The organism is Streptococcus mitis, assembly GCF_902159415.1.
Lineage (GTDB): Bacteria > Bacillota > Bacilli > Lactobacillales > Streptococcaceae > Streptococcus > Streptococcus mitis_BG.
Map to the genome: position 1 here is coordinate 1 of NZ_CABGJU010000002.1, position 57,671 is coordinate 57,671.

Here is a 57,671-nt window from a genome sequence, read left to right on the forward strand (position 1 = left end):
ACCTAGTTACAAAAATTTGGGGTGAACAGAAAAAGCATCCCGTATTTTTGATACGAAATGCTTTCAATAAGTTTAAATAAGTTTTAACGTTTACTAAATTGTGATGCTTTACGAGCTTTTTTCAAGCCTGGTTTCTTACGCTCAACTTTACGTGAGTCACGTGTAAGAAGTCCTGCGCGTTTCAATGAATCGCGGAAGTCTGGGTCTACTTGAAGAAGGGCACGAGCGATACCGTGACGGATAGCTCCTGCTTGACCAGCGTAACCACCACCTACAACGTTAACGAGAACGTCGTATGAACCTACAGTTGAAGTAACTGCAAATGGTTGGTTGATAACAAGACGAAGGTCAGCGTGTGGGATGTACTCTTCAACATCTTTTTTGTTAACAGTGATTTTACCAGTTCCTGGAACAAGGCGAACGCGTGCAACAGCGTTTTTACGACGTCCAGTACCTGCATATTGTGCTTGTGACATACTTTATTGTTCCTTTCCTTAGATAAGTCCTGAAATATCAAGAACTTCTGGTTGTTGTGCAGCGTGAGTGTGCTCAGCTCCAACGAATACTTTCAATTTCATACCTTGAGCGCGTCCAAGAGTATTGTGTGGAAGCATACCTTTAACTGATTTCTCGATCAAACGAACTGCGTTTTTAGAACGAAGTTCACCAGCAGAGATTTGTTTCAATCCACCTGGGTGGTTTGAGTGAGTGTAGTAGATCTTATCAGTTGCTTTTTTACCAGTCAATTTAACTTTTTCAGCATTGATAACGATTACGAAGTCACCTGTATCAGTGTGTGGTGTAAATGTTGGTTTGTTTTTTCCGCGAAGTACGCTAGCAACAACTGCTGAAAGGCGTCCAAGAGGTACATCAGTTGCGTCAACAACGTACCATTTGCGTTCTACTTGGCCTGGTTTAGCCATGAATGTAGTTTTGTTCATGATTTCTCCTATATGAATATCGTTTTTGTTTACAGGGCGGATGTTCCGGTCCGCGGGGTATTTGAAAGGTTCCGGGGCCTTACAAATGGGGTAAACAATACCGCCTACTATTGTATCAAAATTCTCAGATAAAAGTCAAGCAGTTGAGAAAATATTTTTTATTTCTGCCAGATTTTCAATCGTCTTTCTGCCTTCTCCTGAGTGATGACTTGAAAACCTTTAGAGAAGAGGAAAATAGCACAAGCCAAAAATAGAGTGACAATGATATAATTAACCACAAGACCATGGTCTCCCACCAATGGTGGTTTTGTCATAAAACCGTAATCTCCACCCGTCACTAAATTGACTATAAAAATCAAACCATTGAGTAAAGAGGTCAGTATAAGAATACCTTTGAAATCCAACAGACTAGCATCGTAGTTGTTTAAAAGATAAATCAAGGAATTTCCAAGAAGGGCTAGATGTCCGAAAATAAAGGACAAAATAACGATGTGTGGGAAAGAGTAAGCGTCTGGGATTGGATAAACAAAAGCTGCAATCGTCCCGAAGGTTCCAAGCAAAGCAAAATACTGTTTGGTTTTTGAAACACCTGGTAGTAGTAGAACTACAAACATAGCTAATCGACAATGATAAAAAGGCAAGCTTTCTGACAGCGGGAACTGATTAATCCAATACCAGCTGTATAGCGCTATTAACTGAATTGCCTGTATAATCTGGAAAAATCGTTGACAAACCTTATTTTCACGATAGCGATAAGCAAGATAAATTGTCAAAAACAGTAAGGCAAATGTACTTGCGTACCAAGTAAATCCAAATTGGGGTGGCTCCGTCGCCTGGGTAGTAAGTAAAGCATCCCAAATATTCATATAACTTTCCTCATTTTCATATAAGCAGGCCTCCTACTCATCTCTATAGAGCCTAGCTTACATTTATTTCTTATAATTTTGTGTAAAAGAAACTGTCAATCTTAATATAAAGTAAAACTTCTAATCGACATATTGTTCCCGCTCACCCTGATAAACCTGCCATAGAATATCCATTTGTTCCTTGGTTATTCTTTTTTCAGATAAGGGAGGGAGAGCCGAAATGTCAAAAAATCCTAATTCAGCAACTTCTTGATTTTCTTGAAATTGTCCATCTAATAACTGACAGTCAAAGACGAACTTGGCATACTGCTTGTTCTGAAGTTGAAAGCGGTTGGTATCAAAAACTGCCAATAAAGAGCCTACTTCTGCTGAAAATCCTGTTTCTTCCTGAACTTCTTTTCGGATATTTTCCTTGGGAGAATATCCTACCTCACCAAAGCCACCAGGTAATGCCCAAGTATCCTCTCCTTGTCCTCTAACCAAACAAATCTTCTGGTCTTGAACAATCCAAGCTCGCACATCCATCAAGGGAGTTGCATAGCTACCTGTTGGTTTTAAAATTGCAGTCAATTCCTCTTGTTTGAGCTCTGTTTGATCCTGCAAGACACTCCATAAAATCTGACGTAAATTCTCATAACGTTCACGGTCAAAAGGATCCCTTGTATAGGTCAAACCAGTCTCGGTAATGGCTAACATTCTCTGCAGAGCCTTAGCAAAATCAGTTGTGCTCATTTTCTAGACTTTCTACTAGCTTAGCTAGATTCATAGAGTTGGAACCTTTAAGCAAGATTTGGTCATGTGCACCAAGACTTTCCTTAACTTGCTTGACCATGGCTTCAAACTGGTCTTCCTCAGCTGTTTTCTTAAAGTAGTAAACATGGCCGATTGGGAACATTTGACTGGCTAATTGAGCCAAATCAGCAATGTCTTCACCGTAGAAAATAACAGTATCAAGGGCATCGGGTGTAATGCTCAAAATCATTTGATTATGGAGTTGAACAGACTGGTCTCCAAGTTCTTTCATATCTGCCAGAACTGCAATTTTCTTGCCACCTTCATTAGCTGGGATAGCAGAGAAAGTCTCTAAAATCAGCTTCATGGCAGTTGGATTGGCATTGTAGACATCTGATAGGATATCCGCACCGTTGGCAGCTTTTTTCCACTCGGTACGATTGCGGGTCAATTCTAAATTTTGGAAGGCTTGATGGATTTGCTCCTCAGTTACTCCTTCTTGCAAAGCAACATAAGATGCAATCATGGCATTGGTCGCATTGTACTTACCAGTCACAGGCAAATCAAGGGGTTGCTCCAAGAAATTAGCCTTGAAGGTTAAGCTATCCTTACGCTCAATCAATTCTGTAATTTCGAGTTCTGCACCTGGACCAAAACGGACCACTTTTTGCTCAGTAGGTAGATAATCCTCTACAATAGGATCAGCTGGTGCTAAAAGCATGGCACCCTTTTCCATCCCATCAGCAATCTGTAATTTCCCTTTGGCAATCTCAGAACGGTCCTTGAAGAAGGCTAAGTGAGCCTCTCCGACCAAGGTCACAATGGCTGTCTTTGGATGAGCCAATTCAGACAAGAGATGAATATCTCCCAAGTGATCCTGCCCCATCTCCAAGACCAATTTCTCAGTGTCATCCGGCATATGAAGAACTGTATAAGGTAGTCCAATCTCGTTATTGTAATTTCCTTGAGTTTTATACGTTTTAAAAGTCGTAGCAAGTAAATGCGCCAGCATGTCCTTAGTCGTTGTCTTACCGTTCGAACCTGTAACAGCTAAGACATCTACTCCTGTTTTTTGAAGATAGCTAGCTGCTAGAGTTTGAAAAGCAGTTAAGACATCATCTACTAGAATATAGGGACGTCCTTCTACTTCCTTCTCTGACAAGGTTACAGCAGCACCGTTTTCAAAAGCCGTCTCGATAAAATCATGACCATCACGCGCTCCCTTGAGAGGAATAAACAAATCCCCCTCAGCAATCAATCGACTATCAAATTCTGCCTTAACTAGCGGACTATCCGGATAGACTGATACATCATTCTTAGCACCAACAAGACGCGCAACTTCGTGAATCGTAAGTTTCATATTTACTCCTTTAAAAAGGGGCAAGGAGTCCTTCCCCGCCCTTATGTCTGTCTTTACAATAGGTGCGCTTCACGCTTGTCAAAACTTTCCTTAGCAAGATCAACCAAACGTTCAATTAATTCTGGATAAGAAATTCCCATATTGTCCCAAAGCAAGGGATACATAGACCATTGCGTAAAACCTGGCATCGTATTTAGCTCATTTAGGAAAATCTCACCTTTATCTGTATAGAAGAAGTCACAACGCGACAATCCAAGTCCACCGATAGCACGGAAGGCAGTTTCGGCATTCTTACGCATAACCGATACCACTTCATCGCTAATCTTAGCTGGGATATCCATGGTAATCTTGTTGTCGATATATTTGGCATCATAGTCATAGAAGGCTACGTCTTTGACAACTTCACCAGGTAGCGTGCTCTTAACATCATAGTTTCCTAAAAGTCCAACTTCGATTTCACGCGCAGTTACACCCTGCTCCACCAAAACACGACTATCGTACTTGAAGGCAAGCTCTAAAGCTTGGCGAAGTTCCTCTTGATTCTCAGACTTAGAAATACCTACACTAGAACCCATATTCGATGGCTTAGTAAAGACTGGGTACTTTAATTTTTCTTCAACTTCTGCAATCTTAGAAGACAAGTCATCCCCTTCAACAATGGCTACATAAGGTACTTGAGCGATTCCAGCAGACTCTAAGACACGCTTGGTAGTGATTTTATCCATAGCAAGGCTTGAAGACAAAATATTGCAACCAACATAAGGCATTTTCAAGACTTCTAAGAAACCTTGGACCGAGCCGTCCTCTCCCATCGGTCCATGAAGGACTGGAAAGACCACTGCTCCTTCTTCGTAGATAGCACTTGGAGTAATTTTCTTGTCCCAGTCAATGCTATCATTCGTCATGAGACGATCATCCTGACTTGGAGTTTGGGTAAATTCTTGTGTTTTAATAAAGTCACCAGACTGGCTAATGAAGAAAGTTTTTACCATGAAGCTATCATAGTTAACCGCACGCATCACACTTTCCGCTGACAACACAGACACTTTGCGTTCTGCACTGCGTCCACCGTATAATAGAATAATTGTTTGTTTCATATGGATGTCCTATTTCTACTAGAATACTTGCTCTTTAGTATATCATATTTGTCTATTTTTTTAAACTTGTATATTCAAAAACAAAAGAGGCTGGGACAAAACTAGGTCCAGCCTCACTCTTGTTTTTACTTTACTAAGTGCTTGCCTCTTTTTTATCCGTAGAGACTATAGTTCTGTCCGATTTTCAATAGCTCGAAGAAGAGTTACTTCATCTGCATATTCAATATCAGCTCCTACTGCTAGCCCTCGTGCTAGACGAGTAACTTTAATACCCGCTGGTTTAAGCAAACGAGATAGATACATAGAAGTCGCTTCGCCATCAGCTGTCGCATTAGTTGCAACAATGACCTCTGAAACTTCACTATCCATCAGACGAGTCATGAGGCTCTTGAGATTGATATCGTCAGGACTGATACCATTCATTGGCGAAATCAAGCCATGCAAAACATGGTAAAGGCCATGGTATTCTTGGATATTTTCCATAGCTGCCACATCTCTGCTATCCTCTAAAACTAAGATAGTTGTCTGATCACGACTAGGGTCTGTACAGATAGAGCAAGGGTCCTCGTCTGTCAAACGTCCACAGATGGAACAATAAGTTAGTTCTCGTTTAGCTGAAAGAAGATTTTTTGCAAATTCATTAACGTCATCATCAGGCATTCCAATCGTGTAAAAGGCCAATCGGGTCGCTGTCTTAATCCCGATACCGGGAAGCTTAGAATAACTGTCAATTAACTTAGCAATGGGTGTTGGATAGAGCATAGCTTCCTTTCTAATTCATTGGATGGTGTTTGTTGTATAAATTGATAATATCACGAGCAATAGAAGGTCCGACACCATTTGTAAGATTGGTGTTATGTGGGAAGACCACTGCAACTGCAATCTGAGGATTATTAGACGGAGCATAGGCAACCGCATTGGTGTTGGTAGCTTTTTGACCATTTGCTACGTTACTTTCGGCGGTACCTGTTTTTCCACTGATAGAAACAGTTGCCCCATTTGAGAAGGAACGACCTGTTGTAAGAGGGCTAGTTCCGTGAGAAACCTGATAGAACCCTTGTTGTAAGAGGGCCATATCTGACTCTGAAATATTAACTCGATTGATTTCTTTAGTCTCTGTTTCTTGGATTAATTCTCCAAGTCCACCTGTATCGTTATTATCATAGATTCCCTCAACAATGTGTGGAGCTAGGCGGACACCGTTATTAGCAATGGTAGCAACATACTGGGCCAACTGCAAAGGTGTATAGTTGTCAAACTGACCAAAAGCATTATTTAGGTAATTGGCCAAATCAAATTCTTTAGGAACAAATCCAATCGATTCATCAGGTAAATCAATTCCAGTAGAAACACCCAGACCATATTCTCCGAAAGTTGAACGTAGTTTCCCCATAGCTGAGTCTAGCTGATTGGTTACAACCGACATATTCGGCTTGTAGGTTTGCCCCATTATTCCAAGTGCCGTTTGCACCATATATGTATTTGACGAGTACTCTAACGCTTCAACGGCCGTAATGGGGAAGGAACCAGTCGAAACTGTATACCAAGAATTGATCGGTGCAGACCCCTGAAACACAATCGGTTGGTCTGTTAGGGTTTGGTTGCCTGATAAAACTCCGTTTTCCCAACCCGAACTAATGGTTGCTGCCTTAACGACAGATCCTGGAACAAATACATTGGTCACAGTTCCAAGAGAATCCGGAGTTAACTCACCAGTATCCACATTATGTTTCATCCCTGATAAGGCTAACACAGCACCCGTCTTCGGATTAAGTGCTACTGCGTAGACACCCTCTGAATATTTAGCTCCACCGTTCGCTAATTCTGATTTGAAATAACTTTTCAACAGCTCATCAACGTTATCTTGGAAGGCCAAATCAATGGTTAGTTTGATGTTTTTACCCTTACTACCTTCCTCAATATTCTCAACACTTTCCATGTCTCCATGTTTGTCAAGATGAATTTCTTTAACAGTGCGCTTCCCTTGTAGAATTTCTTCGTATTGTTTTTCTAGATAGGAAGTTCCTACACGGTCATTGAGGGAATAACCTTTTTTAAGGTACTCATCAACATCTTCAGCTGGAAGACCAGATTTTTCACTCGAAACACTACCAACAATTGACGAGAGTGATGTATCTAAAATCTTACGATCCCAAGAAGTTGAGATACTAATCCCTGGTAATTCCTTAGAGGCAGAAGCGATAACTGCTATCTGGGTATCATTTAATGGATCTGTCTGGATATTGCCAGTTGCAAAATTCCCGACAGCATTAAGCTGATTAAAGATATAAATGGCTTTCTTTTCATCCTCTGAATAGGTCATTTTTTCGGAAGCAATACTCTCAGCAGCATTGTTGTAAAGCTCAGATTCTGAAAGTAGATTACCATCTGAATCAAAACGCTTATCCTTTGGAAGATCTTCTACCGTCTTTTTATAGGCAGCTGGATCAGCTAGGTAGTAGTCAGCAATTTGACGGTCAGTTAGCTCAGGAGAAGTAACCGATACATAGTTTAATAGTTTATTGGAAATATCTTTCAAGTCTGTCGCTGTCATCTTATTGCTACGTGTGAAAGCAACTACTTGTTTGACAGTGTTTTCAACCAGTGGTTTTCCTGTTGCATCGTAGATCTCACCACGCACAGACCCTGTTGTAACACGAGTTTGGCTAGCTGAAGCTAGTTTGTTTTCATAAAAATCTTTGTGTAAAACCTGCATATAGAGCAGGCGTCCAATAATCGCCAAAAACAATAGAATGACGATTGCAAACAATAAATTCAGCCGAATCGGAATCGAGTGGCTATTAAATTTTCTCATACAAATCAGTCTCGTTTCTAATCAAAATCTCACTCTACATTGTACCATAATTTGAGGAGAAAATTATGGAAAAAGGGAAGAGTTTTGCTTTTTAATCAAATATCAACGTATAAAAAAATAGATATGATATAATAAAAATAATCATCCTAATTCTAGATTTTTTACACTTATACTATCAACCAAGGAGTCACATGAACAAACAAGACATCTCTACGATTATCAATCTTCATTTTGAGGAAATGACGGAATTAGAGCAAGTGATCGCCCGTTATTTCTTACAAGTAGAAACAATTCATGACGACTTGTCTTCGCAAGAGGTCACCCAAAAACTACATATATCACAAGCTGCTCTCACACGTTTTGCAAAAAAATGTGGATTCAAAGGTTATCGTGAGTTTATCTTTAAATATCAACAACAAAAAGATACCCTACCTCTCTTACAACCAGATATGAATCTCTTGACACAAAGAGTTTTGAGAAGCTATACTAATCTCCGAGAAATGTCTCGAGAACTGATTAATGAAGAACAACTAGAACGCGTAGCTCAAATGATTGAACAAGCTGAGCGCGTCTACTTCTTTGGAACTGGAAGCTCTGGATTAGTCGCTCGAGAGATGAAATTTCGTTTCATGAGACTAGGTGTAGTCTGTGAGGCCTTAACAGATCCAGATGGTTTCGCCTGGACCACAAGCATTTTGGATAAGAACTGTCTCGTATTTGGTTTTTCTCTTTCAGGAACAACTACTTCCGTCATCGACAGTCTGCTAGATGCTAAGGACATGGGAGCAAAAACGGTTCTATTTACCAGTATGATTATCAAGGAGACTCAGGATTTTACTGAGACTGTACTTGTAGCAAATCAAGGTCAATCCCCTTATATTCAACGGCTCTCTGCTCAGCTTCCTATGCTCTTTGTCATTGACTTGCTTTATGCTTATTTCTTAGAAATCGATCGTGAAAGCAAAGAAAAGATTTTTAATAGCTATTGGGAAAATAAAAAACTCAATGGTTATCGTAGAAATCGTAAAAATGGAAAATCCTAAATTGATGTAACAATTTAGGATTTTTTTATCACTCAGATGTGCTTATCATAAATGTATCAAAACTCAATTCTCTTTTGAAAGCAAGTCTACTTTCATTACTCGAATAGTTGTTTCAGTTGCGAATCCAAGAAGGGCATCGTCTGACGAGCTAGTCATTTTCACTTTGAAGTCAAAGATTGAATCAGCTTGTTCAATAAAGTCGATAGTTGGAATCGTGATTGTTTTCTCAGTTTCACCATCTTGGAAGGTCAAGTCAGCTGTTGTGTCCTTGTACACTTTACCATGAACCCCTGTTCCTGGTTCAGTCACGACATGGACTGTTGCTGTTCCTATGCTACCACCAACACGTTTAATAGTTACAGTAACCGGTTGACCTTTTTGAACTTCATAGGTCGTTTCTTTCATCTCAAACATACCTTTACCAGAATTGTTGAGCGTGTAGATACCTTCAGTCGCAATAACTTTCCCAGTTTTATTGACGAGTTTGATGGTATGTTCACCTGGAGCCAAGTCTTCTGTTTCATAAACCATCTGGCTACGCTTACGAGTTGCATTATTGGTTTGTACGTTTGCAACCTTTTGACCATCCACGTAAATGGAGATTTCACCGTGGTTTGGATCAACTGTAGATACTACATATGCTTTTGTTCCAGTGAAACGGTATGTAACACTAGCATCTTTTTGGTTAGTCCACATAGATGTTCCGCGGATACCTTCAGATTCGTCATACCAAGTTGTATTTTCTTTATCAGCTCTTGTATTTGAATGGTAGTCCAATCCGAGAGGGTAACCATCTGTTTTCTCGATACTACTTGGTGTCTTATAAACAGAGAAGTTTGCCAAAATTGGAGTCGCTTGTGCACCAGTAATGGTTACACGAATCTTTTGTGCCTCTACTGGTTGACCTTGGATAAGACGACGATAACCAACAGTTGACCCTTCACCATATGGAACCCAACGGCCATTGAGTTCAACTTCAACCTTAAAGCCAGAGATACGTTGCCCCTTAGCGATATCTTCTTTGAGTTCGACGACGTCAAAGCGTCTCTTTTGACCAAGATCAACAGTAAATTCACCTGTCTTAGCATCATTTGCTAGTGCCCAGCTAGTATCATTCTTACCATCTGTTAGGTGGCTTGCTTGATACAAGTGATTCTTACGAGTAGAGCTTGCAGTTACAGTTGCTCCCTTAGCAAAGTCAGTCGCATACATTTGATCCAAGGTTGCTCGGAATTCTTGCAAACTGGCCACGTCTGCATCTGCGAATTTACCTTCTTTATTAGGTGGAATATTGAGTAGAAGCGGCGTTCCCCGACCAACTGACTTGAAGTAGATATCCATCAAATCTTTGATTGATTTTGGTTCTTGATTGTCATGGTAGAACCAACCTGAACGGATAGAAACGTCTGCTTCACCAACTGAGTACATATCTCCTTCTGGATCTCCATGGTTGAGATAGTCATTCTTCACATCATCAGTGATTTTAGCTTTCTTGACCTTATGCCAAACTGGATCTCCGGCGATACCACGTTCATTACCAATCCAACGGACACTTGTCGGTTGAGCAGAGAAGATGGCGATGTCTCCTTCAGCTTCCTTGATGTACTTGAACCACTCATCAAAGGTATAAGTTACTTTTTGAGCTCCGCTACCACGCGCACCGTCCATCCATACTTCGATGAATTTACCATTGTTACCGTATTTAGGATTTCCAAGGATTTCCTTGAGTTGGTTAAGATAGTATTCGTTGTACTCTTTCTCAGTTGAAACGTGATATTTTGGATGGTTGGCATCCCATGGTGATAGGTAAACACCCATATTCATGTCATACTTAGTCGCTGATTTAGAAATTTCTTCGAGAAGGTCTCCCTTACCATCTTTCCATGGACTAGCAGCGACAGTATGTTTTGTATATTGAGAAGGATAGATTACAAATCCATCATGGTGTTTTACAACCATAATGGTTCGTTTGAATCCAGCATCCTTCAAAGTCTTAATCCACTGATCTGTATCAAGGTTAGTTGGATTGAAGTTTTGAGGATTTTCTTGACCATCCCCCCACTCAGAATCAGTATAGGTATTCATCCCATAATGAATGAAGGCAGCCAATTCTTCCTTGTGGTAATCCAATTGAGCCTTGCTTGGAAGTGGTCCAAAGGCCGTAATTTCTGTTTCTTGATCCTCAGGGGAGCTTACTTTACTGTTATATTTTTCTTGTTGATTATAGGTCAATGATTGCTCTCCTTTAGTCCATATCTATTGGTATTACTGATATATATTTGAATTAACTTAAATATACTATATCGAAGTCAAAAATGCAAGATACCTTGCCATCAGTAAGCAAGTTAGTATTTGCCTTTATTTAAAAATCCTAAATTGGCAAGGCCAATTTAGGATTGTTTTGTTTTGAAATGATAATATGCACCTAGCATCCCAGCAGTATTCTGATGGTGAGCAAATTCAAGTCGAGTCTTGTCTGCCAAACTTGGAACAAGCGAATCTTTCAAAGCCTTACGAATTTTAGGTTTCAGAATAGCTTCCTGCCCCATGATACCACCACCAAGGATGACAACTTCTGGATTGGCAACATAACAAATATTAGCGAGACCCTTACCAAGGTATTCTACCATGCGGTCAATTCCATCCATACAATGTTTATTTCCCTCAGTTGCTTCCTTGAAAATTCGGCGACCATTCCACTGTTCTACCTCATCACCATGTGCATCAGCCACATACTTAACAAGTGCTGTCGTAGAGGCTAAATCTTGAAAAGCACCATCCTGCATATGCAAATAACCGACCTCGCAGGCAGAATTACTAAAGCCATGGAATACTTGGCCATCAATGATTAAGCAACCACCGATACCAGTCCCAATCGTCAAGCAAAGGGTAATATTTGCACCCTTTCCTGAACCAGAGACAGCTTCAGCAAGCCCTGCACAGTTAACATCATTTTCAATTTCACAAGGAATGTTAAAGCTTTCTTCAATTTCTTTTTTAAATTGAGTTCCTGCATAATTTGGAATCTGCGGACCGGCATAGAAGATTTCACCCTTATCAGGATCAACCATTCCCGCAGAGGAAATAGCTACACCTGACACCATTCCTTTTTCTAGATAGCTAGCTACGATATCTTTTGTTTTCTGTAAGATGTGTGGACCACCCTTATGAGCCTCAGTTGGAACTTCATGAGACTCTACAAGTTGTCCATCTTGGTTAATTAAACCGTATTTGATATTCGTTCCACCAATATCAATTGCAACGTAATTAGTCATAAAGCCTCCTATTGATTAGAGGAAACGCTCCTTAGTTTCACGAATCAATTGAGCAGCTGCTTCTACAACTGGACGATCTTCTTCGGTCACTGGTGTAAGTGGAGAACGAACTGATCCGATGTTAAGTCCTTCATTGATTTTCAAGACTTCTTTAATCACACAGTACATATTCCCATGAGCTGCAGTCAATTTACCGATGATAGCGTTGATAGCGTATTGCAATTCACGCGCTGTTTCTAGGTCCTTATCCGCAATCAATTGGTTGAGTTTCAAGAAGAGTTCTGGCATAGCACCATAAGTACCACCGATACCAGCTTTTGCTCCCATGAGACGTCCGCCTAGGAATTGTTCGTCTGGACCGTTAAAGACGATATGGTCATCGCCACCAAGGCTAACGAATGTTTGGATATCTTGAACTGGCATTGAAGAATTTTTAACACCAATGACACGTGGGTTTTTCAACATTTCTGTGTAAAGACTTGGAGTCAAAGCAACACCTGCCAATTGAGGAATGTTGTAGATAACATAGTCTGTGTTTGGTGCAGCAGCACTGATATCGTTCCAGTATTTAGCAACTGAGTACTCAGGCAAACGGAAGTAAATTGGTGGGATTGTTGCGATAGCATCTACTCCCAAACTTTCTGAATGACGAGCCAGTTCAATACTATCTTTGGTATTGTTACAAGCTACGTGAGCAATGATGGTCAATTTACCTTTGGCAACTGCCATAACTTCTTCTAAGATCAATTTACGGTCTTCTACACTTTGGTAGATACACTCACCTGAAGAACCATTAACGTAAAGTCCTTGAACACCTTTATCAATAAAGTATTGAACCAAAGCACGTGTACGTTCTGGGCTAACTTCACCCGCATCATCATAACATGCGTAGAAGGCAGGAATGACACCTTCATATTTTTTTAAATCTGACATAGATTTCTCCTAAGGTTTCTTTTTTCTGCTTTGAGCAGATTAATTTTCACTGTATTAGTATACACTTTGTAAAAATGGCTTTCAATATCTCCCGGCCACTTAGATTTTAATTTCTTCTTAGTGTTTGAAAATTTTTTCAATTGAAAGTAGTTTCATACCTATTTCATTCAGCTTGATACTTTGCGAACAATTTTTCCATTAATCCAGACTGCCAAAAAGCGAGAAGACCAAAAGCAAATAGTAAAAATGCCGAACCACCAAGTAGAAGAGTAAATGCTGATAGATATAGAACCATAGCAATTAAGAAGAGGATTGCAAGCATGAGGAAAAACCAAGGAAAATTAAAACTTACTAAAAGCAAACCTTTCTGAAGAACCTCTTTCCATGCTAATTCATAACGAGCTGCGATAGGATAACTTGCTAGCATCACTAATGTCAGGAAGATTAAAATCCCTAGACAGATCACTTTCAGCAACTGAAATACAAGACCTTCTTGTCCCCAAAACAGATATAGATCAAGAACACTAATCAGAACAATTCCCAACTCCAATAAACCCAATTGCAGACCTAATTTCAAATTTTGTTTAAAGGCTCTAATATAGGTTTTAAATACTGGAACTCGTCTACTTTTCTTAATTTCAAAAATTGTTTGGTAAAGACTAATCTTGGCTATCCCAATAGTCACAATTGGCAAACAAGACACAACAAAGAGTAGATTAACTGTCACAATATCTAAGACTTTCTCACTAAAACGCATGAGAAAATTATCAGTATCAAATGCTGCTTTAATTAGGCCTGACCCTTTTTGTGCCATTGCTTGCTCCTCCTAACTTACTAATCAATTAAAATTTTAAACAAATACTTGCGAACCTTATCCTCCATGCCTGCATAACCGTTCGGCTGATGAGGCTCCCCTGGGAAGAAGACTGCAAAATTGTGATAACCCAACAATAATGGGTATTGTTCGTGACAGTGAACAAAGCCAATGTCACTTGCTTCATCAAATGCTACTGCCTCGTCCTTAACACGAGAACCGTAACTTGAGTATTCATGCCCTTCAACCAACAAATGCAAGTCTGCATAGTTTTTATGGTATTCAAAGCGATCATTTTCTTCTTGATTGAGAACATTTTCTTGAACTACTAGAAAGACCTTGTCTCCGTCAATATCGTACTTTCCAAATTCGAAAGTATCTTTGCGGTGTTCATAAAGATAATCAATAGCCTTATCTAAATTCGGATGAAGTCCTTTGTAAAAGGTTATATTTTTTAAATCATCAAAAATCATATTCTACTCTCTTCTCTATGATACTATTTCTAATTGTAGAATGTATCAAAATAATCAAATACTCTCGATTAACCCTTAACCGCTCCCATAGTAATACCTTGAGTAAATGATTTTTGGAATACTAAGAAGACTGTTACGATTGGCACAGCTGCAAGGGCAGCACCTGCCATGATTAATCCATAGTTGGTTGCCATTTCAGCCTGCATGGTTGCAACCCCTAGTGAGATGGTCAAGTTGTTACGAGAAGTCAACATCACCAACTGCATAAAGTAGTCATTCCATGTATTGATGAAGGTGAAGATTGCAAGAGCTGCAAATCCAGGTTTCACGATTGGGAAGGCTACGCTCCAGAATGTACGAATCTCACCGCAACCATCGATTTTAGCAGATTCAAGCAATTCTGTTGGAATATTTTCACTAAACTGTTTCATAAGGAAGACCCCAAACGGCCATCCGATAAGTGGCAAAATAACTGCCCAAAGAGTATCGTGAATTCCCATGAAGTTAACGATACGCACCAATGGCACAAGGACAACTTGTTTTGGAAGAGCCATGGCAGCAATAAAGGTAGCAAAGAGGATACGTTGACCATAGAAACGTTTCTTAGCCAATACATAACCAGCTAGGGATGAAGTGGCACAAACCAAGAACATTGTTACCAATGAAATGAATACTGAGTTCCACATCCATTGGATTGCTGGGTTTTGTACCATCAATTGTTGGAAGTTCTCCATTGTTGGAGCTTTAGGGAACCATTGTGGTGGAATCATAATGGTATCCGGTTGTGATTTGAATGCACCTGTCAAGATCCAGTAGAATGGAAAGATAAACAGTACAGTCAATAAGAGCAAGAAGATGGTTGAAATAACAGTGAAGGCTGTTAAAGGTTTCTTTTGTGTAGATTGCATAGCTGTCTCCTTTCTATTAGTATTCTACGTCGTTTCCAAGTACTTTAAATTGAACAAAGCTGACGATGGCAATCATAACTGCCAAGAAGACACCGATAGTGTTGGCATAGCCATACTCTGTCAATTGGAAAGCTTTTTCATACAGGTAGTACATAAGTGTACTTGTTGAGTAGTTTGGACCACCAGAAGTCAAAAGCTGAATCAATGCGAAACACTGGAATGAGTTGATGGTTGTAATGATTGCGATATAAAGAGTTGTTGGAAGAAGGCTTGGCCATTTGATCTTCCAGAAAACTTGTAATTCAGTTGCTCCATCGACACGCGCTGCTTCAACAAGAGAGTTATCAATGTTTCCCATTGCTGCGATGTAAAGAATGATTGGTTGACCAACTGATGTTGTCAAAAGAATAATCATAATCGCCATCAAAGCCCAGTTTTTATCTCCTAACCAAGAAATGTTTTGGCTAATGATATGGCTTGACTTAAGCACGAAGTTCAAAATACCTGATAGAGGATCGTAGATCCATTTCCATACTACTGTTACGGCAACACTACCTGTTACTACAGGAAGGAAGAAGACGAAACGATAGAAAGATCTAGCAACAGCATTTTGTTGATAAGTTTGTGATGCTACAAAGAGCGAGAAGAGTACAACTACAGGGACAGAGCCAATAACCAAGATAACGGTATTAATTAAAGACTTTATAAAGACTGGGTCTTTAAACATACGGATGTAGTTGTCCAATCCTATAAATTCAAAGCTTGTCATCGAGTAGTTAAAGAAACTAGTGATGAAGCCCATAATCATTGGAGCTAAAACGAAGACAGTAAAGAAGATTAAGACTGGTGCTAAGAAAGCATAGGAAATCACTGTTTCCCGCATACGAATTTTATTGACTTTCACTGTCGGTACCTCACTTTCAATTATTTTATTATTTTGTTTGTCACCTGACATTGATGTAAAATCAAAATGAAATTTTTTCCACGATAAGCCTATGTAAGAACTTCATTTTAATTTCGATTTGTCAGTTGCTTACATTTTCAAACAAAAGTCCCCCTTTTCGTGTACGAATGTTCACAGGGAAAAGGGGGGACTGTAAGATTTATTTAGGACTTATTTTTTAGCTGCTTTTTTGATTGTTTCATTCGCTTTTTCAGTGAATGTCTTCAAAGCTGCAGCAGGTTCTTCGTCACCATTAGATACTGATTGCAACATTGGGAACCAAAGTGTTCTCATTTCAGCAAATCCGTCAATTGTGTTGTAGTATGGAGCGTAGTATTTAGTCCAACCACTGATAGTTTCCATACGTTTATCATCATAAAGTTTTCCAAATGAAGTACGAACTGGGAAGGCACCTGTACGAACTACGTCTTTAGGACCCCACTCTTTATCATCTGCGATGAATTGGATGAATTTCTTAGCTGCGGCAATTTTCTTTTCATCCTTGTTGTTAAATACTGCAAATCCGTTTACAAGGTATTCAAGTGCTGGTTTTCCTGAGTCAGATGGGAATGGCACTTCAACCACTTCAACTTTACTTGCTTCCAACAATTTAGCTTGGATACCGTTTTGAGCTGGTGCCCAAAGGAGTGTGTATGATGTTTGACCGTTTGCAAAGTTTTGGATGTCTGCACCACCGTCAAATTGTGAACCATTATTCAACAAACCATCTTTAATCCAGCTAGTTGCTTTTTCAAGACCTTTAACGAATTTAGGATCGTCAGTTGTGTATTTAGTAACTTCTTTGTCTGTTACAGAACCGCCGTAAAGGTTAGCGATGAAGGCACGTGTTCCTTGGTCTCCCCCTTGACCAGAACTGAACAATGAACCTGGAGTGTATCCTTTGTCTTTAAGAGCTTTCAAAACTTTTTCAAAGTCATCTGTAGTCCAACCTTCTTTAACAAGGTCAGCTACACCAGCATCTTCCAACATCTTCTTGTTCATAGCCATGTAGAATGGTGCAGAACTAATTGGATACATGTAAGCTTTATCACCAGCTTTACTTGCTTGGATGATATTATCATTGTTTACATCTTTAACAAATTCGTCTGTGAAGAGGTCATTCAACTCAGCCAATTTACCATTTTTACCGTAATTGATGATACGTCCTGGTGCGTCAAAGAGTACGTCTGGAGCAGTTCCAGCTTCGATTGCTGTAGTGATTTTTTCAGGTCCAGATTTGAAGTCGATTGTCTCTAGCTTAACTTTAATATCTGGATTTGCTTTTTCAAAAGCTTCGATGATAGATTTTTCATAAGTTCCAACACCGTCACCAGATTTTTCTTGAGTGAAGACTGGGAAAGCCCACCAAGTGATTTCTGTAGTTGCAGCAGCAGAGTCGCCACCTGATTTAGCCGCTTCTTTGTTAGTGTCTGTTTTACCACAAGCAGCAAGAGATAGAACCGCAGCTCCCGCAAGTACTGTACAAGCTAATTTTCTAAATTTCATTTGTATTCTCCTAAATTTATTTATAATGACGATATCCAATTTGGATAATGGGAAATAGTGTTATTGTATACGTTTTCATTTTTGCCTACTCATCAACCACTCTCCTCAACTTTTTTAAAGATTGTGTTACTTAAGACCCGAAACAAAACGTTCCGTGATTTCTTTTGGTCTAGTAATGGCACCGCCAACAACGATTCCTCGCACTCCATAACCTAGGATTTGCTTGGCTTGTTCTGGCGTATGAATTTTTCCTTCTGCGATGACGTCCACCCCTGCATCACAGAGTTTTTTAATCAATTCAAAATCTGGGCCATCTACTTTTGGACTGTAAGATGTGTAGCCTGATAAGGTCGTACCAACAAAATCAATTCCAGCTTCTACTGCTGTCAATCCCTCATCGAAGGTACTGATATCAGCCATCAAGAGTTGATCTGGGTACTTTTCTTTGACTTGTCGGATAAAGTCTTGAATTTCCAAACCATCATAACGTTCTCGTTTGGTACAGTCAAGAGCAATAACTTCGATGTCAAGTTCTGCTAATTCATCAACTTCTTTCATAGTAGCAGTGATGAATGGTTCTTGCGGAGGATAATCACGTTTGATAATCCCAATAATTGGAAGTTTGGTTACTTCCTTAATTTCTTTAATATCTCGAACACTATTAGCTCGGATACCTACTGCTCCACCTTGCTCAGCCGCTTTGACCAGCAAGGGAATTACCCCTCCCGCTTCTGTATAAAGCGGTTCGTGAGGAAGTGCCTGACAAGAAACGATGATTCCATTTTTAATCTGCTCAATCAAAGCTTCTTTAGTAATCTTTGGCATCCACTTTCCTCCTTTTCTCTTTTCTTATGTTCTCATTATATACCATTTTTAAAACGCTTTCAATATTTTGTTCTATAATAGATTGAAGTTTCAAAATAATGTTGTGTAACAATTTGTTCTGAAAGTAGTTTCAGCTGCTACTGTTTTTTTATTTATAAAAAGCAGATTTATCAACTAGCACACCTATATTTAAACTCAATTCTGTTGTACTATAGATCCCACTTCAATCGAAGCTACAGGGATATTCAAAATTATTCTATTGCCCTACATAGGTAAAAGGTATCTCACTGCCACACAACCAATTATAAACTTGATCATTGACATGAACATTCATAGCTTCATGCGCATATTCAGGCATAAGGCGATAACTCTTCTCACAAGTTAGACGATTGTATATAGCAAATTGAGTGATTGGGTAGCAGACGTCATCATCTAGCCCTGTAATCATGCGAACCTCACCCTTAATACGATGGGCAAAGTTTTTCACATCGATATAACCCAAGGTTGCCATAATCTTCTCTTCCGTTTCATGGAAAGGATCATGAAATTTGAAATATCTAAAGAGTTCATCATAAGCTTCACTAGTATTCCCAATCTCTAACACTCGTCTAAAGTCAGACAAGAATGGATAGATGGAAACTGTACGCTTGATTTTAGGGTTTAGAGCCGCTGCAACTATAGCTAAAGCCCCACCTTGAGATGCTCCATAGCTAGATAATTGTTCTTCATCAACTTGAGGAAGACTTGCAATAATTTCAACCAACTGATAAATATCTAGATAAACATCCTTGAAGAACAACTGGTCCTTTCCCGCTACAGCTCCTCGAATAATTTGTCCTTTAACGGTATTCCCTAGAGGAGAGCACATACCATCTTGAGAGTAGCCAGACTGCCCTCTGACATCCATAGATACAACACCATAACCAGCGACTGTAAAAGCCAGCATATCTGTCCAATCCCAACCACGACCCATATAACCATGGAAATGGAAAATAACAGGAACCTTCTTATCTAACTTAGGTAAAACGACTCGTGCATAGACGATTCCATTACCAGTCCCTTTAAAAGTTAGTTCATAACACTTAACATTTGGAATATGAAAATCACGTTCCTCTAATTGATAGTCTTGCAAAGCCGACAACTTTTTAATTTCACCATCCCAAAAAGCGTCAAAATCAAGTGGCACTTCATCTCGCCCTCTATACGTTTTCATTTCTTCTATTAATGCTGGATTTCTCATAAAATTCTCCTTATTTTTGCAACCGTTATCATAACTGTATCACATCTAGAAATGCAATGCAAGAATGACCCTAAATCAGAAAGCTTTTTTAGGTTATTTTTTCATTTCAAGTTAGATTAAAAGTAGTTTCAAGTAGACTCTTTCTTAAAAATCTGTGATTAATTTTCAGTTTATATCGCACAACTAAAAGTGAGAGCAAATCCTTGCTCTCACTAGCTTATCTATACGTTTACATGTTGTCCTTAACTGCTACGGCAACCATTTTAGCTTTTGCACGCACTTTACCTGCCACTGACATTTCCATAGAAACGATGGCTTTTCTTTCCCCTAGTTCCTCCAATGTTGAAGTAACGACAATCTCATCGTCAATTGGGGTTGGGCTGAGATAATCAACTTCTAAATGAGCTGTGATGAAGCGTCCGATAACTGTTTCGGCTGTCAATTCCAAACCCTTTTGATGATGAGCAAACCATGCAGCAGACGCTGTTCCATGACAGTCAAAAATCACAGCAATCATGCCACCAAATAGATTTGCAGGGACACCTCCTGTATATTGCTGGTCTACCTTGATACGGCTAATGCAGCTTGTGCCCTCTACACTTGGATAAGTTTTCAAATGCAATCCTAAATCATTCTTAGGTCCACAACCCCAACAGTGTTGAAATCTTTCCCGGTATGTATCCTGAATTGCAACATTCCTTGTCTCTAATATCATGCGAACTCCTTTCAGAAGTGTATTGATTAGTTTTCTTCATTATAGCAACCTTTACCACAATAGTAAATAGACTAGTCCGATAGTTATTTTAATTCCTAGTCTAAGCTCACTTTATAGAAAAAAGCGTTTCCGCTCTTTTTCTTAGTATTTAGGAAAAGGTACTTGTTTCACTTGAGATGTTTTTTAATCATTTACCTTAATCATCATATGAGAGTCCTCATTTCTTTTTGATGATTCTAGTATAGGCGCCTTATCAAAAACATACCTTATAGTTTTCTTAGAAAATGCTTAATCTAAACGTTCTTTCTTTTGTAGATTTAGAGCTATCATATGCCACTCTGGATCCTCTTGCCAGTTAGGGAGGGAGCTGATATAGCTAGCAACCTTACGAGCTTCCTCAAGAATTGGAAAGTCTTCGATAATATCTGCAACTTGAAACTCTGGTAAACCTGATTGTCTAGTTCCAAATATTTCACCAGAACCTCGCATTTTTAAATCTTCCTCAGCAAGAACAAAGCCATTTGTAGTCTCAGTCATAATCCTCATACGATCCTTACCTGAATCTGTCTTTGGATTAGCTACAAGAACAGCATATGACTGTTTGTTCCCCCGACCAACTCGACCTCTGAGCTGATGGAGTTGACTAAGCCCAAAACGGTCGGCATCCATGATAATCATGACTGTCGCATTTGGGACATTGACACCAACTTCGATAACCGTTGTCGAAACAAGAATATCGGTTTTCTTCTCTTTAAATTCTTGCATAATCTGATCTTTTACATCACTTTTCATCTTACCATGTAAGAGGGCTACTCTTGCCTTACCAGAAAAATGAACCGTCAATTCTTCCGACAAAGCAATAGCGTTTTTCAAATCAAGAGCTTCAGACTCCTCAATCAATGGAGAAATAACATAGGCTTGAGAACCTGTCTGAATTTCTCCCTCGAGCCAAGTCAAAACCTGAGGCAGTTGCTCATGTTTAATCCAACGCGTGACAATCGGTTTTCGACCTTCTGGCATCTGGTCAATAAGGGACACATCCATATCTCCAAAAGCTGTGATAGCCAGAGTACGTGGTATAGGAGTCGCTGTCATCATGAGGACATCAGGATTGTCTCCTTTTTCTCGCAGGATGCGCCTTTGACCTACGCCAAATCGGTGTTGCTCATCAATAATAATCAAACCTAGTCTAGCGTAATCTACACTATCTTGAATCAGGGCATGGGTTCCGATAATAAAATCAATTTCACCTTTGCCAATCTTTTCCAAAACTTGGCGCTTTTCTCCAACTTTTAAAGAGCCTGTCAAAAGAGCTAGTCTTAAATCCGGAAATAGTTCCTGTAAACTCTCAAAGTGCTGTTCAGCCAAAATCTCTGTTGGAACCATTAGAGCAGCCTGGTAGCCTGCTGTCACAGCAGCATACATAGCTAGCCCTGCAACAACTGTCTTACCACTGCCGACATCCCCTTGTAGAAGGCGATTCATATGACGGTCAGAATTCATATCAGTCAAAATTTCTTGCAAACTTTTTTCCTGAGCTGGGGTTAAGGCAAAAGGCAGATCTCCCCTTGCTTTTTCTAATTTTTCACGAGACCAGTTTATGACTAGACCACTTCCATGAACCATATTTTCTGATTTTAGGGTTTGCAATTGCATTTGGAAATAGAAAAGTTCCTCAAACTTAATCCGACGAAGGGCTTGACGATAATCCGCCAAATCCTTTGGAAAATGCATGGCACGCACAGCTTGTCCACGTGGCATAAGCTTGTATTTATCAAGCAATGTTTGAGGAAGATTCTCCTCAAGCAAGAGATCCAATCCCTGATCAAAGGCTGTCTTAATCACTTTGACCAATCCCGCCTGACTAACTCCTTGAGCCAAACGATAGACTGGTTGCAGATCATCCTCTACCTGAGCCAAAACCTTCATACCGGTGAGACTAGCCTTGGCACGGTCCCATTTCCCAAAAACCGCTAGTGTCGCACCAAGCTCTATCTTATCTGCTAGATAGGGTTGATTGAAAAAATTGACCGCAAAAACGACTTCTCCCTGTTTCATACTAAAACGTAGTCGATTTCGTTTAAATCCGTAATATTGAACACTAGCTGGAGTTACAACTTGACCAGAAAGAACTGCCTTTTCTCCATCCTCTAGTTCTAAAACCTGCTTGCTCTTGAAATCTTCATAACGAAAAGGAAAGTAGAGCAAAAGATCCTGCAGATTTTCAATACCTAATTTGGCATACTTCTCTGCTGATTTTGGTCCCACTCCAGGCAAGACATGCAAGGGTTGGTGTAAATTCATCCTACTCTCCTTTCCTTCTGTTCTTAATAATATTCTCTCGGGATACGATCACTTAGGAGACAAACAACTTCATAATTGATAGTTCCTCGATAGGTCGCTACATCTGTTGTCGTAATCTCCTTATCACCATTTGAACCAATTAAAGTCACCTTCGTTCCCAATGGATAAATATAAGGTAGACGAATGGTTATTTGATCCATAGATACTCGACCAACAATAGGGCACAATTGTCCATCCACCAAAACTGAAGAATTCTGCATATCCCTTGTCCATCCATCAGCATAACCAATTGGCAAAGTAGCAATCACTTGTTCACTATCAGCTTCATACGTAGCCCCATAGCCTACACAAGCACCCGCTGGAAGAGTTTTTACATGTACAATAGCAGACTCCAAACTTAAAGCTGGGATTAAATCATAGGGTAAAGACAAAACTTTTCCACTAGGATTGAGCCCATACATGGCGTCTCCCATACGGACTGCATTGAAAATTGTTTCTGCATGCCAAAGAGTCGTTGCCGAGTTGCTAGCATGGATTAGTTTTGGTAAGTTTTTAAATTCAGCTAAAATAGCTTTGAAACAAGTCAATTGTTGGTCAAAGTATACCTCAGACTGCTCATCTGCTGTCGCAAAGTGAGTAAAAACTCCTTCAACATAAGCTCCATGTTCTTGAAGTAAAAATTGGGCTTCTTGAGCTTCACTTGCATCTCTAAAACCAATTCTTCCCATACCTGAATCGATTTTTAAGTGGATTTTTAAACCAGATAAATCTGATTGACTAGCTAACAAGGTACGAACCCACTCCAAACCAGCTACTGTCAAGGTAATATCAAAATCCTTAGCCAATGAAAAAGATTCAACCTCAGATACTCCCAAAATAAGAATTTTCTTAGCGATACCCGCCTGACGGAGTTCGATGGCTTCATCAATATTTGACACACAAAAGCCATCTACACCATCCTGGATAGCTCTTGCAACAGCTATCGCTCCATGTCCATAGGCATTGGCTTTCACAACCGCCCATTTAAGGGTTCCTTTAGGAATGTGTGCTCCCATTTGTTGGATATTATATCGGATTGCTTCTAGATTAATAAGGGCCTTGGTTGGTCTATGTGGACTAGTTTTCATGATTTTCCTCCAAAATAACACTAGCTGTCACAAACTGTTCTGTATGGCTAATCGATAACCAAACATTTCCTGAAAATGGGGATTTGCTGAAGTAAGGAGCTCCCTTCTCATTGTTCAAAACTTCCAAATCCTGAAAGCCTAGCTTCCCAATTCCCGTTCCCATAGCCTTTGAGAAAGCCTCTTTAGCTGACCAACGACCAGCCAAATATTCGACTTGTCTGCGACCTTTGAGACTGGCAAAGTGCACCATTTCCTTGTCTGTCAAGACACGCTGCGCAAAACCTTCTCTTTTTTCAACTGCATTTTGTATAGAAGCTAATTCTTCAATATCGATTCCATGTCCAAGTATCATTTTTATCAAAAAGAGTTGAGATCCCCCCAACTCCATCCTTTTCTCTTATTTTATTAAAGTAGCATAAATTTCTTCGATTAAGGCTTCTGTTTTTTCCCAGCCCAAGCAAGGGTCTGTAATGGAACATCCAAAAATTTCAGGCTGATTTTGACGTCCATCTTCGAGGTAAGACTCAATCATGAAACCACGAACTGTTTTCTTGATTTTTTCATTCCATTGACGATTCAAAAGACTTTGTCGAACAATACGAATTTGTTCTAGGTATTCTTTACCTGAATTATCATGATTAGTATCAATGATAATAAATGGATTTTCTAAACCCATCTCCTCATAGCCTTCAATAGAGTCTAATAAGGTCTCATAGTAAAAGTTGGGTTTGTTGTCCCCATACTCATTTAGCCCACCTCTAAGAATGACATGTGCCAAAGGATTTCCTGAAGTCTCTACTTCTTGTCCGTGGTAGAGGAAAGTTTGCTTATTTTGCGCTGCATAGATAGCATTAAACATAACAGCTAGATTACCAGATGTTGGATTTTTCATGCCGACTGGAGCATCAATACCTGAGGCCACAAAACGGTGTTCCTGATCCTCGACCGACCGAGCTCCCACCGCATGATAACTTACCAAATCATCAACCATCACTAAATTTGATGGATAGAGCATTTCATCTGCCGTTGTCAATCCTGTCTCCGTAATAACCCGATAATGAAGGTGACGAACTGCCTGTAACCCATTGATTAAACTTGGTGCTTTTGATGTATCTGGCTGATGAACCAATCCCTTATAGCCATCCCCATTAGTCCGAGGTTTGGCTGTGTATACACGCATGACCATAAAGATTTTATCGGCTACTTTTTGCTGCAATCGAGATAAGCGACGAGCATACTCTAAAACAGCTTCTTCATTATCCGACGAGCAAGGTCCTAATATCAATAAAAGACGATCATCCTTACCAGCAATAATATTTGCCAGTTCCTGATCACGTTTATTCTTGTGATGTAATACTTCAGCAGATAGCTGTGTGTCTGCCTTTATCGATTGAATATCGATTTCTTGACCTTTTTCGATAAATACCATCTTAATCTCCTAGTGTTTGGTAGATTTCTCGAACTAGAGCTTCTGTTTTTTCCCAACCAAGGCAAGGATCTGTGATAGATTTCCCAAAGACCTCTGGCTCATTTTGACGTCCATCTTCTAAATAGGATTCAATCATGAAACCACGTACATATTTTTTAATCTTTTCATTCCAAGCTCGGTTGATTAATGTTTGGCGAACAATACGAATCTGTTCTAGATATTTCTTACCTGAGTTATCATGGTTGGTATCAATAACGATAAACGGATTTTCCAAGCCCATTTCTTCATACTGAGCAATAGTATCTAGTAAATTATCATAGTAGTAGTTAGGGATGTTTTTCCCGTATTCATTAAGGGCTCCACGAAGGATAGCGTGAGACAGAGGATTACCCGTAGTCTCTACTTCCTTTCCTAAGAAAAGGAAGCTCTGCTTATTCTGAGCAGCATAAATACCATTGAACATAACATTTAAATTTCCTGAAGTTGGATTTTTAAATCCTGTCGAGAAATCAGCTCCACTAGCTACAAAACGGTGCTGTTGATCCTCTACCGAACGTGCACCAACTGCCATATAAGAAATCAAATCATCCACCAGAGGAAGATTTTCTGGATAAAGCATTTCATCTGCTGTTGTCATCCCTGTTTCTGTGATAACACGATAATGAAGTTGACGAACTGCCTTAATCCCATTAATAAGACTTGGAGCTTCTTTAGCATTTGGCTGATGGATCAATCCCTTATAGCCGTCACCGTTAGTACGAGGCTTAGCTGTATAGACACGCATAACCATAAAGACACGATCTTTGACTTCTTCTTGTAAGGCTGACAAGCGTTTAGCGTATTCAATTACGGCATCTTCATTATCAGATGAACATGGTCCAATTACCAATAAAACACGTTGATCTTCTCCACGAATAATAGCTTCTAACTCTTGATCTCGTTGCATTTTTTTAGCCAGTGATTGGCCTTCTAATTTAGATACACTACGAACTTCTTCTATATTTATTTTAGGGCTTCTAGCTGTAAATACCATAACTCGTCTCCTTATAAAGCAAACGGACGCCGAGCAAAAATTTACTTTTCACTATGCATCCGCCTAAAAATTATTCAGTCTAATTATTTTTTCCCATGACAGTTTTTAAACTTCTTACCTGAACCACATGGGCATAAGTCGTTGCGTTTCACTTGACTTAAGTCCAAATCATCTGGAAGATCTGTCTGCTTAGCTGCAATGTTTCGGGTAGCTGTAGTACTGATATGACGTTCCGCTTGAGGACGTTCTTGTTCATGAATTTGAGCTTTCATCATCAATCGAGTAACATCAAATTCAATTGATCCAATCATATCATTAAACATACGGAAACCTTCCGCTTGGTATTCTACAACTGGGTTATTCTGAGCATAACCACGAAGCCCAACAGCATTACGTAACTGGTCAAGCGCATCGATGTGGTCTGTCCATTTACTGTCCACAACACGCAAAATCAATACTTTTTGGAATTCCTTAACAGCTTCCTCGTCACGTAATTTAGCTACTTGGCTATCATATACTTCCAAGGCACGTTTGTATAGCTCATCCTTAATAGCTTGATCAGATAAACCAGTAAGGTCTTCAAGGGAAATCGAGTTCTCTGGGAGCAAGTTATACTTAGCAAAATTAAGAATTGCTTCCAATTTTTCTTCTTGCTTAGCACGAGCATGATTGTCGACAACACGGTTGATTGTACGCTTAATCATAGCGTGAATTTCTGGAGCAAGATCTCGATCAGCAGTGATAACATCATGACGTTGAGCGTAGATAATCTCACGTTGCTCACGCATAACATCATCATATTGAAGGACTTGTTTACGAGTATCGTAGTTATTTCCTTCAACTCGTTTTTGGGCTGCTTCCACTTGACGAGTCAACATACGTGATTCGATAGCTTCGTCAGACATGTTAAGACGTTCAAATACACCTTTCAAACGTTCTGAACCAAAGCGTTTCATCAAATCATCTTCAAGAGATAGGTAGAATTGAGATTCACCTGGATCTCCTTGACGTCCTGAACGACCACGAAGCTGGTTATCAATACGGCGACTCTCATGTCGCTCTGTACCGATAACACAAAGTCCACCAAGCTCACGAACTCCTTCACCAAGCTTAATGTCGGTACCACGTCCAGCCATGTTGGTTGCAATCGTAACTGCACCACGTTGACCAGCGTTCATAATGATTTGCGCTTCTTTGTAGTGATTCTTAGCATTCAAAACTTCGTGAGGAATACCTGCAGCTACTAATTTCTTAGAAAGGAAATCACTGGTTTCAACCGAAACAGTACCTACCAAGACTGGTTGACCTTTTTGGTAACGAGCCTTAACGTCTTCAACTACAGCCTTAAATTTCGCATCGAGGCTAGCATAAAGAAGGTCAGAGTGGTCAATACGTTGGATAGGACGGTTAGTTGGAATTGGAATAACGCGAATGTTATAGATTTCACGGAATTCTTCTTCTTCTGTCTTACCAGTACCAGTCATACCAGCCAATTTCTTATACATACGGAATAAGTTTTGGTATGTAATAGATGCAGAAGTCTTCGTTTCATCTTGGATTGGCACACCTTCCTTAGCTTCAATCGCTTGGTGTAATCCGTCTGAATAACGACGACCTTCCATGGTACGTCCTGTAAATTGATCGACAATCAAGATTTCTTGTTCTTCACTAACCACATAGTCAATATCTAATGTCATAATGTAGTTGGCACGAAGAGCGTTGTCGATGAAGTGAGTAAGAGCTACGTTTTCAATATCGTAGAGGTTTTCTAGCTTAAAGTAGTCTTCAGCCTTATCAATCCCTGAATCAGACAAACCGATTGTCTTAGACTGAATATCAATGATATAGTCATCTTTATCCAAAGATTTCACAAAGTGGTCAGCCATATGGTAAAGTTGGCTAGTTTCAACTGCATTAGCTCCTGAAACGATCAATGGTGTTCTAGCTTCGTCAATCAAAATTGAGTCAACCTCATCGACCAAGGCATAGTTGAGCGGACGTTGAACCATGTTTTCCGCACGAACAACCATGTTGTCACGAAGATAGTCAAAACCAATTTCAGAGTTAGTCGAATAAGTGATATCACAAAGGTAAGCTTCTTTTTTCTCCATCGGAGATTTAGCTGCCAAGTTGATACCTACAGAAAGACCAAGCCAAGAGTATAGTTCACCCATTTCTGTTGCATCACGTTCTGTTAGGTACTCGTTGACTGTAACTACGTGTACTCCCTGACCTGCTAAAGCATTAAGATAAACAGGCATAGTCGCTGTTAAGGTTTTACCTTCACCAGTACGCATTTCTGGAACGTCACCATGGTGAAGAACGATACCCCCCATAACCTGAACCTTATAGGGGAAGAGACCAAGGACACGCTTAGCGCCTTCGCGAACAACTGCAAATGCCTCATACAAAAGCTGATCTAACGTTTCACCATTTTGATAACGTTGCTTAAACTCTTCTGTTTTCGCTTGAAGCTGCTCATCTGTCATTGCAGCCATCTCATCTTCGTATTTCAAAACCTTATCAGCCATCTTTTCAAGACGACGAAGTTCACCTTTATCATTTTCGATGATTGTTTTTAGTAAATTTGCCATTTTTTTCCTTACTTCGAATTTTTAATATTTTAAAACGTTCTTTTCATTGTAACATATTCACCAATCTTTTTCAACAAAGAATACATCTTTATAAACAGAAAAAAGGTTGATTTTATTGCCTTTTTTAGCATTTTTTGTCTTTTAGCCCCACTTTTATTTAAACTTAGCATTCATATAAAAATCTTTCTAATTTTTCCTCACCTCAATTACTTTTTTTGAAAAAAACCTAGAACAGATATTCTAGGTTTTTGATTTATTTATTGACATACGATCTATCGCGATGAAGAATTGCTAAAATCAACCTTAGGAGCTGTCTTAGCTTCTTCACTTTCTTTAAAGGTTTCCGCCTCTTTAAAGTTCATCATATTAGCGAAAAGAACTGTTGGGAAGCTTCTTAATTTTTGATTGTATTCTGTTGCCACTTTGTTGTAATCCTTGCGGGCTACAAAGATACGATTTTCACTTCCAGCCAGTTCTGTCATGAGTTGTTCCACATTTTGATTGCTCTTGAGTTCTGGATAATTTTCCGTTAATGATATCAAACGTGAAATAGCTGAACTCAACTCTCCTTGAGCCTCTTGATTTTCTTTTGAAGTTACGGAGCCATTCCCAATTTTAGCACGAGCTTCCGCAATCTTGGTGAAAATCTCTGTCTCATGGTTCATTTGTCCTTTAACAGACTCCACAAGATTTCCAATAAGATCTGACCGTCGTTGAAGGGCAGTAGCCACATCTGCCTGTGCTTGCTCCACCTTGGTTTGTTCGGAAACAAGGCCATTATAAGTGCCTACTACTGAGCATCCTCCTAGCAAGATAATAGCTAGTAAAATACTAAATATATAAATAATTCCTTTATTTTTCATATCTAAACCTACTCATTTCTATAAAATTTTAATACAACGGAAAAGAATTACCAACTATCAGATGAGCCTCCACCATCAAAACCTCCACCATCCCAGCTGCTAGACGAGTCTGAGCTTGACCAGGAAGATCCTGAATCGGATGAATCACTATACCACCAGCCTCCGCCAGATGAGTTCCCGTCGCCACCACCACCTCTGATAATGGCAATAATGACTCCTATGAAATATATCCCCGTCAAAAACAGAAAGAAATCTTTCAAGGGATCTTTTCTTTGATGGCGACTTGATACACTGTTTTTGTCTTGATTAGATTTTTTACCACTGATGCTTTCAGAATAACGTTTGATTTTAGAGGAATCTTCATCAGATGAAATGGTTCCACTTCCTCTATAAAACTGGTTGTCCAAACCTTTGGCAATCGCTAGAATTCCTTTACTATAGTCACCAGCTTTAAAATCTGTACGGCTGGCTGCCAAGATCTGTTTGGTTTGATAGTCCGTTATTCTAATGGCGGTGTTATTACTGGTTTCAATTCTTGATTTACGGTCTTGAACAGCTACCACAATCAGACTTCCAAAATCATCTCCAGAATAGCCTATCTTCCAAGCTCTAGCAGTTTCATTGGCTACTGTTTCGATGCTTTCTCCATCCAGACTGTCTACAACATAGACACCTATTTGAAGTTTTTCTGCCTTTTGACTATTGGCTTCATTCAAATCACGAATCTGAGTAACTACTTCCTCTGTCAAATAATGATTTGGGTCGTAAATACCATAATCTGGTTTTTCAGGTGCAGTAAATGCTGATAGGAAAAGAAATGCCATCAGCAAACCTAGCAAGCGTATGAACAAACTATTTTTTAATAATCTGTATGCTTTCATAATAACCTCCCTATATTAGGAAAATTGATTTAGAGAATTATAGCACTTTAAATTTTACAAAGAAAGTACGTTTCCATTACAAATCCGTGACAAGGACTAGGAAAATGATGTTAATTTGATGACAAAATTTCTTCTTCATCTTAGACACTAATCTCCATTCAATAAAAAGAAGGTCTGAGAAAGAGGACTTCACTTAGGGATTTGTAGAAAAGCAGATTTTGAGTGACGTCTTCAAGTGGTGACAAAAGAAATAACGACCTTACAAGAGTGGCAATGCTCCTGTGTGGTCGTTTTCTTATTTGGTAATGTAATTAACTACTTTCCTTAAACATTCTAGACTACTCTCTGTAGATATGTTTTCTCCACTCCCTGGCGCGGTAAGAGTGAGGTTGCCCCACATAGAGTTTTGATTTAAGTATTCTAATAAAACATTTTCATATGTTCCACTAGCTGAAGAAGAAGTACTTCCCGGCTCAGACCATCTCCATCCACCCATTGCATGATAGACAAAACTATCAATCACAATTCCTGACAGATGGTAACTACTAAAATATGTGTCTCTTATGAACCTAAAGTGTTTACAAGTATCTAGCAATAAACCATTGCTACTAGAGTTTTTGTTTTTCATTGTTTCTTGTTCAGCCTTTGGATTTGTTGAATGCCAGTTACCACCCATATTTGTATCAGGATATTTGTATGTACCATCCCAAGAGCCATACCAGTCTGTTTTTTTAAATGCTGGAAGAATTTCAAATTTCATTCCGTCACTAAAGTTTATTTTTACAACTTGCCCATCGGCACGTACTTCGCTACGAGGGTATGATGAAATAATCGCTTGACGAACTGCTTGTAATAAACGTGATTGTCCATTACCTTTTATCACATCATGTTTTAAATACACATTCTCAGGCAAAACAACCAAAATATCTATATCACTTGTGTCAATTGCAGTTCCACGTCCATATGAACCAACATAGAAGCTATTTTGCGTATCACATGAAATACCCCAAAATTCTTTATTAATGGCGGCTGTAACGGTATGATAACGTTTTGAAATAGTTGAACGAATACCTTGGTCTATTACTTCGCCCCTCTTTTTTATATAATCACTCATTTTTCTTACCTCCTATGTAGAGAGTTAGGAAGATTACAGTTTATTTCCTCATCAGTAAATTGATTGTCATGATTCACATTTAATGCATTGCTTGCTTTTTTTACAGCTTTGTCAGTAGTGCGTGGTGCTTCAGCATATAGGACATCTAACTTTTCTACAATATCCTGATACATATCTACTAACTCATTTACTGTTTTTTATTTTAGATGAATTAACATTAATAGCAATTTTAATTCATCCCTAATTTTCAACAGTTTCTGAGCGGAATTATTATGAGCTGAAACTAATGTCTGTAAATCAAAAGATTTAAAGAAAGCACTAATGAAAACTGATACAAATGATATTAATGCAGATAACACTTTCAACCACATTTGATCTGTAAATATTAAAGAAACAATCCCAACCGATGTTAGGGATGCAGTTGCTATTTTAATAGTTTCCATGAATTTATATTGTAAAAAATATATATCAGCCTGTTTTTCTTGGACTTTGTGTGACCATACAATACTTCCGAAAGTATTTCTTACAGAATCTTCCAATATAGAATATTCATTATCCACGAAACGAACCTCCTTTGTTATTACGAAACTCAATAAGCATTTTCTGGAATATTTGAGAATTTAGATCTTCCTCTTTAATTACATCCATATTGTATCCATTTACCTTTTCAAAGTAAGGCAACCATACGTTGTCGTTATAGTTTTCTTTGTTTTTCCATTTTTGTTTAAGGTATTCTTTAAACTCTTCTTTTTCAGCATTTGTATCAAACACAAGGATACATTCCATAAATCTATCATGTGCTATTGTCTTATCATCACCATCTGGATGATAGTAAAACTCATGGACGATATATTCAATTGAGTCTTTAATGAAATACTTAAACGCAATATCCCAATGATGATATTGTGTTAATGATACACCGTCAGTTCTAGGAGAAGGCGTAAAATAACGACCACCATCAAGCGATAATCCTTCTAATGAAGCGAGCATTGTTTGTTGATAATACAAATTGATATCATACCATCTAGGGTGAATATCGGTTTGATTAAACAAGTAATATTGATATCCACTTTTACTTTCGTCTATATTATTCTCTATAGTAAATTCAGGTGAAAATCTGTAATATTTTTTCTCTGTACAACAATCATTGGGAGAATAATCCCACAAATCGGATTTCTTCAAATAAAGTGTCATTCTTTCTAATGGCGGTGAAAGTAATCCGAAGCGTTTTTTCCATAATATCTCTATTTGCGATAAATCAGCAGATTTATTCTTCGGTGTATTTGAATCCATTACTCGTGTATAGATGTTATTAGGCATTACCGATTGATAGTTTTCAGTTAAGTAAAACGGCGTTGAATCACTGTTATGTATAACAATTACATCTATTTCAATATCACCAAAACCAAGACTTTCAACACTGACAATTGGCCTAACACCACCAGCAAAATGCTTTTCTCTCAAAAAATCAACCAATTGCTGTGTGTTTTTTTCTATTTAAATCAGACTTCAGAGAGGAAAATGAATAATCATTTTCCTCATCAACACCAATAATAATATACGAATCTCTATTCACATGATTGTTAGCCATGCAAATAATATCATGAAGTAAATCAGCTTTCTTATCTTGGGAATACCACTCTCGTTTAAAATCCCAATTGGAGCCCTCTTGTTTAAGTAAAATTAAATCTTTGACTTCTTTTATATTCATAAACTTCCTCCAATCCCATCAAATTTGTCTTTATTAAGATAAGTGGATGTGTTTATTTATAATAGTTTATTTTTTATATTTAAGGATTCCTTCTGTTTGCCAAGAATCTCAACAACCTTAGTGCATCATTTAACACAGTATTTGCGTTTGTACCATATAGAATATCTGCCCATATCAAATCAATTTTTCTAATAACTGGATTATTCAAATCCAAAAATTGAATATTAGGCAATTCTGCATTTACTCTTGCTATTTCTGCTGTTGTCAGAGCAGATACAATTGGCGCGTGTGTAGTCTGAACATCCCGTAGTTCCAATTTTCTTAATCCCGCATGGTCTTTTGACTGAACCTCACATTCCAACTGATAAAAGATAGTTGACATATACGAACCAATAATATTTGCTTCATTAGCAGTTCCATAAGAGAACACTGCAAAATTTGTAGAAATATGCATAGGAACACGGGTAACATGTACACGTCCAGTTCTTCTTAACTTTGTTGGAACTAACACGGAATTTGCTTGAAATACCACTCTAGCATAACGTTCAGCAATCTTTTTTATTTCTGCAGGTGATTTAGTTGTATTTCTACTTTGTCCTTCTGCCGCTCTTTGCAACGGAATATAATCATTAATTACATTTGTGGCCATAGTAGCAGTCATAGCCGTAAAATCAATAAATTCAGAATCTCCAGAACTCAACTCAAATACATCATGTTGAGCATTTCTCATTCCCGCAGACAAAGGAACCATTCCTAAATATCTATTATACAGAGTATCAAACGAGTCAAAAAATACCAAGTCTGACGCGCCACTTCCACCAACATTTCCTCTTCTTGAAACATTTCTAGTATTAACAATGGATGTCATTTTTGGATTTAGCAGAATATTATGTGAAACAAAATCCATAGATTCTGTCATCTCACTACATACAAATCTCCAACCATCATCAATAGCCCTATCAAGCTCATTGAAACTAAAACTTCTAGCTTCAATTCCCGGTATAATTGTAGAATAAATTGTCTGATTAATTGTTCCTGTATAATTTTCCAATGCGTGTAAATCCAAGTCAGCCACCTTATCATTACTTGAATATACCTTGATTCTTGTCGCGGGTTGTCTTACTTTTCCGACAAATATACACGTTTCTTCGATTACCGCATTAAACAAATCCTCTGCAGGATAATTAAAAATTGTATGTAATCCAAACAAATCAAGAAGCATTCTTCGAAATGATACTGCCTCCTCACCACGCTCTTTCAAATGTGCCTTCGGAAAAATACAAACAACTGTCGTTCCTGGATTGACCATCCAACAAACAGTTTCTAGGAATACTGCTCCCAGATTCATTTGTCCAACAAGAGTAACTGCATCGGAGCCTTTACGACTTCTGATCGTATTATAAAAAGCAGGCTTTCTGTTTACACAATTTATTCCTGCAACAAATGGTGGGTTCAAAAGTACCACATCAACGTCATTAAAATATCTAGCAGGCAAGTTATTAATATCTTCAGCTGAAACTTCAGGAGCGTTTGCATGATTAATACTTGTAGGAAAATTCAATCCTAAACGTAAAGACAATAACTCAATTAATTTCTTGTTTATATCATTTGCCTTTAATGCAGAGGCATTAACATTAAACACATTGATTGCAGAACAAATTAAGTTTCCACTACCCGCAGCAGGATCACAAATCTTGCGACCAGGTGGCAAATCTCCATTCGACATCTTGGCTAAAGTAGCAGCCAATAATGCAAGCTCTGAATCAGTTGCCACTTCTCCATCATGGTGCTTATTTTCTGAAAGTTTACTATGTAATGCATCCGCAACTGCATCTCCCGAAATATTAGCATTACCATAAGTATATATATCAGATAAAATCGAAGTTGCAACCGAATGGCGTGCTAAAAATCTTGTAGCATCGTATTGAAAGATACCATCGAAGTCTACACGATTAGCTTCTATACAAATTTGCTGAACATCATCATGAAATTTTCTTACATCATATCTAATATCTGTTCTTCGTACAGCGGAAAAAGCACCTCTTATGTACTCATACATTAATATTGCCATACTACTCTTCCACATTCTATCATTACTTAATGTACTATCCATGTACGACAAAAACTGCTCTAAGGTTGTAGAGTATGTATATGTATCTGAAATAAAATTAGAAATAAGTCTCTCAAACGCTACAGTCAGTTTACTCTCTATTGCACTATCATTATCAGTTGAAAAATCGCATATATGCTCCAAACCCGGTTGAAGCATCTGCTGATAAACTCGTGGTTTTGATGTATCATATCTAAACGAAATAAGTGTTTCTAAATTAGTAATGATATAAAACGGTTTTTCATTTTGTACAGTATTCATCTGTACATATGACTGTGCTTGAAACTGATGTCTTGTACTTTGCACATCACCAGGCGTTCTCTTCACCTCCACAACACACAGATATTTTCCCGTTGTTTTGTTCTCAATAACAAAGTCCATTTCTAATGAACCAGTGTATCTATGATGAATAACCTGATATGTTCCGGAACGACCCAAATTAGTTATTGCATTATTCAGAGCCTTCTCACAAATTGGATGAAATACTCTGACTTCTGAATCTGAATATCTTACCATTATAACCCCTCCTTCATATACTCTTTCAATTTTCTTGCTATTACTTCTCCAAGCATTGGAGGAACGGCATTTCCTACGATTAAGTTTCTACCTTGTTTACTTGTAGACACAATTTCGAATGAGTCTGGGAACGATTGCAATCTTAATGCTTCTCTGACACTTATCAATCTGTCATCCGAGTAATGAATATTACAGCCCACATTTGGTCTATTAAAATATGTATTAATCGTATATGATGGCTTTTCGGGAAGAAGTCTTCCATAACATGTAGTATGCCCTCCATCCCTTTGAAGTCTTCTGATTCTTTCAGAATTCACATCAGCCGGAATATCCATATAGTTTCCCCCCGGCTTAACATGAGAAATAATATACTTATCTAATTCGCTTAATCGTGAAACAAAGTGTTCTGTCACATCAGACTTTTTATCCGCACGCATTCTTTCTTGATAGTCATTCTTTGGCTCACAAGTATATTTTGTTCTTCCGTTCTCATCCTGAATGGCTTTAGGTAAGTCTCCAAGGGCCTCTTCTACGCTAACATATTTCTTTAAACCATCACCACTCTCATAGTGTGTAGCTTGAGGAAATTCAAATGTCTCTTCACCTTTTAGTCCGACAATTATTACTCTTTTTCTTCTTTGTGGAACACCGTAGTCTGCAGCATTTAAAACCTTCGCATTAACATTATATCCAATATCTCTAAATGCCTGCTTTAGTAATTCAAATATTGATTCCTTCTGTGAATTTTTCGCTGAAAGTAAACCTGTGACATTTTCAAAAACAAATGCCTTTGGTTGGACATGCTTAATAATTTCAATATAACGCCAAACAAGTTGTCCTCGTTCATCTTCTACATTTCTATTACCTGCCAACGAAAATGATTGACAAGGTGGTCCTCCTATTACAACATCAGCCATAGGAATAGAATTTAAATCAATTTTATTAATATCTGCGCAAATAATTTCATCATGCAAATTGTGTTTATAGGTTGTTACAGCATTTTGGTTATTATCAATAGCCCATATAACTTCATAACCTTCTTGGATAAACCCCAAGTCTAATCCACCTCCGCCTGAAAAAACACTTACCACTTTTATGGACATTCTGTCATGCCTCCAATCTCTTTTTTTTTATGTTCTGATATCCTACAAGGATTTCATCCGTTTTCTTTTTTGTATACTTCGACAATATCTCAGTTATATCATATATACATTTTTCCTCTGAAAACTGCACCAGTTTCTTCGCCAACGAACATAATTTTTCTTTATCGTCGTCTGAAATGCTCTCGACGTCAACAAACTTCAATTTTTCAATGTCATACCTTTGAAGTTTCAATAATCCAGCTCCATATTTCTTTCCAATAGTTTCAAGCTGATAATAGGTAAAGTAATTATTCAGCAATGCAAACATTAAATATTTATCAATTTTAGGATAGATAATATAAAAATTGTCACGTGCTAAAATGTTTGAGGTATTCATAACGAACTTCATATCATTGCGAACAAAATAACTGAACAAAATACCATTACTATCCACTTCATTGAGTGTATACCATTCTGACGATGCTTTAGATCTCTCATATAAGGTTTTTGGCTTTTTCTCACTCGAAAGAATTTCTGCAAAATGAGTTATATATTCCTGTAACTCATCAGTAAGCATTTGACCTTTAGAAATCATTAACAAATTATCAGTCTCTGCCGAAGAAGTGCTGTAACCCTGTACTGCTTTCGGAGAAGATATAATTTTTTTTATACATTCCTCGGATTGTAAACTCATACCTTGTGGATTAATGAACATTGTATTCCAACCAGTAGTTAATCCTCGTCTAACACTCGAATACTTTGAAAAAGGAACACTCAAATTTAAAGCAATCTCTTCACTGTGTCCAACCACTTTCTTAAGTTTTCCATCAGCCAATTCTAAGTATTCTGGTTCCACACTTTTTTTCTCAGTTAGTGTACTGTCCTTTATTAGTTTCAAAATAACAACATCCACTAAAGCATCTTTTTCAAATAACTCTCCACGAATACGAATCTCTTGTTCAATCTTTGTTCTTGAACCCAACAAGTCCTTAAAGCTTTGACCACTTCTTGCATTCATCCAACTGCTTGGAAAAATCACCACCAGTTCCCCTTTATCTTTAAGCAAATCAATAGCCTTGATAATAAAATACATATATAAATTAGCGGTACTTGGAAGTCCTTGATATATACTATTTCTTCTTAGTTTCTTTTTGGATATTCCTAAACACTCTAAATCATCAATTTTTTCCTGTCTGATATATGGAGGGTTCATTATTATTTTATCGAATAACTCATGCGGATCATAACTCAAAAAATCCACATTAAATAATTTATAATCAGGATATTCATTCACAACTTCCTTGTACAGCTTTTCATCTATCTCACAGCCATATACATTCTTATACCCAGCTTCTTTACACGCCTTCAAGAATGCTCCACCACCAAAACATGGATCTAATATCCTGTCATTGCTGACCTCAAAAAACAATGAGACCATATAGTTTGCAACAACTCTATCTGTAAACACTTGCCCTAAGTCCATATTTCAACCTCCAAACTATTAATCTCAACAAAAAATGCTCGTGAAGAATTCATACATTATTGCATCATTCATATTGGTTATTTTTTCACTTCAAAATCGAGCCAAGCCTCTTCAACACCTGCATAATCAACATCGTGTTTAAGGCAAAACTCCTTTATTTTTTTTCATTGCGTTAAGGTTAGGCTTTGCTTTACCGCCTTCCCATCTATTCACATTAGAAAATGCCACCTGTACTTCTTTTGCAAAATCTTGCTGTGTTAGAAAACATCGTTGTCTGATTCTTTAAATTTCTTCTGGAAATCCCATGTTGCATCTCCTTTACTCAAATATTTCGACAATATAGCGTTATTATATCATATAATTATGAATTTTCCTGCCTCCTGTGACTAACTCGTATAGTTGCAGAATATTTTTTTATCTTTTTTCAAAAAAACGTCCTTTTTCATCTTCTTCCAAGGCTAACAGATAGACGGACAGAAAAAGTCCTTCAAATGCAAGAAGACAATTAACAATGACCCATCTGAACGGGTTATCTTCAAGAATGTTCATGAATCGATTATAGATCAAAAAACTTTTGATATTGTTCAGCGAATCCGAGATGGTAGGCGAAAACTTACACCTATGGGTGAAATGCCTGTATTGAGTGGAATGCTATTCTGTGTCGACTATGGTGCTAAACTATATCAAGTCAGGGCAAGAGTCTGGACACACGAGCAGGAACATTTCGTATGTGCTACATACAGAAAAATCAAAGGTGGTTGTTCTTCTCATCAGATTCATAATGTTCAGGTTGAAGAAATTCTGCTTAGAGAAATAAGAAAGATTACTGCTTATGCCCGGGAACAAGAAGATGAATTCGTAGAGCTTGTAACCAAGCAAAGCGAAAAGGAACTGAACCAACAGCTTCGTAGCAGCCACAAGGAACCGGAACAGGCAACTACAATAATCACAAAGCTTGATACAGTTATCCAAAGACTTTATGAGGATAACATTGATGGCAAGATTTCTGATGAACAATTTATGAAGATGACTGAAAACTATGAGGCAGAGCAGAAAGAATTACTTAAGCGCAAAAATGAGCTAAAGTCTTTCATAGACCAGGAAAAAGAGCAATCCTTGAATGTAGACTCATTTCTCAGAGTGGTACGAAAGTATACTGATATTACTGAAATCACGGGTGAGATTATTCGAAGCTTTGTTGAGAGAATTGATGTTTACAAGCCTGAAAAGGTGCCGGGAACAAGAACCAAGAAACAGACAATCTGCATCCATTGGAATTTCATTGATGCAGTTGATATTCCCACAGAATAAACAAAAACGGCATAACCTACAATGCTGTAAGTTATGCCGTTTTTTTAAAGGGTTAAAAATCCCTTAGTGAGTCAACTTAACTATCTTCTTTTTATTCTTTTATTTCCGTTTTCTTGCGATCAGATGAATCGGTGTTCCTTCAAAGACGAAGGCCTTGCGGATTTGATTTTCCAAGAAACGCAAGTAAGAGAAGTGCATGAGCTCTTCTTCGTTGACAAAAATCACAAAGGTCGGTGGTTTAGTTGCCACTTGAGTCGCATAGAAGATCTTGAGACGTTTCCCTTTGTCGGTCGGTGTTGGGTTGATGGCGATAGCATCCATAATGACATCATTCAAGACTGCTGATGGGATACGGGTATTTTGACTCTCGCTGATTTGTTTAATCATCTCTGGAAGTTTGTGGAGACGTTGCTTGGTCAAAGCTGATACAAAGATAATCGGCGCGTAAGGCAGGTATTGGAACTGCTCGCGAATATCCTCTTCCCAGTTTTTCATGGTGTGGTTATCTTTTTCAAGAGTATCCCACTTATTGACTACAATAATCATCCCTTTACCAGCTTCGTGGGCAAATCCAGCGATACGCTTGTCGTACTCACGGATACCTTCTTCGGCATTTAGCACCATCAAGACTACATCTGAACGGTCAATAGCACGCATAGCACGCATAACTGAGTATTTCTCTGTATTTTCATAGACTTTACCAGACTTACGCATACCTGCTGTATCAATCATGGTAAACTCTTGACCATCTTCATCTGTAAAATGGGTATCAATGGCATCACGAGTTGTACCAGCTACAGGACTGGCAATGACACGATCTTCTCCCAAAATAGCATTAATCAAGCTAGATTTTCCGACGTTTGGACGCCCAATCAAGCTAAATTTAATGACATCTGGATTTTCTTCTTCGACTTCATGCGGGAGATTTTCCACGATAGCATCCAATACATCCCCTGTCCCAATCCCGTGTACAGACGAAATTGGTAAAGGTTCTCCCAAACCTAGAGCATAAAAATCATAGATATCATTTCGCATCTCAGGATTGTCTACCTTGTTGACTGCAAGGATGACTGGTTTATGAGTTTTGTAAAGTTTACGGGCTACGTATTCGTCTGCATCCGTGATTCCTTCTTTACCGGAAACTACAAAGACGATGACGTCAGCCTCTTCCATGGCAATTTCTGCCTGGTGTTTGATTTGTTCCATAAATGGAGCATCAACATCGTCAATCCCTCCTGTATCAATCATACTGAAAGAACGGTTGAGCCATTCACCAGTAGCATAGATACGGTCCCGTGTTACTCCTTCGACATCTTCTACGATTGAGATGCGTTCCCCTGCAATACGGTTAAACAGGGTTGATTTCCCAACATTGGGACGTCCTACGATGGCAACAGTTGGTAAGGCCATGTTTTCTCACTTTCTACAATAACTTCTTCTGTTCAAGATTTTCTCTAGTCGAACTTGGTTCTGGATTACCGAATTGCTCTGCAAGACGTTGACTCCAAGTTGTAGTCGCACGCGCACCAGCATACTCAGCTTGTACACGATCATAAGCTTCAATTGCTTCCACTGACAATTCTTGATACTCTTCTTCAAAAACAAGCTGGTCAAGTGGCAATCTTGGTTTCACGTCATGTTTTTGATTAGGTACACCCAGTGCAATCCCAAAAACAGGATAAGTATAGTCAGGAAGCTTGAACAATTCTGCTAACTCAGCAGATTTGTAACGCACCAATCCAATAATTACCCCACCGTAACCTAGACTCTCTGCAGCCAGCAAAGTATTTTGCCCAGCAAGTGCAGCATCCACAGATGTAATCAAGAGACCTTCCACACCTTGTGGTTGGAAAGTATCTGTATGGAGACGAGCTCCTTTTTCTGCACGGTTCAGATCACCAACAAAGAGCAAGAATGCTGCTGATTGACGAATAGCTTCCTGAGGAACTAGTTCATACAGAGCATCTTTCTTCTCTTGACTTCTTACTAAAATCACTGAATAAGATTGGAAATTTTTCCAAGTTGAAGCCATTTGGGCAGCCTTCAAAATCTCATTCAAGTCCTCTTGAGGAATCTCTTGCTCCTTAAATCTGCGCACTGATGAGTGGCTTTGCATTAATTTAATCGTTTCTGTCATCGACGATTTTCTCCTTCTAATCTTGTTTCCTCTGCTAAATAACGGATACGCTCCATGACACGTCTAGCTTCCCAAGTTTCATCATTTCCGTTCTTGCCTTTTGCAAAATGTTTTTCCAAATCTTCAAAATTGAAGTTGGAAGTGAAAAAGGTCGGTAAATCTTCCTGCATACGATACTGAAGAATCACTTGCAAGATTTCATCACGTACCCACGGTGTTGATTGTTCAGCACCAATATCATCCAAAATCAAAACTTCAGCTTGCTTAATCTCATCTACCAAAGTCTTCACATTTCCATCACCAATAGCATTTTTGACATCAATAACAAAGCTCGGATAATGGAGAAGAGTTGATGAAACGCCCCGTTTTTCTGACAAGTCATGTGCTAGGGCAGCGACCATAAAGCTCTTCCCAACACCAAAGTCTCCATAAAGATAAAGACCTTTTCGGATGCTCGGAAATTCTTCAACAAAACCTAATAGTTTTTCAAAGACTGGTAGACGTCCTAAATCATCCAAATCAACTTGGGCTAAACTAGCTTTTTTAAGACTAGCTGGTAGATTGATCAGTCTAAGGCGGTTTTTAATAGCAGCTTCTTTTTCTGCAGCGATTAGTTCCGGAGTCTCTTCATAAGCGACATCTGCATATCCATGATTCATGACAAGAACCGGCTTATAACCTTGCGCCACATAGTCTGTATCCCCACGAAGGAATTTATCACGCTCGGTGATGTATTGGTTGAACTTAGAGATACTACGATTCAATTCCTCTTGACTGAGGGATTTCTTCTGGATAAAAGTCGCAACGTCAGGATCTTTCACGATTTGCTGGACTAAATCCTGATACTGAAAACGGCTTGGCTGACCTTTTAGCACGTCTCCTACACTTTCCATCTAGTCTCCTCCTTTTTCTAATCGGGCTAACATTTCTTTTTTCTTACGTTCTAATTCCAAACGAGTTTCTTCGCTTGTCTCATTCTTATATTCTGGATTGCTCCATTTAGGGACATTGGTTTTCACTGGATCAGTCTTAGCTGATTTCTGCGCCTGCCCTTTTTGATTTTTCTCTCGAATTCTAAGTACTGCCTCTTCAGCAGAACGAATCTTGTTATAAGAGTAATCATTGGCCACTTTCATGGCATATTTTTCATTGAGATTGGCCGAATCAACCTTGTTGAAGGTCAATAGTATAACGACATTGATGACTTCATCAAGCAAGCCTAGGTTGGCCATCTGTTTTAGCAAATCACGTTCGGCTTGGATAATTCCAGCATTTCGGGTTTGTTTGATTCCCGCTAAAAATTCTAAGGCCGTTTTGCTTTTAGCTTCTCGGATAATGGTCGCTTCTTGAGGACTAAAATCCGACGAAACAGGCTTTTGCGCTAATTTTTCACGCATGCGCTTGACAGAAATAACTTGTGAAACAGCTGTTCCTTTAGCTAACTGATAGGTTTCAAACCAGGTCCATTTTTTCTCCTCAGCGATTTTAAATAACTCTAAAACATCTGACTGTTCATCTTGAAAACGGAGACCATCTCGAGCCATGAGCTGACGAAAATGCTCCAAATCAAAATCATTCGTGAAATTATCTCTTACTGGCATCTCGTCATGACTAGTCATGTCCTCTATCTCTGGAAAGACCTGACTCAAAGGAACCGTCAAAGCTTCTCCGCCTGCAGCCTCTTGACGTAAATCAGAAACTGCTGTATCGCTAATCCTTTTCTCCAACAAAGTACGATACACTGTATGACGCAAGAAGTCAGATTGAGAAAGTGTTGGATGAATAACAAGTTTATAACCATCTCCATTTTGGTAGAGTGTGACTAAGTTAAAAGCTGCTAAGATTTTAAAAGCCTTTAAGAGTCTGTCCATCCCAAAATTGAGGTGGTTGAGGATTGATGCAAAAAGGTGTTCTTTTTGTCCATCATCCCAAAAAGCTAAGGTATAAAGGTAAAGACTCAGCGCATCCTGACCAATGATCGGGAGGTAGCACTGCACTAGAGAAGTGGTATCTTGCGACACCCAATTATTCTTTAGAAAAGAAAAACGATCATTAGGCTTCATTTATTTTTCCTTTTTCTTCTTTGAAGATTGAGTGATTTGTTTGAGAAGATTTTCTAGCTCGCTCACGTCTTTAAAGCTACGATAGACACTAGCGAAACGAACGTATGTGATTTCATCTAGTTCAGCTAGTTCTTCCATGACCAGAGAACCAATATCTTCACTTTGAATTTCATTATCATTGCGACTGAGGAGTTTTTGCTCGATGCGATTGACGACCATTCCAATTTCATCACTGGAAACGGGTCGTTTTTGAGCTGAACGAATAATTCCATTAAAGATTTTATCTCTTGAGAATTGTTCTCGAGTTCCATCTTTTTTAACAACTACCAGTGTTCTCTCTTCAACTCGTTCATAGGTTGTGAAACGATGTTGACACTCTTCGCACTCACGTCTTCTTCTGATAGTATTTCCTTCTTCAGCTTGACGACTGTCAATTACACTTGATTTTGTAGCGCCACATTTTGGACAACGCATGCCTTCCCCTCCTTGTCGTTTTCTTCTCATTATACCATTTTTTGAACAATTCCCAAAATAATTCTCCTTTTGGCTTGACAAGTTTTTTGTTTTGTTGTATTATTGAATTAACACAAGAGGAGGTAGAAAGGAGATCGCGATGTCTTGGACATTTGATAACAACAAACCCATCTATATGCAGATTATGGAGAAAATCAAATTACAAATTGTTTCCCATAAACTCGAACCCAACCAACAACTCCCGACTGTTAGAGAACTAGCTAGCGAAGCAGGAGTCAATCCTAACACTATCCAGCGTGCTCTATCTGAATTGGAGAGGGAAGGCTTCGTTTATTCCAAACGGACTTCCGGCCGCTTTGTCACGGAGGATTTGGACTTAATTCTCCAATCCAGAAAACAACTTTCTGAAGAACAGTTGCAACAGTTTGTAACAGGCATGGTAGAATTTGGCTATAAAAAAGAAGAACTACCGACTGTTTTAAGAGATTATATTGAAGGAGTTTAAACTATGACCTTGTTAACTTTTGAAAATGTGTCAAAATCCTATGGAGCAAGCCCTGCTCTCACAAGTGTTTCCCTTGAAATCCCAGCTGGAAAAATCGTTGGCTTGCTTGGGCCTAACGGCTCTGGTAAGACAACCTTGATTAAACTCATCAACGGTTTACTTCAACCTGAACAAGGGCGTATTCTGATCAATGGCATGGAGCCAAGTCCAGCAACTAAAGCGATTGTTTCTTATTTGCCTGATACGACCTATCTCAACGAGCAAATGAAGGTTAAAGAGGCTCTTACCTATTTCAAGACTTTCTACCAAGATTTCAACTTGGAACGTGCGCAGCAACTACTAAATGACCTTGGAATTGACCAAAATAGTCGTTTCAAAAAACTCTCAAAAGGGAACAAAGAAAAGGTTCAGTTGATCCTGGTCATGAGTCGGGATGCTCGTCTATATGTCCTTGATGAACCAATCGGTGGTGTCGATCCTGCTGCACGCGACTATATCCTAAATACTATCATCAACAACTACTCCCCAACTTCGACTGTCTTGATTTCAACACACTTGATTTCAGATATCGAGCCTATCTTAGACGAAATTATCTTCCTCAAGGATGGAAAAGTCGTTCGTCAAGGTAACGTAGATGATATTCGTTATGAGTCAGGAGAGTCAATCGACCAACTCTTCCGTCATGAATTCAAAGCCTAGATAAAGGAGATTATTATGTTTTGGAATTTAGTTCGTTATGAATTTAAAAATGTTAACAAGTGGTATTTAGCCCTTTATGGTGCTGTATTGGCACTTTCTGTCATCATTGGATTACAGGCTAGTGCCATCAAAATGCTATCTTCTCAAGATCAAGAATCAATCATGCTAGTATTTCAGGCCTTTATTTTCGGAGGACTAATCATTACCATGAGTATTTCAACCTTGATATTGATCATCCGTCGTTTCAAGGGTAGTGTTTATGAACGTCAAGGATACCTAACTTTAACCCTACCTGTGTCTGAATACCAAATCATCCTAGCAAAACTCTTGGGGGCCTTCCTCTGGTCTTTGCTTAGTACAGCAGTTTTCATTCTAAGCATTTATATCTTTTTAGTGACAGTAGACCCACAAATTATTGATGTCTATATGATCAGATACTTTTTTGGCCATTATTTAGATAGTATCGGTTTATCTCTGATTTCATACATATTTAGTACAGTAGCAGGAATTCTCTGCATCTACTTGTCTATCTCTATCGGTCAACTCTTTAATGAATACCGTACAGCTCTTGCAGTTGTAGCCTACATCGTCATCCAGACTATACTTGGATTTATCACCCTCAACCTTCGCATCGATTTTGACTACAATTGGATGATATCCTTTGAAATTATCAAGGACATAATCCTTAGCCTTATCTTCTATCTTGGAACCTACTATATCTTAAAGAACAAAGTAAACTTACAATAATGAATGAAGCCCCTAGCAAATAAAGCTAGGGGCTTCTTTTTACACAAAGAAATATAAAATTCTTACTTTTAACTCAATATCAAGCCTGCTACGATGGGACTTACAAATACATAGAGAATACCGGTGACACCGATAGCCAGGCCACCCATAGCCCCCGCAACAGCTCCATAGCGAAAAGCTGTTCCAGTCCCAACTGCGTGACCAGTTCCTCCAAGAGCAAGACCAAGAGCTACTGGGTCGTCAATCTTTAGCCATTTTAAAAGTGTTGGTCCAATAACGCTAGTCAAAATACCAGTTGCTACCACAACTACCAAGGTGATCGTCGCTATTCCTTGTAGCTTATCCGTAATTCCAACTGCCATGGCCGTCGTTACAGACTTTGGGAAAAGCGAAATCGCCAAGAAGAAATCCATACCGAAAAATTTTGCAACTAAAGCCGTAAAAGTGGTATTCACAACAACCGCCAGGAAACTACTGAGTAAAATACTTCTAACATGGTGCTTCATGAGGTGAAAGCTCTTATAAAGAGGAATCCCTAGGGCTACTGTTGAAGGAACTATCAAGTTATTAAGATAAACCCCACCTTGATAATAGGCAACATAAGAAATACCAGTTAGTTTTAGAAAAACAATGATAAATAAAGTTGCTAGCAGCAAGGGAGTGGTCAGAGGATGAGGGTACCGTCTAAAGATAATCATGCCTCCAAGATAAGCCAAAATAGATAAGGCTATCCCAAACAGTGGATTGGATACAAATTCGCTCATTTGGCACCTCTTTCTTCGTAATCACCTTCATAACGCTTTTTGATAAACTGAACGACCAGCGCAATCAAGATAATATTGATAACTGCTGCAAAAAAGACAATCAAGACAATGGGCAATAAATAGGGAGCAATCACATCAAATTTCTCCATAATCCCAACTGCAGGAGGTAGAAAGAGGATAGTCATATTAGCTAGGAGGAAATTCCCAACCATGTTGACATGACGTACCCGCAACCACTTGAACTGCAAGGCTAAAAATAAAATAATCAAACCGATAATGCTTCCAGGAATAGGCAAATGGAAAAAACTAGAGATTCCCTCACCAATCAGTGAAATGACAAAGAGAATCATTAACTGAACATATAACTTCATCGAATACTCCAAAAATAGATTTTCTGCATACCAGTTTACTCTTTTTTCAGAAAATTTCAAGGAAATACACAAGAAACTTCCTTCTTGCCATCTCATCTAAAAAGTTGTATACTAATTGCGTGCGCAAGCATCTCAGATAGGCAAATCTGTTTATAACTACTATATGGAAAGGAGATTGATATGACTTACTTAGAAAAATGGTTTGACTTCAACCGACGACAAGTAGAGCTAGAAGCTCTTTTAGAGCAAACGATTGCTGAGCAGAGTCAACAGAGTCTGACACTCAAGGAATTCTATCTCTTGCACTTTTTAAATCAGGCCCAAGAGAAATCTTTGAGACAAATTGACCTGCCGGACAAACTCCATCTAAGCCCAAGTGCAGTATCACGGATGGTGGCACGATTAGAAGCCAAGAACTGCGGTTTGCTTAGTCGGAGATGTTGCGATCAGGACAAACGAGCTAGTTTTATCTGCCTTACCAGCGATGGCCAAAAGACTCTTGCCTCTCTGCAAAAAGCTGTTGAAGAAAGCCTTGAAACAAAAGCAAGTTGGCTTTCCTAAAATTTTTACAAAAAAACTTGCGTGCGCAAGCAATTTTCTTGACATTCCTTTTTCCAAGGAGTAAAATGAAGATATGATTTAGCAAAGGAGAATCCTATGATTGAAATCACTTATCTTGATGCCAGCAAGCAAGAGAGAACCATAACCTTCGAGTCATACGAAGAATTTGAACGTTCTCAACATGCCTGCCTGATTGGTGTCGCAGACTACTATCCTGTCCAAAAAGTAACCTACAAGGGGCATGATTTGGACTACCATGGGACTTATGGAGATGTTTTCTTCTATCTCATGAAACAAGATTTAAGCCAATATAATTAAAAAGGAGAAATACTATGGCAAAAGCAATTACAGATGCAACATTCGAACAAGAAACTAAAGACGGATTGGTCTTGGTAGACTTCTGGGCAACTTGGTGTGGTCCATGTCGTATGCAAGGTCCAATCTTGGACAAATTGTCTGAAGAACTTTCAGAAGATGTCTTGAAGATCGTTAAAATGGACGTTGACGAAAATCCGAATACAGCTCGTGCATTTGGTATCATGTCTATCCCTACTCTTCTCTTCAAGAAAGATGGACAAGTTGTTAAACAAGTGGCAGGTGTTCACACTGCAGAACAAATCAAAGCCATCGTTGCTGAATTGAGTTAATCACAAAACACTCCCACATTTGGTTATGGGAGTGTTTTTTATATATAAAAAACTACCCTCCAAGATGGAGAGTAGGATTTTTTACGATATAGTTGAATTATTCTTCAGTTCCAAGGAAGTTTTTAGCAACAAGAGCTGCAAGAACTCCACCAACGATTGGTGCAAGAATGAAAATCCAAACTTGTTGAAGAGCTGCGCCACCTACCAATACAGCAGGAGCCAAGCTACGAGCTGGGTTTACTGAAAGTCCAGTGATGTTCAATCCAACAAGAATCATAGCCATCAATGACAAACCGATCACCAAACCAGCAATAGCACCATTCCCTTTGCTTGCTGATGTTACAGTCATGATAACCAAAACAAACAAGAATGTTGCGATGACTTCAAACAAGAAACCACCAAATACAGTTACACCGTTTGCCAAGGCATTTTCACCAAGACTTGCAGTTGACATACCTGAATTTGCCAAGAGGAAGAATACCGAAACAGATGCTAAGAAAGCACCAACTACTTGACCAAGGATGTAGTTTACAAGTTCTGAAGATGACAAACGTTTGTTAACAAACATAGCGATAGAAACAGCTGGGTTCAAGTGAGCACCTGAAACAGTTCCGATTGAGAAAGCTGCGACTACGATTGCCAAACCAAAGGCAAAAGCAATTCCAAGGTGTCCAAGACCTTCTGTACCATTTCCAAAAACAACAGCTCCTGTTCCGATGAACACAAGCATAAATGTACCGATTAATTCAGCAACAAATTTTTTCATGTTAAGTCTCCTTTTTTTAAACTATCTATTAGTCTATCAAAATAAGGAAAGGGTTTCAAGAAAATTGATTGGAAAGTTCTTTAAAAATCAGGAAACGACTCGCTTATCCTTAGTACTGAAAGGATTGAATGGCTTCTTTCAAGTCATCTTGTAAAATATGTCTCTTGTCAAGTTGGATATAGACTTCCAACAGACAGGATCTGAAGTTGGAAAATTTATAAAAATCTTCGGTCTCTTCTATCGGAAAGTCAACAGTTTTTATCCAAGAAGCTACTTGTTCCTGCTCTAATTTCCCTTGCAAAATAGGTTCATAAAGTACTCTCGCTAACCGCCAATCCTCATCATTTGTAAAACGAATGGTAACTCTTTTAAATAATTGACCAAGTACATCAAATACTTCATAATCTCTATTTTTAGGAAAATCTTGATGACAAACGACTTCAGTCAAGAGATCCGCTCCATGTGCAAAAGCGTGAACCCAACCATACTGACTTGAAAAACCTGTCGTATCCTTTTCTTTTTTAAGGTAATACAAACCTTGAGACAGCATAGCATTCCTTATATCAGCTTTTAATCCTTTATAGAAAAGAGAGTGCTCATTACCATCTGCAGACAAAAGATTGGCATAAATAAGTGCCCTAAAAGAACGTTTAAGAGCCGAAACTCCTCTACTATCAATCTCTTTGTATAGACCTTCATCAGAGGAGACCTCTTCTGAGATAAACTGAAACTGGTCAAGGGAAAACAACTCTTCTTGAATCCCTCTAGCCAAACTCGTAAAAACAAGTTCATCTCGAATTTCTGGAGAGGGATCTCCTAAATGCTCGAGCAACCACTGAATTTCTTCTCGGCTATAGCTTGGTTTTTCTTCTATCACTTTTCTTTGTAATTTTCGACGCATCTCAAGCACCTCTACATTTCTAGTAACTTATCAAAAAGCCATCCGCAGATGACTTTCTTTCTTATTCTTTTTTTGATGGAGTTTTTCCTGCTGCAATCGCATCTGCTTCTGTCATCTCAACAACGTTGGATTTATTAGTTTTTGAAGGCATTCTATCCTTACTATACCAATAAACTTTTGATTTCCCATTGTTTGCAACATAGACAATTCTATCTTGCTGTTGAGCTTTTGTTTCAGCTTCACGTGCAATTCTTTTTTCTTCTTCCTTTTGAGAAATTAATGACTCAACTGCACCTATTCTATCAAGCAACTCTGTCTTTTTATCATTATTTTCAATCTGATTAACTGTTTCTTTAGCAGACTTCACTTGACTCGCATTTTGACTTTCTTCCAATTGTTTGACTAAGGTTTCACCTTTTTCTTGCAACTCCTTTGCAGCTTTTTCTTTGGCAATTCTCTCTTCTTCTGCTTTTTCTTTAGCTTTTTTCTCTTCTTCGATTCGTTTTGCTTCCTCTATACTAGATGAAGTATCCGTGGTTGAAGCTGTCGAGGTAGTAGATGTCGCAGTCTGCTTAGTTTCTGATTGAGAAGATGAGATTTTCTTTGTGACTGTCGGAGTTTGAAGAGCAACTGCAACAAAACTGACAATGAAAAGCCCGATCATTAAATTTCTTTTTCGAATATCTGGCGATTTCTTTACAAAATACCAAATACCAACTCCGCTCAATACAAGATAGAGAGTGGGCAAAGCAATCAATAAAATTATTCCCAACAAAACTAGACCAATTTTGATAAAATGCATTCTTTTGGGGTCTTGCTCTAGCCATTTTTTGATTCTATTCATATTATTCTCCTAAAACTCTGTCCAATCTTTACTCTCCCAACTGGGCACTGTAAGCTATAATCTGATCAACTGTGTCAGACAAGAACTGAATCGTATCACGAAGTGGTTTATCCGTTGAAATATCTGCTCCTATGATCATTGCTGACTCAAGCGGTGTCTTGCTACCGCCTGACTTGAGGAGATTGAGCCAGTCTCTAGCTCCATTCTCAGAGCTTTTAAGATGGAGATATCCAGCTGTCGAGATGACTAGGCCAGCTGAGTAGGTGTAGCTATATAAGCCCATGTAGTAGTGAGCTTGGCGCATCCAAGTCAAGGCCGCATCGTCGTCAATCTCAATAACATCTCCCCAGAAGTCAGTCAAGACTTCCTTCATAATGCTATTAAGTTTGCTTGCTCCAAAGGTTTCTCCTTCTTCAATCAGTCTATAGACCTTACGCTGGAAGGCTGCTTCCAAGAGGTGGGTGATGAAGTTATGGAAGTAGGTATCCGTCAAGCGATGAGCAAGTGCAAAGCGTTTCTGACGTGGATCATCTGACTGGTTTTCTAAATAATCGCTTAAAAGCAATTCATTGAAGGTTGATGGAGCTTCGACATAGTAGGTCGACATGTGGGCGTTAAAGTAACTCTGATGATTATCCGAAAAGATAAATTGACCAGAATGCCCGATTTCATGAATCAAGGTATAAACATCACTCAAACGACCTGTCCAGCTCATGAGGATATATGGATGCACACGGTAGGGATCAGCTGCATACCCACCAGAATCCTTGCCACTATTAGCGGCAAAGTCAACCCAACGCTCTTCTTGGTAACGAGCAATTTCTTGACTGTATTCTTGACCCAATGGTGCGACTGATTTCATAACCAAATCGTAAGCATCATCAATGCTAACCTCTGGGTTAAGAGCACTATCCAAATCCAATTTCCAATCAGCAAAGGTCATCTTTTCAAGACCATTCACCTTAGCCACATGCTTGAGGTATCTCTGAGCAACTGGCGCAAAGTCCTTCATGATGAGGTCAATCTGGCGGTCAAACATGGCACGGTCTACTTCTTGCTCAGCTAAAAGATAGTCGAATACTGAATCATAACCTTTCATATCTGCCAACAGTTTCTCAGACTTAACCTGAGCAAGATAGGCTGCTGCAGCTGTATTTTGGTGCTTACGTAGTCCTTCTGAGAAGGAACGGAAGGATTTCTCACGGACTTCAGCATCCTCATGGTTTTGATAGAAATTTTCATAGGTCACAAAGCTGTTTTTGTAGGTTTTTCCATTGGCTGCAAAGTCAGCCATTTCGAAATCCCCGGCTCGCATCTTGGTGTAAATATCCTGTGGACTGTAGAAAACTTCGCCAAGATTTGTCAAGGCCTTCTCCACATCAGCCCCAAGATAGTGGGCTTTTTTGATTTTGGCCTGACGAATGGCTGCCGTCAAGTGAGGCAATTCACCCAAACGGTCCAAGACTTCCTCGTCTGCTGCCACCAAGGCGTCGTCAAAGAAGGTCAAGGCTACACTGGCATCTGTCTCGAAGTCCATCCCAGCTTGGGCGATATTGGCAAAATCCTCGTTACTATAGTCCGTCGTCTGAGGCATAAAGGCGTAGTTGCCAATATGACTCATCTGAATGTAGATTTGTTCCAATTCTGCAAAGGCCTTTTCAAAATCTTCAAAAGCGTGAAGATTACCCTTGTAGTCACGGCTAAATTGATTGATGTCTTCACGCGCCTTTTCAATCGCACGCAAGAAGTCCTCACGGTCTTGATATAAGGCTGTCAAGTCCCAAAGTTCCTTTTCAGGAAATTCTGAACGGTGTTTTTGTTCCATGTTTTTCCTCTTATTTCTCTAATTCTAACAAAACACTAATGGCTGATAAGGCATAAAGTGGCGCTGTTTCTGCTCTTAGAATGCGAGGCCCAAGTCCTGCAAGGACTGCTCCTTTAGCCTGGAAGTTTTCGACTTCTGCAGGTGAAAGACCTCCTTCTGGTCCAAAGATAAAGAGCAGTTTAGCTCCTTTTTCAAGATTAGAGACTGCTTGTAGGAGCGCTGCTGATTCTCCTTCTTTGGCTGACTCTTCATAGGCCACCACGATGCGGTCAAACTGGTCGAACTGAGCTAGAAAGTCTGCTTTTTTTTCAAAAAGGGTAATGCTCGGAACATGATTCCGCTTGCTTTGCTCGGCTGCTCCAAGGGCAATTTTTTCTAGTTTTTCGACCTTTTTACCCAGTTTCTTGCCATCCCACTTGGCAACGGACCAGTCTGCAGGGAAGGCCCAGATTTGACTAGCACCTAGTTCCGTCACCTTTTGAGTGATGAATTCTAGTTTATCTCCCTTGGGAAAGCCTGATGCAATGGTTACTTGGACTGGCAGTTCTACATTGTCATCCAATTCCTCAACCAGCTCAAACTGACGCGCCTCCACATTGACCACGCGCGCCAAACGCTTAATACCATCATCAAAAACTAAGGTAACCTCGTCATTTTCCTTCAGGCGCATGACCTGAAACATGTGCTTACTGGTTTCCTTGTCCTCAATGGTGACAGGATAGATTGCACTGCCCTTGACAAAATACTGCTGCATGCTAGCCTCCAATCACACCAGAAATATCCTTGGTCTTCTTGAAGACACAGGCATTCCACTCCCCTTGGATCATGTGGGTTTCAAGGAAAAATCCAGCCGTTTCTGCTGACTCACGCACCATATCCCACTTGTCCTTAATAATGCCACTCATGATCAGGTAACCTTCGTCCTTGACCAAACGATAAGCATCATCTGTCAGATGAATGAGGATATCCGCCAAGATGTTGGCCACGATGACATCTGCCTCAATCTCCACGCCCTTGAGCAAATCGCCTGGGGCTACATGGATGTTTTCCATGCCCGGATTGAGCTCAATATTTTCCTGAGCGACTCGAACCGCTACATCATCCAGGTCATAGGCAAAGATCTCCTTGGCACCTAGGAGTGAGCTCGCAATAGAAAGAACCCCTGAACCAGTCCCTACATCTAGCACTGTTTCGCCACCACGAAGGACCTGCTCCAAGGCAAAAAGACTCATCTTGGTTGTTGGGTGCGTTCCCGTTCCAAAGGCCATGCCAGGGTCCAGCTTGATAATTTTTTCTCCCGCTGTTGCCTCATAGTCCGTCCATGACGGCACGATGGTCAGGTCATGAGTGATGCGAGCTGGTTCATAGTATTTCTTCCAGTTGTCGGCCCAGTCTTCCTCAGCCAAGGCAGTCGTACCAATCTTGACTTCTCCCAGATCCATAAAGTCCGTCAATTCTGCTAAGCGAGCCTGCAAGTCCGCTTCAACCGTTGCCACATCAACTGTTTCCGGATAGTAGGCTGTGACCACGATTTCTTCCTGTTGCTCCACCTCAGGGAAAATCTCACCGAAGCGATCGACGTTGCCCACATAGTCCATACTGTCTTCGATTGCAACACCCTGGGCGCCTAACTCGATCAAGAGATTGGAAACCAACTCCTCTCCCTCACGCTTGACTGTAACTTTTAACTCTTGCCATGTTTCCATCATTAAGATACCAAGCCCGTAAAACACAAAGCCAAAATAGGAAACTCTCTGAAGACAATTTTGTCTAAGAGAAGTTTATCTTTTTGGCACAGTGTTTAGGGCGGGTTCAGTTTAGAAATTTAACCGAACCATCCTTTCTATTTCTCTATCAATTTTTTCATGTAAACCATATCCATACCTTCTTTTTCAGGCTCGATATGGGATTGATGGTAGCCGTTCTTCTCATAAAAAGCAACCATTCCCGCATCCTGTAATACCGTACACAAATCCCATTGTCTAACGTTTGGAAATTCCTCTTCTAGCAAGCGCAATCCCTCAGAGCCATACCCTTGTCCTTGATACTGAGGCAAAATCGCTGCTGTCCCTAACCAAGCTTTCGTTAACTCGTCATTGGTCTGAATTCGAAGAAATCCGATTTTATCTTCATTTTCTTTGACAAAGTAGTAATAGCTATTGGGACGCTCGACTAGTTTCCACTTAATTCGTTCACGGTCCTCCAGATAAGGATCGTATTCATCTTGGTATTTGTCATAGACAGCCTTAAAGCTAGCTCTTTGAATCGCAATGACGTCCTCTAAATCCTCTGCTCCAGCTCGTTCAAGTCTTATCATAAACTCTCCTCCAAATAATCCCTCAATCTCCCTTGTAGCTGAGGCACTGCCTGTTTAGATTTCAAAAACTCCTCAATAGGCATCAGTTTATAGGCCTGTCCTTCATCCCCAAAGGTAATATTTTCAAATTGTTCTTGTCTTAGCTGACCAACCATAAAGACCGATTGCTTGTCTTTAAAGATTACGCTAGGATAAATCTTGCTCCAAAGCAGACAGTCTTCATCTAAATGAATTCCCAGTTCCTCATAAACTTCACGCGCTGCGCACTCGAAAGGACTTTCGTTTCCTTCACGACCACCACCTGGCAACTCCCACATGTTGGGACAAGGGATATCGTCCTTGTCATCACGTAAGATAGTCAGGATTTTATCCCCACAAATCAAGGCAATCTTACAACCTTGGAAATCAGTAACTTCTATTTCCATGCTGGACTCCTAATATCTCGGATAAGGGTAAAATTCTCCTTCTTCCAAACCGACTTTCCCTTCTTCAAAGACTTCTTGGTTCCATTCCATGACGAATTCTTCTGCTTCTGGGTCTTCCAAAAAGTCCATGAGGGCATCTAGTCCAACTTCTGCAGTATCTTTAAGGAATAGCGCAAAATAAGCTAAAAATTCACGAGAAAAACCTTTCTTCGGCAGGTAAGGGATGACTGTGAGATAGTCTTCTGCATTAACTGTTGACTTGGCAGGGTTGTAAAAAAGTACCGCTTCTTCAAAAAGGATATCATCTGACGAAACCTCTCCGTCTTCATCTAACATCTCCACCCCTGCAGCATTTTGTGCCTCTAATAGAAAACTCACTTCAACCGCATGATTGCGCTTGTCCCAGCTAATCTCATAATCAAAAGGAAAGTTCTTGTCCAACTCTTCTTGTAAAACATCTAAAAATCCGTATGTTGCCATTTTGTCCTCTTTCTATACAACTCTTCAATCGCCCCGGATACTCGGAAATATGCTAAAATAGATACTACCATATTACCACATTCGCATCAGAAAATCCATGTTAGAAAGGACTGCTATGCCAGACAATCTCGCGCTTCGTATGCGCCCCAAAACCATCGACCAGGTCATCGGTCAGGAGCATCTAGTTGGACCTGGCAAGATTATCCGCCGTATGGTGGAAGCCAATCGCCTATCCTCTATGATACTCTACGGACCTCCAGGCATCGGAAAAACCAGTATCGCTTCAGCCATCGCTGGAACGACCAAGTATGCTTTTCGGACCTTCAATGCGACAGTTGATAGTAAAAAACGCCTCCAAGAAATTGCTGAGGAAGCTAAATTCTCAGGTGGCCTTGTACTGCTACTAGATGAGATTCATCGTCTTGACAAGACTAAACAAGACTTTCTCCTTCCTCTCTTAGAAAGTGGTCTAGTCATCATGATCGGGGCGACAACTGAAAATCCTTTCTTTTCTGTCACTCCAGCCATCCGTAGTCGTGTTCAGATTTTTGAGTTGGAACCCTTGTCTAACCAAGATGTTAAAGAGGCTGTTCAAATCGCCCTGACTGACCCTGAAAGAGGTTTTGATTTCCCTGTTGAGTTAGATGATAATGCCCTTGATTTTATCGCAACATCGACCAACGGTGACCTCCGTTCTGCCTTTAACTCGCTGGATCTAGCTGTCCTTTCGACTCCGGCTAATGACAAAGGTATCCGCCATATTACACTGGATATCATGGAAAATAGCCTTCAGAGAAGCTACATCACTATGGACAAGGATGGAGACGGACACTATGATGTTCTATCTGCCCTTCAAAAGTCTATCCGCGGATCAGATGTGGACGCTAGTCTCCACTATGCTGCTCGCTTGATAGAAGCTGGTGACCTTCCTAGCCTAGCTCGTCGTTTGACTGTGATTGCTTATGAAGATATTGGCTTAGCCAATCCCGAAGCTCAGATTCATACCGTAACTGCTTTGGATGCTGCGCAAAGAATCGGCTTTCCAGAAGCCCGCATCCTCATTGCCAATGTCGTCATTGATCTGGCTCTTTCGCCTAAGTC

At 39.3% G+C, this 57,671-nt stretch carries 57 protein-coding genes and 3 pseudogenes (1 of these 60 running past the window's edge); 9 read left to right on the forward strand and 51 right to left on the reverse strand.

All coding sequences use genetic code 11. The annotated features are described in order from the left end of the window. Positions 1-83: 83 nt before the first annotated feature. The 8 genes from rpsI to pbp2b all read right to left on the reverse strand — a co-directional run bounded on the left by rpsI (position 84) and on the right by pbp2b (position 7,811). Positions 84-476, reverse strand: coding sequence for a 30S ribosomal protein S9 (gene rpsI, locus FN031_RS06265; protein ID WP_061852918.1), 393 nt, complete (start codon positions 474-476; stop codon positions 84-86). An 18-nt stretch (positions 477-494) separates the two neighbouring features. Then, positions 495-941, reverse strand: coding sequence for a 50S ribosomal protein L13 (rplM, locus tag FN031_RS06270; protein WP_001044624.1), 447 nt, complete (start codon positions 939-941; stop codon positions 495-497). Between the two features lie 158 nt (positions 942-1,099). Next, entirely contained in the window at positions 1,100-1,807 is a 708-nt protein-coding gene (locus tag FN031_RS06275; RefSeq protein ID WP_142558636.1) for a YwaF family protein, read from the reverse strand. A gap of 120 nt (positions 1,808-1,927) precedes the next feature. After that, positions 1,928-2,539, reverse strand: coding sequence for an NUDIX hydrolase (locus FN031_RS06280; RefSeq protein ID WP_142558638.1), 612 nt, complete (start codon positions 2,537-2,539; stop codon positions 1,928-1,930). Next, the gene (locus tag FN031_RS06285) at positions 2,526-3,899 is read right to left on the reverse strand and encodes a UDP-N-acetylmuramoyl-tripeptide--D-alanyl-D-alanine ligase (RefSeq protein ID WP_142558640.1); all 1,374 of its coding nucleotides are present in this window, start codon (positions 3,897-3,899) and stop codon (positions 2,526-2,528) included. The genes FN031_RS06280 and FN031_RS06285 overlap by 14 nt, the downstream gene beginning before the upstream one ends. A 53-nt stretch (positions 3,900-3,952) precedes the next feature. Beyond that, entirely contained in the window at positions 3,953-4,996 is a 1,044-nt protein-coding gene (locus FN031_RS06290) for a D-alanine--D-alanine ligase (RefSeq protein ID WP_142558642.1), read from the reverse strand. A 165-nt stretch (positions 4,997-5,161) separates the two neighbouring features. After that, entirely contained in the window at positions 5,162-5,758 is a 597-nt protein-coding gene (gene recR, locus FN031_RS06295) for a recombination mediator RecR (RefSeq protein ID WP_000966742.1), read from the reverse strand. A 10-nt stretch (positions 5,759-5,768) separates the two neighbouring features. After that, entirely contained in the window at positions 5,769-7,811 is a 2,043-nt protein-coding gene (pbp2b, locus tag FN031_RS06300; RefSeq protein WP_142558644.1) for a penicillin-binding protein PBP2B, read from the reverse strand. Between the two features lie 191 nt (positions 7,812-8,002). Here pbp2b and FN031_RS06305 point away from each other — a divergent pair, with 191 nt between their 5' ends. Then, positions 8,003-8,854, forward strand: a complete 852-nt coding sequence (locus tag FN031_RS06305; protein WP_142558646.1) for a MurR/RpiR family transcriptional regulator — start codon at positions 8,003-8,005, stop codon at positions 8,852-8,854. A gap of 63 nt (positions 8,855-8,917) precedes the next feature. Here FN031_RS06305 and FN031_RS06310 read toward each other — a convergent pair. From FN031_RS06310 to FN031_RS09210, 27 genes and pseudogenes are all read right to left on the reverse strand, one after another. Continuing rightward, positions 8,918-11,050, reverse strand: a pseudogene (locus FN031_RS06310) (alpha-L-fucosidase); the annotation flags it as partial. Between the two features lie 194 nt (positions 11,051-11,244). After that, positions 11,245-12,129, reverse strand: a complete 885-nt coding sequence (locus FN031_RS06315; protein WP_142558650.1) for an ROK family protein — start codon at positions 12,127-12,129, stop codon at positions 11,245-11,247. Positions 12,130-12,144: 15 nt separating this feature from the next. After that, positions 12,145-13,062 (reverse strand): dihydrodipicolinate synthase family protein, encoded by a 918-nt coding sequence (locus FN031_RS06320; protein WP_142558652.1) that lies wholly within the window; start codon positions 13,060-13,062, stop codon positions 12,145-12,147. A gap of 163 nt (positions 13,063-13,225) precedes the next feature. Beyond that, positions 13,226-13,876, reverse strand: coding sequence for a YesL family protein (locus FN031_RS06325; protein WP_142558654.1), 651 nt, complete (start codon positions 13,874-13,876; stop codon positions 13,226-13,228). A gap of 20 nt (positions 13,877-13,896) precedes the next feature. Next, positions 13,897-14,349 carry a YhcH/YjgK/YiaL family protein gene (locus tag FN031_RS06330; RefSeq protein WP_142558656.1) on the reverse strand — a complete coding sequence of 151 codons (453 nt, stop codon included), beginning with the start codon at positions 14,347-14,349 and terminating at the stop codon, positions 13,897-13,899. A 68-nt stretch (positions 14,350-14,417) separates the two neighbouring features. Then, a complete protein-coding gene (locus FN031_RS06335; RefSeq protein ID WP_075565849.1) occupies positions 14,418-15,257 on the reverse strand; it encodes a carbohydrate ABC transporter permease in 840 nt (279 codons plus the stop codon). 16 nt (positions 15,258-15,273) lie between these two features. Further along, positions 15,274-16,140: a carbohydrate ABC transporter permease gene (locus tag FN031_RS06340; protein WP_185928457.1), complete on the reverse strand. Its 867-nt coding sequence runs from the start codon at positions 16,138-16,140 to the stop codon at positions 15,274-15,276. A 231-nt stretch (positions 16,141-16,371) separates the two neighbouring features. Beyond that, positions 16,372-17,706 carry an ABC transporter substrate-binding protein gene (locus FN031_RS06345; RefSeq protein WP_142558660.1) on the reverse strand — a complete coding sequence of 445 codons (1,335 nt, stop codon included), beginning with the start codon at positions 17,704-17,706 and terminating at the stop codon, positions 16,372-16,374. A 126-nt stretch (positions 17,707-17,832) separates the two neighbouring features. Further along, complete coding sequence (locus tag FN031_RS06350; RefSeq protein WP_075565841.1) at positions 17,833-18,531, reverse strand: N-acetylmannosamine-6-phosphate 2-epimerase; 699 nt, start codon at positions 18,529-18,531, stop codon at positions 17,833-17,835. A gap of 256 nt (positions 18,532-18,787) precedes the next feature. Further along, complete coding sequence (locus FN031_RS06355) at positions 18,788-19,771, reverse strand: acetylxylan esterase (protein WP_142558662.1); 984 nt, start codon at positions 19,769-19,771, stop codon at positions 18,788-18,790. Positions 19,772-20,000: 229 nt separating this feature from the next. Continuing rightward, a complete protein-coding gene (locus FN031_RS06360; RefSeq protein ID WP_142558664.1) occupies positions 20,001-20,486 on the reverse strand; it encodes an acyl-CoA thioesterase in 486 nt (161 codons plus the stop codon). Positions 20,487-20,774: 288 nt separating this feature from the next. Continuing rightward, on the reverse strand, positions 20,775-22,790 hold the full coding sequence (gene recG / locus FN031_RS06365; RefSeq protein WP_142558667.1) for an ATP-dependent DNA helicase RecG: 2,016 nt from the start codon (positions 22,788-22,790) through the stop codon (positions 20,775-20,777). A 23-nt stretch (positions 22,791-22,813) separates the two neighbouring features. Continuing rightward, positions 22,814-23,917, reverse strand: coding sequence for an alanine racemase (gene alr, locus FN031_RS06370; RefSeq protein WP_142558668.1), 1,104 nt, complete (start codon positions 23,915-23,917; stop codon positions 22,814-22,816). Then, complete coding sequence (gene acpS / locus FN031_RS06375) at positions 23,907-24,269, reverse strand: holo-ACP synthase (RefSeq protein ID WP_142559096.1); 363 nt, start codon at positions 24,267-24,269, stop codon at positions 23,907-23,909. The genes alr and acpS overlap by 11 nt, the downstream gene beginning before the upstream one ends. A 45-nt stretch (positions 24,270-24,314) precedes the next feature. Then, the gene (locus tag FN031_RS06380; protein ID WP_142558669.1) at positions 24,315-25,346 is read right to left on the reverse strand and encodes a 3-deoxy-7-phosphoheptulonate synthase; all 1,032 of its coding nucleotides are present in this window, start codon (positions 25,344-25,346) and stop codon (positions 24,315-24,317) included. A 1-nt stretch (position 25,347) separates the two neighbouring features. Then, the gene (locus tag FN031_RS06385; RefSeq protein ID WP_142558670.1) at positions 25,348-26,379 is read right to left on the reverse strand and encodes a 3-deoxy-7-phosphoheptulonate synthase; all 1,032 of its coding nucleotides are present in this window, start codon (positions 26,377-26,379) and stop codon (positions 25,348-25,350) included. Positions 26,380-26,462: 83 nt separating this feature from the next. Beyond that, a complete protein-coding gene (gene secA / locus FN031_RS06390; protein WP_142558671.1) occupies positions 26,463-28,973 on the reverse strand; it encodes a preprotein translocase subunit SecA in 2,511 nt (836 codons plus the stop codon). 272 nt (positions 28,974-29,245) lie between these two features. Beyond that, positions 29,246-29,836: a LemA family protein gene (locus FN031_RS06395; RefSeq protein WP_142558672.1), complete on the reverse strand. Its 591-nt coding sequence runs from the start codon at positions 29,834-29,836 to the stop codon at positions 29,246-29,248. Positions 29,837-29,883: 47 nt separating this feature from the next. Next, complete coding sequence (locus tag FN031_RS06400; protein ID WP_142558673.1) at positions 29,884-30,717, reverse strand: TPM domain-containing protein; 834 nt, start codon at positions 30,715-30,717, stop codon at positions 29,884-29,886. A 295-nt stretch (positions 30,718-31,012) separates the two neighbouring features. Beyond that, entirely contained in the window at positions 31,013-31,831 is an 819-nt protein-coding gene (locus tag FN031_RS06405; RefSeq protein WP_142558675.1) for an SMODS domain-containing nucleotidyltransferase, read from the reverse strand. Positions 31,832-31,836: 5 nt separating this feature from the next. After that, positions 31,837-32,391: pseudogene (locus FN031_RS06410) on the reverse strand (SLATT domain-containing protein). Further along, the gene (locus FN031_RS06415) at positions 32,384-33,307 is read right to left on the reverse strand and encodes an ATP-binding protein (protein WP_185928453.1); all 924 of its coding nucleotides are present in this window, start codon (positions 33,305-33,307) and stop codon (positions 32,384-32,386) included. The pseudogene FN031_RS06410 and the gene FN031_RS06415 overlap by 8 nt, the downstream one beginning before the upstream one ends. Next, positions 33,300-33,542, reverse strand: coding sequence for an RNA-binding domain-containing protein (locus FN031_RS06420; RefSeq protein ID WP_142558683.1), 243 nt, complete (start codon positions 33,540-33,542; stop codon positions 33,300-33,302). Before FN031_RS06420 ends, FN031_RS06415 begins: the two co-directional genes overlap by 8 nt. A gap of 79 nt (positions 33,543-33,621) precedes the next feature. Further along, positions 33,622-36,168, reverse strand: coding sequence for a BpuSI family type II restriction endonuclease (locus tag FN031_RS06425; protein ID WP_142558685.1), 2,547 nt, complete (start codon positions 36,166-36,168; stop codon positions 33,622-33,624). After that, positions 36,168-37,271 (reverse strand): DNA cytosine methyltransferase, encoded by a 1,104-nt coding sequence (locus FN031_RS06430; protein ID WP_142558688.1) that lies wholly within the window; start codon positions 37,269-37,271, stop codon positions 36,168-36,170. The genes FN031_RS06425 and FN031_RS06430 overlap by 1 nt, the downstream gene beginning before the upstream one ends. A gap of 4 nt (positions 37,272-37,275) precedes the next feature. Continuing rightward, the gene (locus FN031_RS06435) at positions 37,276-38,733 is read right to left on the reverse strand and encodes an Eco57I restriction-modification methylase domain-containing protein (RefSeq protein WP_142558689.1); all 1,458 of its coding nucleotides are present in this window, start codon (positions 38,731-38,733) and stop codon (positions 37,276-37,278) included. 138 nt (positions 38,734-38,871) lie between these two features. After that, a complete protein-coding gene (locus tag FN031_RS09210) occupies positions 38,872-38,961 on the reverse strand; it encodes a hypothetical protein (RefSeq protein ID WP_398575112.1) in 90 nt (29 codons plus the stop codon). Positions 38,962-39,354: 393 nt separating this feature from the next. Here FN031_RS09210 and FN031_RS06445 point away from each other — a divergent pair, with 393 nt between their 5' ends. Beyond that, a complete protein-coding gene (locus FN031_RS06445) occupies positions 39,355-40,044 on the forward strand; it encodes a DUF4368 domain-containing protein (RefSeq protein ID WP_221887470.1) in 690 nt (229 codons plus the stop codon). 99 nt (positions 40,045-40,143) lie between these two features. On the opposite strand, the gene der is transcribed toward FN031_RS06445, so the two are convergent. From der to nrdR, 5 genes are read right to left on the reverse strand one after another with little or no spacing between them, the layout of a single operon-like run. Beyond that, entirely contained in the window at positions 40,144-41,454 is a 1,311-nt protein-coding gene (der, locus tag FN031_RS06450; RefSeq protein ID WP_142558693.1) for a ribosome biogenesis GTPase Der, read from the reverse strand. A gap of 13 nt (positions 41,455-41,467) precedes the next feature. Continuing rightward, positions 41,468-42,181: an NADPH-dependent oxidoreductase gene (locus FN031_RS06455; protein WP_075565807.1), complete on the reverse strand. Its 714-nt coding sequence runs from the start codon at positions 42,179-42,181 to the stop codon at positions 41,468-41,470. Then, positions 42,178-43,074, reverse strand: coding sequence for a primosomal protein DnaI (dnaI, locus tag FN031_RS06460; RefSeq protein ID WP_142558695.1), 897 nt, complete (start codon positions 43,072-43,074; stop codon positions 42,178-42,180). The genes FN031_RS06455 and dnaI overlap by 4 nt, the downstream gene beginning before the upstream one ends. After that, positions 43,075-44,244 (reverse strand): replication initiation and membrane attachment family protein, encoded by a 1,170-nt coding sequence (locus FN031_RS06465; protein ID WP_142558696.1) that lies wholly within the window; start codon positions 44,242-44,244, stop codon positions 43,075-43,077. It lies immediately after the preceding gene. Then, the gene (gene nrdR, locus FN031_RS06470) at positions 44,245-44,718 is read right to left on the reverse strand and encodes a transcriptional regulator NrdR (RefSeq protein WP_004250782.1); all 474 of its coding nucleotides are present in this window, start codon (positions 44,716-44,718) and stop codon (positions 44,245-44,247) included. A gap of 139 nt (positions 44,719-44,857) precedes the next feature. On the opposite strand from nrdR, the gene FN031_RS06475 reads away from it, so the two are divergent. The 3 genes and pseudogenes from FN031_RS06475 to FN031_RS06485 all read left to right on the forward strand — a co-directional run. After that, entirely contained in the window at positions 44,858-45,223 is a 366-nt protein-coding gene (locus FN031_RS06475; RefSeq protein WP_075565800.1) for a GntR family transcriptional regulator, read from the forward strand. Between the two features lie 3 nt (positions 45,224-45,226). After that, on the forward strand, positions 45,227-45,922 hold the full coding sequence (locus tag FN031_RS06480; RefSeq protein WP_142558698.1) for an ABC transporter ATP-binding protein: 696 nt from the start codon (positions 45,227-45,229) through the stop codon (positions 45,920-45,922). A gap of 15 nt (positions 45,923-45,937) precedes the next feature. Next, positions 45,938-46,517 (forward strand): annotated as a pseudogene (locus FN031_RS06485) (hypothetical protein); the annotation flags it as partial. 220 nt (positions 46,518-46,737) lie between these two features. Here FN031_RS06485 and FN031_RS06490 read toward each other — a convergent pair. Beyond that, a complete protein-coding gene (locus FN031_RS06490) occupies positions 46,738-47,433 on the reverse strand; it encodes an LrgB family protein (RefSeq protein ID WP_142558701.1) in 696 nt (231 codons plus the stop codon). Beyond that, the gene (locus tag FN031_RS06495; RefSeq protein WP_004250774.1) at positions 47,430-47,804 is read right to left on the reverse strand and encodes a CidA/LrgA family protein; all 375 of its coding nucleotides are present in this window, start codon (positions 47,802-47,804) and stop codon (positions 47,430-47,432) included. Before FN031_RS06495 ends, FN031_RS06490 begins: the two co-directional genes overlap by 4 nt. A gap of 180 nt (positions 47,805-47,984) precedes the next feature. Here FN031_RS06495 and FN031_RS06500 point away from each other — a divergent pair, with 180 nt between their 5' ends. From FN031_RS06500 to trxA, 3 genes are all read left to right on the forward strand, one after another. Beyond that, a complete protein-coding gene (locus FN031_RS06500; RefSeq protein ID WP_142558703.1) occupies positions 47,985-48,365 on the forward strand; it encodes a MarR family winged helix-turn-helix transcriptional regulator in 381 nt (126 codons plus the stop codon). Positions 48,366-48,461: 96 nt separating this feature from the next. Further along, the gene (locus FN031_RS06505) at positions 48,462-48,683 is read left to right on the forward strand and encodes a DUF4649 family protein (RefSeq protein WP_075565789.1); all 222 of its coding nucleotides are present in this window, start codon (positions 48,462-48,464) and stop codon (positions 48,681-48,683) included. 14 nt (positions 48,684-48,697) lie between these two features. After that, positions 48,698-49,012, forward strand: a complete 315-nt coding sequence (trxA, locus tag FN031_RS06510; RefSeq protein ID WP_001029581.1) for a thioredoxin — start codon at positions 48,698-48,700, stop codon at positions 49,010-49,012. Positions 49,013-49,109: 97 nt separating this feature from the next. On the opposite strand, the gene FN031_RS06515 is transcribed toward trxA, so the two are convergent. From FN031_RS06515 to FN031_RS06555, 9 genes are all read right to left on the reverse strand, one after another. Beyond that, a complete protein-coding gene (locus FN031_RS06515; protein ID WP_075565787.1) occupies positions 49,110-49,778 on the reverse strand; it encodes an MIP/aquaporin family protein in 669 nt (222 codons plus the stop codon). A gap of 109 nt (positions 49,779-49,887) precedes the next feature. Beyond that, complete coding sequence (locus FN031_RS06520; RefSeq protein WP_142558705.1) at positions 49,888-50,679, reverse strand: DUF2785 domain-containing protein; 792 nt, start codon at positions 50,677-50,679, stop codon at positions 49,888-49,890. Between the two features lie 61 nt (positions 50,680-50,740). Continuing rightward, complete coding sequence (locus FN031_RS06525; protein WP_142558707.1) at positions 50,741-51,523, reverse strand: deoxyribonuclease; 783 nt, start codon at positions 51,521-51,523, stop codon at positions 50,741-50,743. A gap of 28 nt (positions 51,524-51,551) precedes the next feature. Beyond that, positions 51,552-53,348 carry an oligoendopeptidase F gene (gene pepF / locus FN031_RS06530; RefSeq protein WP_142558710.1) on the reverse strand — a complete coding sequence of 599 codons (1,797 nt, stop codon included), beginning with the start codon at positions 53,346-53,348 and terminating at the stop codon, positions 51,552-51,554. Positions 53,349-53,358: 10 nt separating this feature from the next. Then, the gene (locus FN031_RS06535; protein ID WP_142558712.1) at positions 53,359-54,102 is read right to left on the reverse strand and encodes a 16S rRNA (uracil(1498)-N(3))-methyltransferase; all 744 of its coding nucleotides are present in this window, start codon (positions 54,100-54,102) and stop codon (positions 53,359-53,361) included. A gap of 1 nt (position 54,103) precedes the next feature. Further along, entirely contained in the window at positions 54,104-55,054 is a 951-nt protein-coding gene (gene prmA / locus FN031_RS06540) for a 50S ribosomal protein L11 methyltransferase (protein ID WP_142559098.1), read from the reverse strand. A gap of 137 nt (positions 55,055-55,191) precedes the next feature. Continuing rightward, a complete protein-coding gene (locus FN031_RS06545; protein WP_142558714.1) occupies positions 55,192-55,665 on the reverse strand; it encodes a GNAT family N-acetyltransferase in 474 nt (157 codons plus the stop codon). After that, positions 55,662-56,090, reverse strand: coding sequence for an NUDIX hydrolase (locus FN031_RS06550; protein WP_142558715.1), 429 nt, complete (start codon positions 56,088-56,090; stop codon positions 55,662-55,664). The genes FN031_RS06545 and FN031_RS06550 overlap by 4 nt, the downstream gene beginning before the upstream one ends. 9 nt (positions 56,091-56,099) lie before the next feature. Next, positions 56,100-56,570: a DUF3013 family protein gene (locus FN031_RS06555; protein ID WP_016466255.1), complete on the reverse strand. Its 471-nt coding sequence runs from the start codon at positions 56,568-56,570 to the stop codon at positions 56,100-56,102. A 115-nt stretch (positions 56,571-56,685) separates the two neighbouring features. On the opposite strand from FN031_RS06555, the gene FN031_RS06560 reads away from it, so the two are divergent. Further along, on the forward strand, positions 56,686-57,671 hold the 5' portion of the coding sequence (locus FN031_RS06560; RefSeq protein WP_142558717.1) for a replication-associated recombination protein A. It continues 286 nt past the right edge of the window; only the first 986 of its 1,272 coding nucleotides appear in the window; it begins with the start codon at positions 56,686-56,688; the stop codon falls past the right edge of the window.

What these genes read in the sequence shown, in the direction of transcription:
- rpsI (WP_061852918.1), bottom strand. Translation starts at nt 476, where the DNA reads ATGTCACAAGCACAATATGCAGGTACTGGACGTCGTAAAAACGCTGTT.
- rplM (WP_001044624.1), bottom strand. Translation starts at nt 941, where the DNA reads ATGAACAAAACTACATTCATGGCTAAACCAGGCCAAGTAGAACGCAAA.
- FN031_RS06275 (WP_142558636.1), bottom strand. Translation starts at nt 1,807, where the DNA reads ATGAATATTTGGGATGCTTTACTTACTACCCAGGCGACGGAGCCACCC.
- FN031_RS06280 (WP_142558638.1), bottom strand. Translation starts at nt 2,539, where the DNA reads ATGAGCACAACTGATTTTGCTAAGGCTCTGCAGAGAATGTTAGCCATT.
- FN031_RS06285 (WP_142558640.1), bottom strand. Translation starts at nt 3,899, where the DNA reads ATGAAACTTACGATTCACGAAGTTGCGCGTCTTGTTGGTGCTAAGAAT.
- FN031_RS06290 (WP_142558642.1), bottom strand. Translation starts at nt 4,996, where the DNA reads ATGAAACAAACAATTATTCTATTATACGGTGGACGCAGTGCAGAACGC.
- recR (WP_000966742.1), bottom strand. Translation starts at nt 5,758, where the DNA reads ATGCTCTATCCAACACCCATTGCTAAGTTAATTGACAGTTATTCTAAG.
- pbp2b (WP_142558644.1), bottom strand. Translation starts at nt 7,811, where the DNA reads ATGAGAAAATTTAATAGCCACTCGATTCCGATTCGGCTGAATTTATTG.
- FN031_RS06305 (WP_142558646.1), top strand. Translation starts at nt 8,003, where the DNA reads ATGAACAAACAAGACATCTCTACGATTATCAATCTTCATTTTGAGGAA.
- FN031_RS06315 (WP_142558650.1), bottom strand. Translation starts at nt 12,129, where the DNA reads ATGACTAATTACGTTGCAATTGATATTGGTGGAACGAATATCAAATAC.
- FN031_RS06320 (WP_142558652.1), bottom strand. Translation starts at nt 13,062, where the DNA reads ATGTCAGATTTAAAAAAATATGAAGGTGTCATTCCTGCCTTCTACGCA.
- FN031_RS06325 (WP_142558654.1), bottom strand. Translation starts at nt 13,876, where the DNA reads ATGGCACAAAAAGGGTCAGGCCTAATTAAAGCAGCATTTGATACTGAT.
- FN031_RS06330 (WP_142558656.1), bottom strand. Translation starts at nt 14,349, where the DNA reads ATGATTTTTGATGATTTAAAAAATATAACCTTTTACAAAGGACTTCAT.
- FN031_RS06335 (WP_075565849.1), bottom strand. Translation starts at nt 15,257, where the DNA reads ATGCAATCTACACAAAAGAAACCTTTAACAGCCTTCACTGTTATTTCA.
- FN031_RS06340 (WP_185928457.1), bottom strand. Translation starts at nt 16,140, where the DNA reads ATGCGGGAAACAGTGATTTCCTATGCTTTCTTAGCACCAGTCTTAATC.
- FN031_RS06345 (WP_142558660.1), bottom strand. Translation starts at nt 17,706, where the DNA reads ATGAAATTTAGAAAATTAGCTTGTACAGTACTTGCGGGAGCTGCGGTT.
- FN031_RS06350 (WP_075565841.1), bottom strand. Translation starts at nt 18,531, where the DNA reads ATGCCAAAGATTACTAAAGAAGCTTTGATTGAGCAGATTAAAAATGGA.
- FN031_RS06355 (WP_142558662.1), bottom strand. Translation starts at nt 19,771, where the DNA reads ATGAGAAATCCAGCATTAATAGAAGAAATGAAAACGTATAGAGGGCGA.
- FN031_RS06360 (WP_142558664.1), bottom strand. Translation starts at nt 20,486, where the DNA reads ATGATATTAGAGACAAGGAATGTTGCAATTCAGGATACATACCGGGAA.
- recG (WP_142558667.1), bottom strand. Translation starts at nt 22,790, where the DNA reads ATGAATTTACACCAACCCTTGCATGTCTTGCCTGGAGTGGGACCAAAA.
- alr (WP_142558668.1), bottom strand. Translation starts at nt 23,917, where the DNA reads ATGAAAACTAGTCCACATAGACCAACCAAGGCCCTTATTAATCTAGAA.
- acpS (WP_142559096.1), bottom strand. Translation starts at nt 24,269, where the DNA reads ATGATACTTGGACATGGAATCGATATTGAAGAATTAGCTTCTATACAA.
- FN031_RS06380 (WP_142558669.1), bottom strand. Translation starts at nt 25,346, where the DNA reads ATGGTATTTATCGAAAAAGGTCAAGAAATCGATATTCAATCGATAAAG.
- FN031_RS06385 (WP_142558670.1), bottom strand. Translation starts at nt 26,379, where the DNA reads ATGGTATTTACAGCTAGAAGCCCTAAAATAAATATAGAAGAAGTTCGT.
- secA (WP_142558671.1), bottom strand. Translation starts at nt 28,973, where the DNA reads ATGGCAAATTTACTAAAAACAATCATCGAAAATGATAAAGGTGAACTT.
- FN031_RS06395 (WP_142558672.1), bottom strand. Translation starts at nt 29,836, where the DNA reads ATGAAAAATAAAGGAATTATTTATATATTTAGTATTTTACTAGCTATT.
- FN031_RS06400 (WP_142558673.1), bottom strand. Translation starts at nt 30,717, where the DNA reads ATGAAAGCATACAGATTATTAAAAAATAGTTTGTTCATACGCTTGCTA.
- FN031_RS06405 (WP_142558675.1), bottom strand. Translation starts at nt 31,831, where the DNA reads ATGAGTGATTATATAAAAAAGAGGGGCGAAGTAATAGACCAAGGTATT.
- FN031_RS06420 (WP_142558683.1), bottom strand. Translation starts at nt 33,542, where the DNA reads ATGAATATAAAAGAAGTCAAAGATTTAATTTTACTTAAACAAGAGGGC.
- FN031_RS06425 (WP_142558685.1), bottom strand. Translation starts at nt 36,168, where the DNA reads ATGGTAAGATATTCAGATTCAGAAGTCAGAGTATTTCATCCAATTTGT.
- FN031_RS06430 (WP_142558688.1), bottom strand. Translation starts at nt 37,271, where the DNA reads ATGTCCATAAAAGTGGTAAGTGTTTTTTCAGGCGGAGGTGGATTAGAC.
- FN031_RS06435 (WP_142558689.1), bottom strand. Translation starts at nt 38,733, where the DNA reads ATGGACTTAGGGCAAGTGTTTACAGATAGAGTTGTTGCAAACTATATG.
- FN031_RS06445 (WP_221887470.1), top strand. Translation starts at nt 39,355, where the DNA reads ATGGGTGAAATGCCTGTATTGAGTGGAATGCTATTCTGTGTCGACTAT.
- der (WP_142558693.1), bottom strand. Translation starts at nt 41,454, where the DNA reads ATGGCCTTACCAACTGTTGCCATCGTAGGACGTCCCAATGTTGGGAAA.
- FN031_RS06455 (WP_075565807.1), bottom strand. Translation starts at nt 42,181, where the DNA reads ATGACAGAAACGATTAAATTAATGCAAAGCCACTCATCAGTGCGCAGA.
- dnaI (WP_142558695.1), bottom strand. Translation starts at nt 43,074, where the DNA reads ATGGAAAGTGTAGGAGACGTGCTAAAAGGTCAGCCAAGCCGTTTTCAG.
- FN031_RS06465 (WP_142558696.1), bottom strand. Translation starts at nt 44,244, where the DNA reads ATGAAGCCTAATGATCGTTTTTCTTTTCTAAAGAATAATTGGGTGTCG.
- nrdR (WP_004250782.1), bottom strand. Translation starts at nt 44,718, where the DNA reads ATGCGTTGTCCAAAATGTGGCGCTACAAAATCAAGTGTAATTGACAGT.
- FN031_RS06475 (WP_075565800.1), top strand. Translation starts at nt 44,858, where the DNA reads ATGTCTTGGACATTTGATAACAACAAACCCATCTATATGCAGATTATG.
- FN031_RS06480 (WP_142558698.1), top strand. Translation starts at nt 45,227, where the DNA reads ATGACCTTGTTAACTTTTGAAAATGTGTCAAAATCCTATGGAGCAAGC.
- FN031_RS06490 (WP_142558701.1), bottom strand. Translation starts at nt 47,433, where the DNA reads ATGAGCGAATTTGTATCCAATCCACTGTTTGGGATAGCCTTATCTATT.
- FN031_RS06495 (WP_004250774.1), bottom strand. Translation starts at nt 47,804, where the DNA reads ATGAAGTTATATGTTCAGTTAATGATTCTCTTTGTCATTTCACTGATT.
- FN031_RS06500 (WP_142558703.1), top strand. Translation starts at nt 47,985, where the DNA reads ATGACTTACTTAGAAAAATGGTTTGACTTCAACCGACGACAAGTAGAG.
- FN031_RS06505 (WP_075565789.1), top strand. Translation starts at nt 48,462, where the DNA reads ATGATTGAAATCACTTATCTTGATGCCAGCAAGCAAGAGAGAACCATA.
- trxA (WP_001029581.1), top strand. Translation starts at nt 48,698, where the DNA reads ATGGCAAAAGCAATTACAGATGCAACATTCGAACAAGAAACTAAAGAC.
- FN031_RS06515 (WP_075565787.1), bottom strand. Translation starts at nt 49,778, where the DNA reads ATGAAAAAATTTGTTGCTGAATTAATCGGTACATTTATGCTTGTGTTC.
- FN031_RS06520 (WP_142558705.1), bottom strand. Translation starts at nt 50,679, where the DNA reads ATGCGTCGAAAATTACAAAGAAAAGTGATAGAAGAAAAACCAAGCTAT.
- FN031_RS06525 (WP_142558707.1), bottom strand. Translation starts at nt 51,523, where the DNA reads ATGAATAGAATCAAAAAATGGCTAGAGCAAGACCCCAAAAGAATGCAT.
- pepF (WP_142558710.1), bottom strand. Translation starts at nt 53,348, where the DNA reads ATGGAACAAAAACACCGTTCAGAATTTCCTGAAAAGGAACTTTGGGAC.
- FN031_RS06535 (WP_142558712.1), bottom strand. Translation starts at nt 54,102, where the DNA reads ATGCAGCAGTATTTTGTCAAGGGCAGTGCAATCTATCCTGTCACCATT.
- prmA (WP_142559098.1), bottom strand. Translation starts at nt 55,054, where the DNA reads ATGGAAACATGGCAAGAGTTAAAAGTTACAGTCAAGCGTGAGGGAGAG.
- FN031_RS06545 (WP_142558714.1), bottom strand. Translation starts at nt 55,665, where the DNA reads ATGATAAGACTTGAACGAGCTGGAGCAGAGGATTTAGAGGACGTCATT.
- FN031_RS06550 (WP_142558715.1), bottom strand. Translation starts at nt 56,090, where the DNA reads ATGGAAATAGAAGTTACTGATTTCCAAGGTTGTAAGATTGCCTTGATT.
- FN031_RS06555 (WP_016466255.1), bottom strand. Translation starts at nt 56,570, where the DNA reads ATGGCAACATACGGATTTTTAGATGTTTTACAAGAAGAGTTGGACAAG.